General features: G+C 40.6%; 55 protein-coding genes, 1 tRNA gene and 1 riboswitch (1 of these 57 running past the window's edge). Of the genes, 24 read left to right on the plus strand and 32 right to left on the minus strand.

From position 1 onward, the window contains the following. Positions 1–383: 383 nt before the first annotated feature. The gene (locus tag H3V00_RS00005; protein ID WP_198206737.1) at positions 384–635 is read right to left on the minus strand and encodes a hypothetical protein; all 252 of its coding nucleotides are present in this window, start codon (positions 633–635) and stop codon (positions 384–386) included. Positions 636–1,285: 650 nt separating this feature from the next. Then, positions 1,286–1,361: transfer RNA gene (locus H3V00_RS00010), tRNA-Glu, on the minus strand. Positions 1,362–1,718: 357 nt separating this feature from the next. On the opposite strand from H3V00_RS00010, the gene H3V00_RS00015 reads away from it, so the two are divergent. Further along, on the plus strand, positions 1,719–1,895 hold the full coding sequence (locus tag H3V00_RS00015; protein ID WP_172349974.1) for a hypothetical protein: 177 nt from the start codon (positions 1,719–1,721) through the stop codon (positions 1,893–1,895). Positions 1,896–1,942: 47 nt separating this feature from the next. Further along, a complete protein-coding gene (locus H3V00_RS00020) occupies positions 1,943–2,173 on the plus strand; it encodes a hypothetical protein (protein ID WP_025330182.1) in 231 nt (76 codons plus the stop codon). Positions 2,174–2,534: 361 nt separating this feature from the next. Here the strand turns inward: H3V00_RS00020 and H3V00_RS00025 are convergent, their stop codons facing one another. After that, a complete protein-coding gene (locus tag H3V00_RS00025; RefSeq protein WP_198206736.1) occupies positions 2,535–3,353 on the minus strand; it encodes a helix-turn-helix domain-containing protein in 819 nt (272 codons plus the stop codon). 181 nt (positions 3,354–3,534) lie between these two features. Between H3V00_RS00025 and H3V00_RS00030 the strand changes: the two genes are divergently transcribed. Then, complete coding sequence (locus H3V00_RS00030) at positions 3,535–4,899, plus strand: MFS transporter (protein ID WP_198206735.1); 1,365 nt, start codon at positions 3,535–3,537, stop codon at positions 4,897–4,899. A 127-nt stretch (positions 4,900–5,026) separates the two neighbouring features. Here H3V00_RS00030 and H3V00_RS00035 read toward each other — a convergent pair whose 3' ends face one another. From H3V00_RS00035 to H3V00_RS00045, 3 genes are read right to left on the minus strand one after another with little or no spacing between them, the layout of a single operon-like run. After that, positions 5,027–6,397, minus strand: coding sequence for a histidine kinase dimerization/phospho-acceptor domain-containing protein (locus tag H3V00_RS00035; protein ID WP_198206734.1), 1,371 nt, complete (start codon positions 6,395–6,397; stop codon positions 5,027–5,029). Next, positions 6,394–7,056, minus strand: coding sequence for a response regulator (locus tag H3V00_RS00040; protein WP_037475621.1), 663 nt, complete (start codon positions 7,054–7,056; stop codon positions 6,394–6,396). The genes H3V00_RS00035 and H3V00_RS00040 overlap by 4 nt, the downstream gene beginning before the upstream one ends. A gap of 6 nt (positions 7,057–7,062) precedes the next feature. Beyond that, on the minus strand, positions 7,063–7,761 hold the full coding sequence (locus H3V00_RS00045) for a VIT family protein (RefSeq protein WP_084553865.1): 699 nt from the start codon (positions 7,759–7,761) through the stop codon (positions 7,063–7,065). A 145-nt stretch (positions 7,762–7,906) separates the two neighbouring features. Here H3V00_RS00045 and H3V00_RS00050 point away from each other — a divergent pair, with 145 nt between their 5' ends. Beyond that, entirely contained in the window at positions 7,907–9,535 is a 1,629-nt protein-coding gene (locus tag H3V00_RS00050) for a phosphoethanolamine transferase (protein WP_198206733.1), read from the plus strand. Between the two features lie 25 nt (positions 9,536–9,560). Here the strand turns inward: H3V00_RS00050 and H3V00_RS00055 are convergent, their stop codons facing one another. From H3V00_RS00055 to H3V00_RS00065, 3 genes are read right to left on the minus strand one after another with little or no spacing between them, the layout of a single operon-like run. After that, a complete protein-coding gene (locus H3V00_RS00055) occupies positions 9,561–11,795 on the minus strand; it encodes a DEAD/DEAH box helicase (protein WP_198206732.1) in 2,235 nt (744 codons plus the stop codon). Then, positions 11,795–13,102, minus strand: a complete 1,308-nt coding sequence (locus H3V00_RS00060; protein WP_198206731.1) for an ATP-binding protein — start codon at positions 13,100–13,102, stop codon at positions 11,795–11,797. The genes H3V00_RS00055 and H3V00_RS00060 overlap by 1 nt, the downstream gene beginning before the upstream one ends. Before the next feature lies 1 nt (position 13,103). Then, positions 13,104–15,533 (minus strand): TerB N-terminal domain-containing protein, encoded by a 2,430-nt coding sequence (locus H3V00_RS00065; protein WP_198206730.1) that lies wholly within the window; start codon positions 15,531–15,533, stop codon positions 13,104–13,106. 378 nt (positions 15,534–15,911) lie between these two features. Between H3V00_RS00065 and H3V00_RS00070 the strand changes: the two genes are divergently transcribed. Both H3V00_RS00070 and dcd read left to right on the plus strand, forming a co-directional pair. Next, on the plus strand, positions 15,912–16,814 hold the full coding sequence (locus tag H3V00_RS00070; protein ID WP_198206729.1) for a recombination-associated protein RdgC: 903 nt from the start codon (positions 15,912–15,914) through the stop codon (positions 16,812–16,814). An 89-nt stretch (positions 16,815–16,903) separates the two neighbouring features. Continuing rightward, positions 16,904–17,470, plus strand: coding sequence for a dCTP deaminase (gene dcd / locus H3V00_RS00075; RefSeq protein WP_025330196.1), 567 nt, complete (start codon positions 16,904–16,906; stop codon positions 17,468–17,470). A 73-nt stretch (positions 17,471–17,543) separates the two neighbouring features. On the opposite strand, the gene H3V00_RS00080 is transcribed toward dcd, so the two are convergent. The 6 genes from H3V00_RS00080 to H3V00_RS00105 form a co-directional block, all read right to left on the minus strand. After that, positions 17,544–17,888 carry a DMT family protein gene (locus H3V00_RS00080; RefSeq protein WP_084548254.1) on the minus strand — a complete coding sequence of 115 codons (345 nt, stop codon included), beginning with the start codon at positions 17,886–17,888 and terminating at the stop codon, positions 17,544–17,546. A gap of 668 nt (positions 17,889–18,556) precedes the next feature. Beyond that, positions 18,557–19,663 carry a class I SAM-dependent methyltransferase gene (locus H3V00_RS00085; protein WP_232335913.1) on the minus strand — a complete coding sequence of 369 codons (1,107 nt, stop codon included), beginning with the start codon at positions 19,661–19,663 and terminating at the stop codon, positions 18,557–18,559. Positions 19,664–19,826: 163 nt separating this feature from the next. Further along, positions 19,827–20,519 (minus strand): Bax inhibitor-1 family protein, encoded by a 693-nt coding sequence (locus H3V00_RS00090; RefSeq protein WP_078475113.1) that lies wholly within the window; start codon positions 20,517–20,519, stop codon positions 19,827–19,829. Between the two features lie 209 nt (positions 20,520–20,728). Further along, positions 20,729–21,343 (minus strand): 7-carboxy-7-deazaguanine synthase QueE, encoded by a 615-nt coding sequence (locus tag H3V00_RS00095; RefSeq protein WP_198206728.1) that lies wholly within the window; start codon positions 21,341–21,343, stop codon positions 20,729–20,731. Beyond that, on the minus strand, positions 21,340–21,768 hold the full coding sequence (gene queD / locus H3V00_RS00100; protein WP_198206727.1) for a 6-carboxytetrahydropterin synthase QueD: 429 nt from the start codon (positions 21,766–21,768) through the stop codon (positions 21,340–21,342). Before queD ends, H3V00_RS00095 begins: the two co-directional genes overlap by 4 nt. An 83-nt stretch (positions 21,769–21,851) precedes the next feature. After that, positions 21,852–21,897: riboswitch (PreQ1 riboswitch) on the minus strand. Positions 21,898–22,014: 117 nt separating this feature from the next. Continuing rightward, the gene (locus H3V00_RS00105) at positions 22,015–23,685 is read right to left on the minus strand and encodes an AarF/ABC1/UbiB kinase family protein (protein ID WP_198206726.1); all 1,671 of its coding nucleotides are present in this window, start codon (positions 23,683–23,685) and stop codon (positions 22,015–22,017) included. A 73-nt stretch (positions 23,686–23,758) separates the two neighbouring features. Here H3V00_RS00105 and H3V00_RS00110 point away from each other — a divergent pair, with 73 nt between their 5' ends. Together H3V00_RS00110 and H3V00_RS00115 are read left to right on the plus strand one after the other, a co-directional pair. Beyond that, complete coding sequence (locus H3V00_RS00110; RefSeq protein ID WP_025330203.1) at positions 23,759–24,298, plus strand: C40 family peptidase; 540 nt, start codon at positions 23,759–23,761, stop codon at positions 24,296–24,298. After that, positions 24,298–24,513 carry a hypothetical protein gene (locus H3V00_RS00115; protein ID WP_198206725.1) on the plus strand — a complete coding sequence of 72 codons (216 nt, stop codon included), beginning with the start codon at positions 24,298–24,300 and terminating at the stop codon, positions 24,511–24,513. The genes H3V00_RS00110 and H3V00_RS00115 overlap by 1 nt, the downstream gene beginning before the upstream one ends. A gap of 217 nt (positions 24,514–24,730) precedes the next feature. Here H3V00_RS00115 and H3V00_RS00120 read toward each other — a convergent pair whose 3' ends face one another. The 3 genes from H3V00_RS00120 to H3V00_RS00130 all read right to left on the minus strand — a co-directional run bounded on the left by H3V00_RS00120 (position 24,731) and on the right by H3V00_RS00130 (position 26,640). Continuing rightward, positions 24,731–25,255, minus strand: coding sequence for a hypothetical protein (locus tag H3V00_RS00120; protein ID WP_198206724.1), 525 nt, complete (start codon positions 25,253–25,255; stop codon positions 24,731–24,733). A gap of 140 nt (positions 25,256–25,395) precedes the next feature. Then, a complete protein-coding gene (locus H3V00_RS00125; RefSeq protein ID WP_025330206.1) occupies positions 25,396–26,022 on the minus strand; it encodes a BON domain-containing protein in 627 nt (208 codons plus the stop codon). A gap of 30 nt (positions 26,023–26,052) precedes the next feature. Then, positions 26,053–26,640, minus strand: coding sequence for an SIS domain-containing protein (locus H3V00_RS00130; protein WP_025330207.1), 588 nt, complete (start codon positions 26,638–26,640; stop codon positions 26,053–26,055). A 259-nt stretch (positions 26,641–26,899) separates the two neighbouring features. On the opposite strand from H3V00_RS00130, the gene rsmI reads away from it, so the two are divergent. Together rsmI and H3V00_RS00140 are read left to right on the plus strand one after the other, a co-directional pair. Beyond that, positions 26,900–27,778 (plus strand): 16S rRNA (cytidine(1402)-2'-O)-methyltransferase, encoded by an 879-nt coding sequence (rsmI, locus tag H3V00_RS00135; protein WP_084565462.1) that lies wholly within the window; start codon positions 26,900–26,902, stop codon positions 27,776–27,778. Between the two features lie 150 nt (positions 27,779–27,928). After that, positions 27,929–28,864 carry a peptidoglycan DD-metalloendopeptidase family protein gene (locus tag H3V00_RS00140; protein ID WP_084585661.1) on the plus strand — a complete coding sequence of 312 codons (936 nt, stop codon included), beginning with the start codon at positions 27,929–27,931 and terminating at the stop codon, positions 28,862–28,864. Between the two features lie 316 nt (positions 28,865–29,180). Here H3V00_RS00140 and H3V00_RS00145 read toward each other — a convergent pair whose 3' ends face one another. Next, the gene (locus tag H3V00_RS00145) at positions 29,181–29,726 is read right to left on the minus strand and encodes a cysteine hydrolase family protein (protein WP_198206723.1); all 546 of its coding nucleotides are present in this window, start codon (positions 29,724–29,726) and stop codon (positions 29,181–29,183) included. Positions 29,727–29,792: 66 nt separating this feature from the next. Between H3V00_RS00145 and H3V00_RS00150 the strand changes: the two genes are divergently transcribed. Next, on the plus strand, positions 29,793–30,224 hold the full coding sequence (locus H3V00_RS00150) for an Lrp/AsnC family transcriptional regulator (RefSeq protein WP_198206722.1): 432 nt from the start codon (positions 29,793–29,795) through the stop codon (positions 30,222–30,224). Positions 30,225–30,242: 18 nt separating this feature from the next. On the opposite strand, the gene H3V00_RS00155 is transcribed toward H3V00_RS00150, so the two are convergent. Then, positions 30,243–30,818: a hypothetical protein gene (locus H3V00_RS00155; protein ID WP_232335912.1), complete on the minus strand. Its 576-nt coding sequence runs from the start codon at positions 30,816–30,818 to the stop codon at positions 30,243–30,245. Between the two features lie 201 nt (positions 30,819–31,019). Further along, positions 31,020–31,655, minus strand: coding sequence for a flavin prenyltransferase UbiX (locus H3V00_RS00160; RefSeq protein WP_025330214.1), 636 nt, complete (start codon positions 31,653–31,655; stop codon positions 31,020–31,022). 234 nt (positions 31,656–31,889) lie between these two features. On the opposite strand from H3V00_RS00160, the gene H3V00_RS00165 reads away from it, so the two are divergent. Then, positions 31,890–32,387, plus strand: coding sequence for a hypothetical protein (locus H3V00_RS00165; RefSeq protein WP_198206721.1), 498 nt, complete (start codon positions 31,890–31,892; stop codon positions 32,385–32,387). Between the two features lie 90 nt (positions 32,388–32,477). Here H3V00_RS00165 and H3V00_RS00170 read toward each other — a convergent pair whose 3' ends face one another. Beyond that, positions 32,478–33,641 carry an extracellular solute-binding protein gene (locus H3V00_RS00170; RefSeq protein WP_078475102.1) on the minus strand — a complete coding sequence of 388 codons (1,164 nt, stop codon included), beginning with the start codon at positions 33,639–33,641 and terminating at the stop codon, positions 32,478–32,480. Between the two features lie 318 nt (positions 33,642–33,959). Between H3V00_RS00170 and alaS the strand changes: the two genes are divergently transcribed. Continuing rightward, positions 33,960–36,587 carry an alanine--tRNA ligase gene (alaS, locus tag H3V00_RS00175; protein WP_198206720.1) on the plus strand — a complete coding sequence of 876 codons (2,628 nt, stop codon included), beginning with the start codon at positions 33,960–33,962 and terminating at the stop codon, positions 36,585–36,587. Between the two features lie 85 nt (positions 36,588–36,672). Beyond that, positions 36,673–37,290, plus strand: a complete 618-nt coding sequence (locus H3V00_RS00180; protein WP_025330218.1) for a phospholipid-binding protein MlaC — start codon at positions 36,673–36,675, stop codon at positions 37,288–37,290. A gap of 54 nt (positions 37,291–37,344) precedes the next feature. On the opposite strand, the gene H3V00_RS00185 is transcribed toward H3V00_RS00180, so the two are convergent. The 5 genes from H3V00_RS00185 to miaA form a co-directional block, all read right to left on the minus strand. Next, positions 37,345–37,596, minus strand: coding sequence for a GlsB/YeaQ/YmgE family stress response membrane protein (locus H3V00_RS00185; protein ID WP_025330219.1), 252 nt, complete (start codon positions 37,594–37,596; stop codon positions 37,345–37,347). Between the two features lie 293 nt (positions 37,597–37,889). Continuing rightward, positions 37,890–38,096 (minus strand): hypothetical protein, encoded by a 207-nt coding sequence (locus tag H3V00_RS00190; RefSeq protein ID WP_025330220.1) that lies wholly within the window; start codon positions 38,094–38,096, stop codon positions 37,890–37,892. Positions 38,097–38,389: 293 nt separating this feature from the next. Next, the gene (gene glyA, locus H3V00_RS00195) at positions 38,390–39,640 is read right to left on the minus strand and encodes a serine hydroxymethyltransferase (protein ID WP_198206719.1); all 1,251 of its coding nucleotides are present in this window, start codon (positions 39,638–39,640) and stop codon (positions 38,390–38,392) included. 318 nt (positions 39,641–39,958) lie between these two features. After that, positions 39,959–41,476, minus strand: a complete 1,518-nt coding sequence (locus H3V00_RS00200; protein ID WP_037475978.1) for an acetyl-CoA hydrolase/transferase family protein — start codon at positions 41,474–41,476, stop codon at positions 39,959–39,961. Positions 41,477–41,832: 356 nt separating this feature from the next. Next, on the minus strand, positions 41,833–42,777 hold the full coding sequence (gene miaA / locus H3V00_RS00205; RefSeq protein ID WP_198206718.1) for a tRNA (adenosine(37)-N6)-dimethylallyltransferase MiaA: 945 nt from the start codon (positions 42,775–42,777) through the stop codon (positions 41,833–41,835). Between the two features lie 699 nt (positions 42,778–43,476). On the opposite strand from miaA, the gene H3V00_RS00210 reads away from it, so the two are divergent. The 5 genes from H3V00_RS00210 to H3V00_RS00230 all read left to right on the plus strand — a co-directional run bounded on the left by H3V00_RS00210 (position 43,477) and on the right by H3V00_RS00230 (position 48,459). Beyond that, positions 43,477–44,367, plus strand: a complete 891-nt coding sequence (locus H3V00_RS00210; protein WP_078475100.1) for an NAD(+) kinase — start codon at positions 43,477–43,479, stop codon at positions 44,365–44,367. 243 nt (positions 44,368–44,610) lie between these two features. Further along, positions 44,611–46,272 carry a DNA repair protein RecN gene (gene recN / locus H3V00_RS00215; RefSeq protein WP_198206717.1) on the plus strand — a complete coding sequence of 554 codons (1,662 nt, stop codon included), beginning with the start codon at positions 44,611–44,613 and terminating at the stop codon, positions 46,270–46,272. Between the two features lie 322 nt (positions 46,273–46,594). Continuing rightward, positions 46,595–46,834: a sulfurtransferase TusA family protein gene (locus H3V00_RS00220; RefSeq protein ID WP_025330226.1), complete on the plus strand. Its 240-nt coding sequence runs from the start codon at positions 46,595–46,597 to the stop codon at positions 46,832–46,834. Between the two features lie 141 nt (positions 46,835–46,975). Further along, positions 46,976–48,016 carry a dihydroorotase gene (gene pyrC / locus H3V00_RS00225; protein WP_198206716.1) on the plus strand — a complete coding sequence of 347 codons (1,041 nt, stop codon included), beginning with the start codon at positions 46,976–46,978 and terminating at the stop codon, positions 48,014–48,016. A 2-nt stretch (positions 48,017–48,018) separates the two neighbouring features. Next, a complete protein-coding gene (locus tag H3V00_RS00230) occupies positions 48,019–48,459 on the plus strand; it encodes a thioesterase family protein (protein WP_084551834.1) in 441 nt (146 codons plus the stop codon). A 69-nt stretch (positions 48,460–48,528) separates the two neighbouring features. On the opposite strand, the gene H3V00_RS00235 is transcribed toward H3V00_RS00230, so the two are convergent. Then, positions 48,529–48,750 carry a YdcH family protein gene (locus tag H3V00_RS00235; RefSeq protein ID WP_025330229.1) on the minus strand — a complete coding sequence of 74 codons (222 nt, stop codon included), beginning with the start codon at positions 48,748–48,750 and terminating at the stop codon, positions 48,529–48,531. Positions 48,751–48,893: 143 nt separating this feature from the next. On the opposite strand from H3V00_RS00235, the gene H3V00_RS00240 reads away from it, so the two are divergent. The 4 genes from H3V00_RS00240 (at position 48,894) to H3V00_RS00255 (ending at position 52,791) form a co-directional block, all read left to right on the plus strand. Further along, entirely contained in the window at positions 48,894–49,484 is a 591-nt protein-coding gene (locus H3V00_RS00240) for a LemA family protein (protein ID WP_078475098.1), read from the plus strand. 395 nt (positions 49,485–49,879) lie between these two features. Then, complete coding sequence (locus H3V00_RS00245) at positions 49,880–50,743, plus strand: YgcG family protein (protein WP_232335911.1); 864 nt, start codon at positions 49,880–49,882, stop codon at positions 50,741–50,743. Positions 50,744–50,867: 124 nt separating this feature from the next. Next, the gene (locus H3V00_RS00250) at positions 50,868–51,809 is read left to right on the plus strand and encodes a DnaJ domain-containing protein (protein WP_198206715.1); all 942 of its coding nucleotides are present in this window, start codon (positions 50,868–50,870) and stop codon (positions 51,807–51,809) included. Between the two features lie 427 nt (positions 51,810–52,236). Then, positions 52,237–52,791, plus strand: a complete 555-nt coding sequence (locus H3V00_RS00255; protein ID WP_232335910.1) for a TPM domain-containing protein — start codon at positions 52,237–52,239, stop codon at positions 52,789–52,791. A gap of 366 nt (positions 52,792–53,157) precedes the next feature. Here the strand turns inward: H3V00_RS00255 and H3V00_RS00260 are convergent, their stop codons facing one another. From H3V00_RS00260 to modA, 4 genes are all read right to left on the minus strand, one after another. Continuing rightward, a complete protein-coding gene (locus H3V00_RS00260) occupies positions 53,158–53,952 on the minus strand; it encodes a TOBE domain-containing protein (protein ID WP_174829902.1) in 795 nt (264 codons plus the stop codon). After that, on the minus strand, positions 53,945–54,634 hold the full coding sequence (locus H3V00_RS00265) for an ATP-binding cassette domain-containing protein (RefSeq protein WP_198206714.1): 690 nt from the start codon (positions 54,632–54,634) through the stop codon (positions 53,945–53,947). Before H3V00_RS00265 ends, H3V00_RS00260 begins: the two co-directional genes overlap by 8 nt. A gap of 72 nt (positions 54,635–54,706) precedes the next feature. Beyond that, positions 54,707–55,387 carry a molybdate ABC transporter permease subunit gene (gene modB / locus H3V00_RS00270; protein ID WP_198206713.1) on the minus strand — a complete coding sequence of 227 codons (681 nt, stop codon included), beginning with the start codon at positions 55,385–55,387 and terminating at the stop codon, positions 54,707–54,709. Between the two features lie 65 nt (positions 55,388–55,452). Further along, the gene (gene modA, locus H3V00_RS00275; RefSeq protein WP_037393650.1) at positions 55,453–56,220 is read right to left on the minus strand and encodes a molybdate ABC transporter substrate-binding protein; all 768 of its coding nucleotides are present in this window, start codon (positions 56,218–56,220) and stop codon (positions 55,453–55,455) included. 462 nt (positions 56,221–56,682) lie between these two features. On the opposite strand from modA, the gene fdnG reads away from it, so the two are divergent. Then, positions 56,683–57,671: the 5' end (the start) of a formate dehydrogenase-N subunit alpha gene (gene fdnG, locus H3V00_RS00280; RefSeq protein ID WP_198206712.1), read on the plus strand. The gene runs 2,119 nt beyond the window's last position; only the first 989 of its 3,108 coding nucleotides appear in the window; it begins with the start codon at positions 56,683–56,685; its stop codon lies beyond the right edge, outside the window.

Raw genomic sequence — 57,671 nt, forward strand, 5'->3', positions numbered from 1 at the left:
AATATGACACCAATTGAATATAGAAACATGAAACAAATAGCATGATTTTCTACTTGGTTTGTGTGCTAACAATGGGGTATTTACACACAATATCAGTCTGGAAACTGGGAAATTTTTATTTTCTATTGTTAATGCACACAGCGGATGCATTCCGCACTTAGTGCTACGTTGACAGGGGGCGAGCAAGGTGAGCGAAGAAGCTACAAGTACCGTGAGCTTAGTAAGGTTATACACTAAAAAAATCAGCAAGGTATTGTGAAGATTAAACTGATTTATGCCGGCAATTTACATATAACAACATTGCAGCGTTTGCGTGACCAGATGTTGATCTGTGAGACTGATATCGATCAGCGAACTTGATCAGAAATGTGGGAAAAACTTAACTAGCCGATTGCCTCAAGGAATATTAAAATAAACGCTGCACACCTAGGACAAAGCTCAAAATCATAATATTTCCCTCCCGCTGCATAATTTTTACATACAAAGTTTCTGCAAACATAAATGATTTTTCCACAATTTGGACATTTACACATATCTCTTCTAAATTTATTTTTAACTAAAATTGTTGCTCGGATTTTTTTATAACAAAACGGACAACGACCTAATGGTTTAGCCTTTAGTGTTTGTTTATTCATAATTGATACCTTATAAATCCATATTAGGTATTATTGAAATGTGTTAATAATGGAAACCAATATATTTCTAATCAATTAATGTCTTAATACTTCGTGAACCAAACAGTAAGTTATATAGCCAAAAATTAATCAATTTATTAAATAAATACAATTTAATTAAGTATATTATAAATTTTAGTTATTATTAATATTATTTTATTTATATAAAATATAATTAAAAAATATAAATAGAATGGCCAATATCTATGCTTAAAATTTCTGAACGAAAAAAACAAATTGAATTCATTAAGAATAAACTGAACGATGTAAAGCGTAAACGTGATACGTTAATAAATATAATTGAGAACAGTTCAGATGAAGTAAGTTCAATTATGAAGCAAATATCAAATTAAGATGAAAGAGAAAGAGCTCTATTAATTGAACAGGAAAAAATATCTGCTGAACCTGTCTTTGTGGAGCCATCTGGTATTGAAATTGATTCAGCTGTTAAAGCTCTGCGGGATATCATAACAAATCTAAAGAATGTACGAAAAATAAGGATTTTATTACAATCATTTATAGAGAGTATTGAAGTATTTGATGATGAAAAAGTTATAAACTATATACCTGAACGGATTGTGAATGCAAAAGCGGTTCATAGTAAGAACGAATGGCACGCCTACAGGGATTCGAACCCCGGTTGCTACCGTGAAAGGGTAGTGTCCTCGGCCTCTAGACGATAGGCGCATTAATATGTGTTAGAGTGTATATGATACTACAATTTGTATAAACATATATCATTTTCACAAGTATGAAAAGTAATTCTAACAGTTTTAATTATTATAAGAAATATCTCTTTATCAGAATTATTATATTGTCAACTTTGATATTACTTTGCTTTGTTTTTAAAAAGACAAATTAAATAATAAAATTTATTTGAATAAATTTTATAAAAATTAAAATCAATTAATGATATATTCATAACAAATTGATAAATGGTTAAGTTTAGTTAAACCTATGTATAAATAAATATTTTATGATATAATATTTTTGTTGTTTAAACAACATATCAATTATTATATATTTATTTACAAAGGTGAAAATATGGTTTATTTTACTGTTACTGCAGCTAATGGGTGTAAAGCACTTATTAACAGAGATATGGTTAATAAAGTAATTGATTATGGTAATTATCGTGCCATTTATCAAGGAAGTGATACTAATAACTTTCAAGTTAGAGAAAGTTTGTCTTATATTTGGGATTATTTAAATAGTAAATAAAAGTTGTATAGGTTAAATTTTATTCTCTTTGAGAAGGAATTCATAAAATGAAAACTGATTTAACATGTATTCTTTTAACATTACTGTTATCTTTTTCATTTAGCAATGCTTTTGCATATAAACCTTCTCAATTTGATAAAATTCGCCTGAAACAAAATTGTAAAAATGAGCAGGAGTCGCCATTTAAAGACTTCGCTGGTACGCCTAGTTGTGATAAACTGAAAAAAATCGAAATCGATGAAAATCAGCCTACTTACCGGGTAATTCGTGAACAATAAATGAATTTTATCTGAAAAGGTAAGTACAAATGTAGCCTGATTAGGCCAATCAGGCTACAAAGTTGACAGATTTAAACTCTGCAAGCTGCATCAGAATGACGGTTCTGATGCAGCTTAATTTTATTAATAATTGTATTTTTATAAAGGTTGAAAGGGTAAGTAACCAATAAATGAATATTGCATATTTTAAATGTGCAATTTTAATTTTATTGCAATCTATTATTCAGTTATCTGATTGTTTATTATTATTTAATTTGAAATTCTAATTAAATTTAATATCAATGTTATAGTTTATTCTAATCTAGTAATATTACATAATATATCGAAATTATTTTAATTTACTATTAATATGATTATTATTTTAGATAGTAGTGTGAGTAAAGTTTCGATATGAGAAGCGGTTTCTCATGGCTTTTTGGTAGTTTCCCGGCGTTACCCCGAAATTTCGTCGGAAAATAGCAATAAACCCGCTAATATTGTCATAACCTAAATATAAAGATATTTCTGTGACTGGTTTTCCGGCAGCAAGCAATTCTAACGCTTTTAACATGCGCAGTTTCTGACGCCATTCTGTGAAGTTAAACCCGGTTTCATTTGTAAACCGACGTGTTAATGAGCGTCGGGAAATGCCAGCCCAGATGCCCCAGTCGTTTATTTTCCTATCATCACCAGGATTATCACACAAAGCTAAAGCGATTTTTAACAGACGCATATCTTTGGGCATTGGAAGTGCTAGCTCAACTTGAGGCATTGTTCTAATCTCGTCAAGGATTACGGCAATTAATCGCTTCTGTTCTGGTTCCAGTTCTGAATTATGCCATGACATGGTTCGTGTAATTGCTTCACGCAGTAAGTCAGATAATTCTAAAACGCATGGTTTGACAGGTAGTTTAGTACATGCGTTTTTTTGTATATAAATGCTCCATCCTTCGAATGGTCCATGTGATCCAAGAAGACTATGCTGTACATTCGGAGGTATCCAGACACCATGAGTTGCGGGCACTACCCATTGACAATTTTCTGCTTCAATTGAAATTAAACCCTGTAATGTGCCGAGTAATTGTCCTCTCGAATGACCATGACGTTGTGTCACTCTTTGTGAAGAGTGGCTGACTGTCGATATGATCATCGGTTCGCTATCAGAAGAAGCGATCTGTGGAGAAATGAGTGGAGTATTCATTTATATGGCCCCGATGGGATATTTTGTGGCTTAAATTGGTTAGTAAAACTCTATTCTACTGACTATCCTGAAGCCTCTTAATTGTATTGAAGATAACAAGTTAGCAATAAATAGATAAGTTGTAGATGTGCAAAATAATAGTTTTTATACAAATTTATTAATCATCTAGAGAGAGTTTGACATGGCACAATCAGTTGAGCTGACGGCCGCAGAAAGAAAGTTAGTGTTTGCTATGACGCTATCTAGTATATTGCCATTACTGGATAGCAGCATTGTTAATGTTATTTTATCCTCAATTTCGAATGATATTAATGCCTCTTATGCTTATATACAATGGGCTGTTACTGTATATATGCTGGCCTGTGCTGCAGGTATATTACTATCTCCTTATATACATGAAAAATTTGGACTCAAGAAAGCATGGATATGCTCAATTTTTGTTTTTCTTGTAGGTTCTATATTGGTTGGATTTTCATATAATCTGATTTCTTTAATCCTGTTTAGATGTCTACAAGGTTTTGGTGCAGGAATATTAATTCCTATTACTCAATCCACAATAGCGACTTATTTTGGTAAGGAAAGACTAAAGCCAGTTATGGCATTGATTGCTATTCCGTCAGTCTTTGCCCCTGCATTAGGACCAGTTTTTGGAGCAATCATATCAGAACAGTTAAATTGGAGAATAGCTTTTTTTATTAACATACCTTTAGTGCTTGTGGCTTTTTTCTTTGGCAGGACGACAATACCTAATATTAAAACGTCTAAATACAATATGAATATTTATGTATTTATGACATTTTTAATTGCTTTAATTCTATTTTTTATCTCTATTAAAAATATCGCATCTGGGCATTTTTTTGATATTTCTAATATTATTATGCTGGTTTTAGGTATTGGTTTGATGATGGTTTCGCTTATTACTAATAACAAGTCAGACAGTAAACTGATCGATTTAAGTGCATTTAATAGTCCTCAATATTCAATGTCAATAATGATGGGGTTTCTGACGTCGCTTATCTTTTTTGGTTTTATGATTTTTTTTCCTTTAATACAAGCAATAAAGGATAATGTATCTATTACATATATTGGTATGCTGCTTGCCCTGCAGGGTGTAGGTGCCTGGTTGGCTAGAAAATTTATTTATAAATCTCTAAGTGAGATAAATTCATTTCTAATTATTGGTGTAGGATTAATAATATCAGCAATAAGTATATTAATTATTCAAGTTGGTGGAAACGCCCCTGAAATCATCGGTTTTACTGTCCGAGGCTCCGGATTAGGCATCGCCACGATTGCTGTTCTCTCTTCTCCATTCGAGTTTTGTGGTAAAAATCAAATTAAGGACACGAGTGCTGTCACGCGTGTTGTACAGCAGATTGGCGGCGCATTTGGGGGAGTATTATCAGGAATACTTATCTACCTGACGCAAGCTCAATTAATTTCAGTAAACAATGCTTACCATGTAATGTTTTTTGTATCTCTTGTATTTGGTGTTATTGCTGTTATTGCCTATATTTTCTTTGGTCGAGTGAATAAAATCGCTTAACATAAGATTTGGTTCATTTATATGAATTTTGGGCGCCGATTAACAAGTCTGTTGCTGAGAGAATAGTGCAAACATTAGCTAAAAGCCCCACCGTCTTACAAACAAATCCTTAGTTAATATTATTGTATTATGATGCTTTTTGTTGCAGTTTAACCTGGAAATTAATAGTTTCATTTTTATACTTTCTAATCTTTACTATATCTAATTCCATTTGCAGCCAATGCAGCTGAGCAATACCATCAACAATAGACAGTCCCAAGCCACTGCCACTGCTTTCTTGCCCTGCCGGCCGGAAAAAGCGTTCACGCAGACGTTTCAGGTTTTCTGAGGCAATATCATTACAGGGATTAGTTATGCTGATAGAGTTTGTGTTTAGGGTTAAATTAATAATACTGTGTTCAGGACTATAGCGAATGGCATTATCAAGCAGATTACGGATAAGAATAGTCAGCAGGGTATGGTCACCGTAAATAGGTAATACTGCCGCCGCATCAGTATTAAATTGCCGCAGGATACGACACTGGCGTTCACGTGCCAGCAAGCTGACACTCTCTATAGCGTCATTGGTAATATCTGTCCAGTTAACTGCTTCGGTATGGGGTAACTCGGTAAGTGGATCAAGACGGGAAAGAGTAAGAAGCTGATCGACTAAGCGGGTAGTGCGGTCGATGCTGTGTTCAATACTGCGTACACGCTGTTGCTGAGCATCGTTCAGGCTGGTAAGTGCCAGCACTTCTGTTTGTACTTTAAGTGCAGCTAATGGGCTGCGCAGTTCATGTGCTGCATCTGCTGTGAAGCGCAGTTCACGTGCGCGAGATTGTTCTATACGCTGAAATAAATCATTCAATGCATTGATAATAGGCAGAATTTCGGTAGGTACAATATTAGAAAGAGGTGTAATACTGTGCGGTTCTCTATGGTACAGAGTTTGTGCCAATGTCTGAAGTGGCTGTGTACCACGGCGTACGCTCCATGCAATCAGCCATAGTAAAAGCGGCAGAGCAAGTATAGATACTGCCAGTTGAGACCATACTGCACGCAATACAGTTTGCAAACGTTCGTGCATACTGAATGATACGGCTACTTTGAGTTGCTGCTGAGGACTATTCAGATAAAAAATACGCCATGCATGGCTTTGCCACCAGTATCCCTGATTGATAAATCCCTGATAATCCGGTTGATAGGGAATAGACTGGCCTGTTTCATCGGCATTAATCCGTTTATCTTTATACCAGATGGCGTATCCTGATTCTTTGGCATCAATAAGCCCGCGCTGTGATTTTGGGATAGATGGCAAAGCGGGATATTGGCTGGAATTGAGGTTGATCGGTGTATGTAATAATCGCTGTGCCAGCTGACTCATCTGTGTATCACCGGCTTCATTGATTTCATGCATTACTGCCACTGCGCTAATGATGGCTGTCAGAATCCATAGAAGTGGCAGGGTGATACCAAGATAGATAATTAAGCGCCGACTAATAGCAGTGGTTGGCTTCAAGGTGCCTCTCCGAGCTGATAGCCCAGTCCGCGCCGGGTACGAATAATGGTTGTGCTGATTTTTTTACGTAAATGATGCACGTGTACTTCTATGGCATTGCTCTCGACTTCCTGTTCCCAGCTATACAGTTTATCTTCGATTTGAGCGCGGCTGAAAACATGTTGCGGATGAGTGACGAGTAGCTGTAATAACAGCCATTCACGCTGGGTAAGATTAAGTGGTTTGCCATACAGGCAGGCATGACAGGAGTTAAGTTTCAGACTCAGCTGCCCGAAGTTAATTTCGGTCTGACTGATGCCCTGACTGCGACGAATAAGCGCATGCAAACGTGCAATCACTTCATCAAGCGCAAAAGGTTTACATAAATAATCATCAGCACCGGCATTCAGACCAGCAAGTCTGTCGGGCAGGGCATCGCGGGCGGTGAGAATCAAAACCGGTGTGCTGAGATTCTTGCTGCGCCAATGGCTTAAAACGTCCATACCATCTCTTTCCGCCAGACTTAAATCAAGTATTACAGCATCGTATGGCGCTACACTTAATGCCTGTTCTCCAAGGCGGCCGGATGCAAAAATATCGCAAGCCATACCTTGCTGGCTCAGACCGGCAGTAAGGCCGTCAGCAATGTCTCTGTCATCTTCAAGAATCAGTATACGCATATTTTTTCATATAGTGATACCAATAATCCGACCTATCATGCTGGTAAAGGCCAGTGCAAGTGCACCTAATATGACGATTCGGATTACAGCCGGACGTTTGGGAGCTCCGCCCAGATGTGCTGATAGGCAGCCCAGAATACCAAGACCGGCTATGGTGGTAACAGACAGTATGCTCATCAGCCATACGGTAGAGCTTAACAGAGATAGTAATACTGGTAACAAGGCACCGCAAGCAAAAGACAGTGCAGAAGCCAAAGCTGCCTGAAGCGGATTGGCTTTACTGACTTCGGTGATACCGATTTCCTCACGGGCGTGGGCTTCAAGAGCATTATGTTTGGTTAGAGCTTCGGCAACCTGTTGTGCAAGTGTTTTGTTTAAACCACGCTGACGATAAATATTAGCCAGTTCTTCCAGTTCTATTTCTGGATATCGGATAAGTGAGTCCAGTTCTTTGCGTAAATCAGCTGCTTCTGTATCGCGCTGGCTGGAAACGGAAACATATTCTCCCGCAGCCATAGAGGCGGCACCTGAAACAAGCGCTGCAATACCGGATATAAGCAAGGTATGCTGATCCGGATCGGCTGCTGCCATCCCCATTAGCAGGCTGGCAGTGGAAATCAGTCCATCGTTAGCGCCAAGAACGCTTGCGCGTAACCAATTGTTACGGTTAGAAAAATGTTGTTCATCATGCCATGACTGGCTCATTTCGGGCTCCTGATAAGTACAAATTAGTACTTTGCAGACATATTAATTACCGTACCACAATGATGCCGCTTATTGGCATGGTTTACCTTAAGCTTCACTTAAGGCTGTTTTTTTACACTTGCCGCTGTTTAGTTAACAGGGGCTGATGATGCAGTCGAAATGGGTATTAAGCAGCAATCGGGCCATATTATTGCTCAGTATTTATATCTTATTGATATTTAATGTAGGTTTCTGGAGCTATCTGTTTCAGCATGTAACCCTGAAAAATAATGTTATTTTCTGGTTTACCGTACCTGTTGTGATGCTGGCAGCAATGAATTTTTGTATGCAGTTTTTATTCTGGCCATATTTACATCGGTTGATGGTGCCATTGCTTCTGTTACTGGGCTCAGCTGTAAGCTATGCAGTGATGATGCAGCATATTTATTTTGATGCCAATATGCTGCAAAACATTATGCAAACTAATATAGGTGAAGCCGGTGCCTGGCTGACGCCTCAATTCTGGATGTGGCTGGGCATTACCGGCTTATTACCGGCGCAGTGGTATTGCTGGGGTGTTACTATTCACTATACACAACCATGGTATCGTGAATTCGGCAAACGAATTGTAGTCATAATTGTTTCTTTGATTACGGTTTTTACACTTATTCTGCTTGCGTATGGCAGTTATATCTCTTTTTTCCGGAATAATAAAACTGTGAATCATTTAATAGTGCCCACTAATTTTGTCGGAGCAGCAGTAAAAACAGCTTATAACTCATATGATGCTCATCAGCCTTTGCAACGCATAGGGCTGGATGCCAGTCATCAGCGTCATGGGAATAAAAGGTTATTGATACTGGTGATGGGTGAAACCACGCGCACTCAGAATTGGGGATTGAATGGTTATCCGCGTCAGACTACGCCAGAGCTTGCTGCTATGGGTGATCAGGTTGTCAATTTCCCTCAGGTTAGTTCGTGTGGTACAGCAACGGCTGTGTCTTTACCCTGTCTTTTCTCGAATATGCCACGCCAGCATTATCAGGCTAATCTGGCAAAACATCAGGAAGGGCTGCTGGATGTTTTGCAACGTTCAGGAGTTACAGTAAGCTGGCGTGATAATGATGGCGGGTGTAAAGGTGTATGTGACCGTATCCGTCATCTGGATGTGCGGGACTGGGCTCCGAATTTGAAATGTAATAGTGATGGTTGTCTGGATGAAAGCCTGTTAATTAATTTACACGATATGATTACCAATATGCCTGATGATGCTGTTCTGGTATTGCATACAATGGGTAGTCACGGTCCCGCTTATTATCAGCGTTATCCTGAGGCATTCCGGCGCTTTACACCGACGTGTGATACGAATCAGATTCAGCAGTGTACCAGGGAGCAATTGCGTAATACATACGATAATACGGTGCTGTATACAGACCATATATTGGCAGAAATAATTAAGTTATTACAAAATGAATCCGGTCTGGCCAGTGCGATGTGGTATTTTTCTGATCATGGAGAATCTTTGGGTGAAAACGGTATATATCTGCATGCAACACCCTATGCTATTGCACCGGAAGAGCAAACCCGTGTACCTATGCTGTTCTGGGCAAACCATGATTTTGCCGATATCAGTAATCTGGATATGAACTGCTTACGCCGGCATGCGCATCAGCAAGAATTTTCACATGATAATATTTTTCATTCAGTATTGGGACTAATGGATGTGAAAACCAGTGAATACCAAACTCAGCTGGATTTATTCGCATCGTGCCGGAAAAATAACTTTAATTATTGATTTGAAAATAATTATTATATGAATATTATGTTTTAGTAATTTCTGATTTTGTATGAGCAAATTGCTGTAACCATTTTTTTGTTGCTTGTAGATCAAAAGCCTGACGGGCATATTTCATTAATAACAAATGTTCAGGAAGATAAGAGTCAAATTTTTCCTGTTTTTGTTCTGGAACAAGTTGTGCAAGTGCCCAATCTTCACCAAAATCTTCTTCTGCAAGTTGTTTTAATATTTTTTCCACATCTTCAATTGATTCATCATATACTAAGATTATTCCATTATTTATCGCTAGGGTCAGATCTTTCCGGTGTAAAAGGGCAAAGAGGGTATTAATAACTTTGTCTCCTTCCCACGTTAATATATATACTGTGTTATCGTACTGGATTAATCTTTCTGTAGAAAGTTTAAAATACTTAAAAAAACGACAGCTTTCAATAAACAGGTTTTTAGCATTATTATCGGTAAAATCTGCTTTCCCGTTTGCTGCTGATATCCTGAAATCTTCATCACATAATATTTGATACATTTCCTTACGGATAGTTTCATGAATATTTAAACTATTATTTTGAAATGTCGGAGGAACTCCTCCTTTTGTTTTATCAACTAAAATGATTTTATCTGTAATATCAATGCTGATTATTTGCCAGCGCTGGCCAGCAAAAATGATATTTTGCCCTTTTATGAGTATATTCGTGACAGGTATAGATCCTAGCGTTTTATTTTTGGTTATTACCCGATACTCAAGTGGAGTTTGGAAGACACTATAAAAAGTATAATGGTTAACAAGTTTTTCACCATTTACGCCTAAAATCAGAATATCGTTGTGTGTCTGGCCAATTAATTGCTCTGAACCCATATGTCTGAGCAAACTTTTAAACTGAGATGTGGTAACGTTTTGAAAAGGTCCTTCCTTGCATAATAATTGGTAAAGCTGTTCTATCCGGATACCACCCCATTGAGCTAGTACAGACAAAATTTGATGCAAAAGTGTTGAGAAATGAAGCAGGCCGTTATCGACTGGTTCAAACCAGTTACTGCTGATTAACAGACGTACCATCGCTAAAGCTTGAATTAAGTCCAGATGTAATAAATCGATAAAATTAGATGTTTCTGTTTTTTTTGTTTCAGCTATTAACATCCGTAATATTGATGAATTGCCACGTCTGCCACTTCGTCCTACCCGCTGTCGCAAACTAGAAACTGAATGCGGGCTACCTACTTGTATAACCGAATTAACTTTACCAATATCAATTCCTAATTCAAGAGTCATGGTACAAATTGCAGTAGTCGGAAGTGAACTTTTCTGTAAACGTTGTTCTAAGGATTCCCGAAATGATTTTGCTAAAGAGCCATGATGCGGGAAAAACTCATTCGGCAGATTTTTTTGCTCACACATATCACTCAGGCAAACAGCAATTTTTTCACACTTTGGTCGGCTGTTAACAAAAACAAGATTGTTACTACCGCGGCAAAAGCGAAATATGTCCTGACAAATTTGATCTGTAACAGCATTAGTAGTTTTAGAAAAACGATTTTCTATCTCATCCCGTTCAGATTGATCAATATAGCCACGTACTTGTAATTTAAGTGAAGAATGAGCATGGGTTTCGCGAATTATCTGGCAATGGAGTCTTTGATTTGGTCGTAGCGACAGAGGAACACTGTTTAAATCGCCTAATGTAGCACTTAAGGCAATGCGTGGAACTGGTGTTTTTAGCTTGCCTATAAGGTGTTCAGTACGAGTTAGCAGTGATAATAATTGTATGCCTCTTTCTTGACCGATAAAAGCATGAAATTCATCAATAATGATATATTGCAATGACTGAAAAGCTTTTCGGAACCAGCCAGAATCATTGAGAAGCATTGATTCTAACGATTCTGGTGTAATTAGCAGAATACCAGAGGGAGATTTTTTAAATTTAGTTTTCTGGTTTGCAGGAATATCTCCGTGCCATGGGGTAAGTTGCATCGACAGCACTTTCGTCAGACTATAAAGGCGACGATACTGGTCATTAATCAATGCCTTTAATGGACTGATATATAAGATACTTACTCCATTTTGTATTTCCATGCATTTACTACAGGCAGGCAAAAATGCAGCTTCTGTTTTGCCTGCAGCTGTTGAGGCACTAATTAGTACATCGGTTTTTCCAGCAAGTATCGGAGCAATAGCAAGTTGCTGAATTTCTCGCAGGCTATTCCAACCTTGCTGGTAAATCCACTTCTTTACTTTTTGGTTTAGTAAATGATAGCTTTGCATTACAGTCTGAAATCTGTCAGATTATCATCATTTTCAATTTCTATTTCCATATCAGAGTTTTTTTCTTCTTCTATTTTGAGTGATTCAAGCAGTTGCTGCCATGAAATCTCTGGATGTTGTTCTATAACGGTAAGCATATCCAAAAATGCCTTAATAGTGTTACGTGGTGTTTTGAAATAGGCTTCTCCGATGGTTTGGTTACAATGAATCAGAAATGCCGTTAAAGAATCATCTGGGACAAGGTATTTAGTACTGTCTCCTGAGGCATAAATATGCCGAAGATTTTTTAGTAAAATATATAATTCTTCAGGGGAAAGACAGGCTAAATGTAATGCTGGGGATGAGTAATCGATTACGTCAGCTTGTTTAGCAAAATTATTTTCTGCAAGTCTTGTTTGCAATGCTTCATAACTATATAAGCCTTTGTAAGGATCAAGCAGAAATTCAGGTGTTCCTCCTAATAAGAAGCCAATATATTCAGCATTTCCCTGTAAGCAATCATTTAATATGCGTAGTATTTGCTCATAATTAGACTTTCTGGCCTGTGTATTGCTTAGCTTATATAAATTTACCATTTCGTCCAGATTAACCAATAATCCGCTATAACCAGCCTGTCGTACAAATAGACTCATTATTTTTAAAGCATCGTAAAAAAAAGCGTCGGAAATAATGGTTCTCACCCCTAAATCATTGCGGGCATCGGTTTTGGTGCTGTATTCTGCTCTTAACCATTTAATTGCACAAGCTTTTAAATGCTCATTATCCTCTTCGCTTGCTTTCCAATATATTTCAATAACTTTGGCAAAATCATAACCTCCAACCATTTCAGATATGGCTGTGAGTCTTTTATGAATAACTTTCTCTACACTGTAGTCGTTGCTTTCTGCTTCTTTCTGAACTTGGGTAATGAATTTTTCTACAACACTGGTCAGGGCGTTTCCATCAGGTTTATTACGTGTAGACATATTTTTCATTAATTCTGAGTAGAGATTTTTGGCCTGACCACCAGTAGCATGCAGGCGTCTGTCTGGAGATAAATCTGCATGTAATGTTACAAATTTCCGTTCCAGTGCAATTGCTCTTACTACACTCATAAAAAAAGTTTTGCCTGAACCATAGTCACCAATAATCAGCCTGAAAGCAGCTCCTCCATCTTCTATACGCTGGATATCTTGTATCATGGCTTTTAATTCATTAACTCTTCCCACCTGTATATACTGAATACCGATTTTCGGAGTAACACCTGCTTTCAGGGATTGAATAATTGCATCTCTTTCTTTTGCTCTGATTTTTTTTTCTGTCATCATTTTATCCTTGTAATTCAGTTAATATTTCAAAATCTATATAAATATCATTATTTTCTTCTATAAGTGGTGCATCTACACATTCATAGGCCCATTCGTTTATGGTTTCAATTGCACCGTCGGGCAATAAATTAAATTTTTTGCATAATTCAATATATTCATCACGCTTCCAATGTTCTCTTGTAATCAAAATGTTTAAGAACTGTTGATGAGTGCTATCAAGATTCTGGTTATCCGGCAATTCAGGCTGAGGTACTATCGGTTCTTCTTCAATATCAGTAAATATAGAGCTTAGTAACGATTGCACATCACTGGTTTCGCTTTCATGCAGTTTAAGAATAGCCGAGTCAAGGATAATATTGCTTTTTTTATCTGTATCAGTTTCATTATTTTCTGATGCTGCTAATGGTTGTTTTTGCCGAGTTTTGTTGGAGGATGCTGATAGTGCGTGAATGTCATTGACTACGGTAAATTTGTCTAACCCTAAAGCAGAGTATAATTTTTCAATCTGTTTGATTTCAGCGGGTGCTGCATCACCATCGGCCAGAGCGATGGAAATGAGCAGATGACTAATAATTTTTCTTTGGTTGGAATCAAGTTTTGCTATTTTATCTCTTAAACCTTGCATGCCATGAGTATTATTCAAGCACGATATTAGAAATAGTTGTAAATACTGTTTTTCTGTATCTTGTAAATTTTGATTAGATTCTATAAAACGTTTTAGTAATTCTTTTTCTTTCTCATGAATGAAACCATCAATATTTGCTACGATTACGCCCAGTCTTATTAATAGCTCAGTATATCGAAATTCTGCACTAGGCTGAAAATTCACTAAATTCGGAGAATCATGTAGTACAATTTTATCTTCAGGACTGATTTTAATTGTTTGTATGCGGCTATCAGGTATTATAGTTAAACCAAATTTGTTTGCCATCCGCTGCATCAGCTCATTTTCTTTTTTATTAATTGCTTTTGGTAATTCAGTATTGATATTTTTCCAAAATTCCTTTACCGAAGCCAAACCGTTCTGCTCCAGCAAGACATGATTGACCCATGCTCTGAACTGTTTAATTACAGGAGAATTGTTTATATTAAACAGTTCTGCCGGCAACAAAGTTAGGGCAGTAATATCATTACGGGAAGAATTTTCTCTTGCTAAGTAGCGGCTGTATTCACCCAGTAAATTTGTACATAGTTCCGCTATTGCAATCAAGCTTTTTAAAGGTTTTGTTAATATACTTGGGTCTGGTAAATTGGGATTATCCCATTGGCAAAAACCAATGGAGCGATTTGCAGCCTGATAGTCGATTTTTAATCTTGTCTTATTAGGTTTAATCAGGATACCCTCAGGAAAATGTTCATTAAATTTCAGAAAGAAAAGCTGTCGAAACTCCTCTTTACAGCGTCGTGCAGCTGTTCTGAAATAATATTCAGGAGTGTAATCTAACCAGTCTAACGCTAAGCTTGCCTTTACAGGTTTTTCATTTTTTACTGTTACAGCCAGTATCAGTTTAAAAAATAATTCATTTGAAAATTGAAATAATTCATTTTTCAGCTGTTTGGTAATAGCTGGACGTAAATAGATCATTAATGCCAGTAAATTGCCCGAATAATTATTGAAAGAATAATTACTGTCATAAATTTTCCGTAAACGTATTATTTCATAAAATATTTCAAAATATTCTTTTGTATCAATTAAATGAATGGAGTTTTTGTTGGCAATGATGCGACGTTCCAAACCATAAAAATATAGGAAAACATAGCCTATAGGCATATTGGGATGAGAACGATCAGATGCCAGCCAATTTAAATATATCCCGCGACATTGAGGAGAAAGTTCTGAATAGCTTGGCCAATAGCATAATGTAGCATCAGTATAGAATTCAGTCTCATTTTCAATTTCAACTGGTTTAGACACAGGTAAAGCAGGATCAATCAAACTATCTTCACTACTGTATCCGTTTAATCCCATTAATTTACTGCCGTAGAAAATAAATCCTTTGTTCAATTCCCGGTTTTGAATGGTAATTGAACTATCCTGCGGGAGCCAGCGTCCGTCTTCGATATCCTGAATTTCTGATTTTTTTGAATAATTATCGGAGGTAATTGTAAAAGTTACCAGTTCATCATCTTCATTTTTATTAACTGATTGTTTATCATTGTTATATTGAGTCGATAACTCGATAATAACTGAATTGATATTATTTTGAGAATAGGGTTGTTGCGTGTTGCTATCATATTCTGATTTTTCAGATTCTGTTTCTACAGACAAAATATTATCTTGATGAGGTTTGGCTATTTGCGAAGCCGAGCTTTTCTGAATACGATTGCGTGATGTTGGAGCTGGTGGTTTTTGCTTTTTATTGGAAAAGATGATTATTAATGAAAAAAAAATTGCTATACAAGTAAAAATCACCATTTTATAAAATGCCATTCCACTTTAATTCAATGTTAAAAACATATAGAAATAGTTAACAAACAAAAGCTGACTGCCTAATACACATTTTATGTAAATATATTTTTAGATATTACGACCATATATATATTTAAGCCAAGTTATTTGGCTTTTTTTAATTTGAAATGGAATAATTTATTAGTTTGTGTTGTTTTATGTACAATAAATTTGATGTGTATAAAGCTATTGAGATGATTAACTAGGTCAATTCTTATACTATATTAATATTTTTGAAGAAATTAACTTGGTTATTTATTTGAGCAATTATTATTTTTATTAAGTTGTATAGATAACGCACTTAGGTTCAAGCTGCCGTATAATCACTCATTTCCTAGTTGGCTGTGAAAGAAATTACGCATGTGGTTTAAGCAATTAAGTATTTATCCGCTCAATAAAGACAATCTGCCGAATTTAGAAACTTTGGTTGATAAGCTGACCGAAGCTCAGTTTAAGCCGTGTATGGGATTGGATTGGGACAGTATTGGTTTTGCCAGTCCTGTATCGTTTAGCCCTGAGATGGTATTTCCGGCACAGAATACGTGGCGCATTGCGCTAAAAAAAGAAGAAAAAGTATTACCCGCAGCCGTGGTGCGCGATATTCTTGACGAAAAAATTAATGAAATACGAGAAGCTGAGGGGCGGAATGTCGGGCGTAAGGAGAAGATGGAACTGAAAGAAACCATCACCGATGATTTGTTACCGCGTGCTTTTACTAAAAGTGGTAAAACAGAAGCCATTATTGATACTCAGCGCGGCTTATTAATGATTAATCAGGCCAATGCCAATCGTGCTGAAATGCTGCTTACGAAATTACGTGAGGCACTGGGCGGGCTGGAAGCGAAGCTGCCACGCACTCAGCAGTCGCCAGGCAGTCTGATGACGGAATGGCTGTTAAGAGGAGATGCTGCCGGTCATTTTGAGCTGGACTGTGATTGTGAACTCAAAGGACTGGGTGATGCTGCACCAGTAGTTCGTATCAGCCATCAGGATTTAACCGCAGAGGAAGTGGTTAATCTGGTCAAAAATGGTAAGGTTGTTACTCAGTTGGGGTTATGCTGGCAGGACAGAGTACGTTTTGTGCTGACGCAGGATTTTACTCTTAAACGTATTCAGTTTCTGGATGTGATTCAGGAGGAAGCTGCAGGGCAGGGAGACGATATGCAAAGTATAACCTTCGCATCACAAATACTGATGTCAGAAGCCTTAGGCGATCTGCTTGCTGAGCTGGTGCATCATCTGGGCGGCTGGTTACCGGAATAATGGCTTTAAACGGCGTAAATAGTCGCAATTTGCCTGCAACAGTGGCATTGGCTTCGGTATAATGCGCTAAATTTATTAAGGATACTGTCATGAGTATTAAGTCAGACAAATGGATACGCCGTATGAGTGAAGAGCACGGCATGATTGAACCGTTTGAACCTAATCAGATTAAGCAGTTAAACGGTGAAAAAATCATTTCCTATGGTACTTCCAGCTATGGTTACGATATTCGCTGTGCACGCGAATTCAAGATTTTTACTAATATCAACAGTACTATTGTAGACCCGAAAAATTTTGATACGCGTAATTTTGTAACTGTTGAAGACGACTTTTGCATCATTCCGCCTAACTCGTTTGCTTTGGCACGTACTGTGGAGTATTTCCGTATCCCGCGCAATGTTCTGACTGTTTGTCTGGGTAAATCCACTTATGCACGTTGCGGTATTATCGTTAATGTCACGCCATTTGAACCTGAATGGGAAGGCTATGTAACTCTGGAATTTTCCAATACCACGCCATTACCGGCAAAGATTTATGCTAATGAAGGGGTGGCACAGGTATTGTTTTTTGAAAGTGATGAAGAGTGCGCTACTTCTTATAAGGATCGTGCCGGTAAATATATGGGGCAGACGGGCGTAACTCTACCTAAAGCTTGATATAAGTCTGTGTTTGAAAAAGGACGCGATTGCGTCCTTAAAAATTTGGATGTTCAGGCGGCGGTTTTACAGATTAGCGTTTAAAAGCAAAATATACTGCACCAAGAATAAAGCCGAAGCTGATTAAATAGTTAAGTCTGAATTCATCTTTTAAATAAAGAATCGCAAACAGGGTAAATACGACCAGTGTCACTACTTCCTGAATAATCTTCAGTTGAAACGGTTTTATCCCCCAATGTGCCCCCAGATGATTGGCCGGCACTGCAAGACAATATTCAAATAGAGCAATTCCCCAGCTAATCAAAATAATCTGCCAAAGCGGAAATTGATAATTATTGGGTTTAATATGCCAGTACCATGCTGTAGTCATGACCAGATTGGATGCTGTGAGCAAACAAATAACAATTAAGTAATGCATAATGATGTGGTGTATTTAAATTGATGATCTCTTAATAAGATAAATCATACAATGAAGAAATGGTTTTGTTCATATACTTGGAATGAAAAATATATCTTACTGCAATCAATGTTTTATTCAAAGATAAATAGCAGGAAGTAATAGAAATGTAATAAGTAATTAATACAAAATTTTATATGTTTTATTGATATATATTTCAGCTTTGAATTCAGTTGTATATTTACACTCAATATTAAGTATATCTGTAATTATCTGGAATTGTATTGAGATAGTTTAAGTAAAAGGTTTACTGTATCTGCGGGTAAAGAGTACAGATGGTATTTTGAGTAATAAAAATGATGAAGCAGATATTGATTAAAGCAGAAGGTTTTTGCAATATGTGTCTGGATTAGTAATTAAAATATATGCTTTTCAACTGAATTTCTTACGAACTGAAATTAATTTCAATTTGGCGTCAGGCAATGATGATATATCTGAAAAAGATATTTATGACTTGTAATTCTAAATAAATCAATAATTTTTGTGTTAAGGGTGAGCTGGACGGTGAAAGTGGTTTCCGGTGATATTAAGTTTACTAAATTATAGCTTATGTCTGTGAATAGATTTTTTGTCTGTATGTACTGATGAGGAATAAAACAGGTGTTTGCATTACTATGCAAACACCTGTTTTATTGAATGCCCAATTGCCACAAAGAAGTGATTTCACGATTACGGGCATAGGAAAGTGGATGATGTTGTTCCCGGGCTTTTTGATGCGTGGGTTGAGTATCGATTTTATGAATAATTTTTAACCCTGCTGCTTCTATCCATTGATGTAAGGCTTCTGAGGGGCGTAAGCCAAGATGTTCAGCTATATCGGACATAATCAGCCATACCTGCCCGTTTGCTGAGAGGTGGTTTCTGACATTTTCCAGAAATGTTTTCAACATTTGATGGTTGGGGTCATAGAGTGCTGTTTCTATATCGCTGCTTGGCTTAGCGGGTAACCATGGAGGATTACAGACAATGAGATCGGCCTTGTCCTCTGGAAACAGGCTGGTATGCTGAATATGAATTTGTTTATTTAAACCGAGACGCTCTATATTTGCTTGTGCGCATGCAATGGCGCGCGGGTTATTATCTGTTGCAATGATTTCAGGTATTCCACGCTGTGCGAGTATAGCCGCCAGTACGCCACTGCCGGTTCCGATGTCCCATGCTGTCAGACAGGCAGAGGGAAGTGCTGCATGGGTAACCAGTTCAAGATATTCACCGCGTACGGGCGAAAATACACCGTAAGGAACATGGATTTTTTGTCCTTGCAATGCAGGAACGGAAACACCGGTTTTATGCCACTCGTAAGCGCCAATATAGCCTAATAACAGATGCAATGGCAGAAGTAGGGCGTTCTGATTGGGTTTGCCGAATACGTCGTTCAGAGCAGCTGCAATGTCTGGTGCGCGACTATTGTTAAGTATGCTCTGAGGTTGAATCTCTACTAATAGAAGCTGGAACAGGCGGCTGTGCTGAGCCTGTTGCAAACGATGTTTATGAAAATCAGTATGAATACGGGCTTTACTGCGAACACGTTTTTTAATCGCAGCCAGTAGTTGTTTACCTTGATGATAATCACCGCGCCAGAGCAATGCAGTATGCTGACGCATGAGTTGAATCGCCTGTTCAGCGCTGATCTGAGTGATAGCCTGAATGTGTTTCGGAGCGGGATGGCGGCTGTCGCCTCCCCAGTCTGCCTGCATGTTTTGTGCGTTTTCTGTCCAGTGAATGGTTTCGTTCATGTTGGTTTGTTATATAAAAGGCATTATATAAGAGAATAATATGTTAAACGGGGTTGCAGGTAAATAATATGGCTATGGATTGGGTGGGTGTACATGATTTTGCAGAAATAAAAACTGCCTGAACTTAACAGATGTTCAGGCAGTTTTGTAGTTGGTATGTATTTTAGCGGTTATCCATTATAGCCAGCAGAATTTGTATCAGACTGGTAAAGATATTGTACAAAGAGACAAACAGAGTGAGTGCTGCACTGGTTGCACTGTCTTCACCACCGGCAATAACTGTACGGATTTGCCACATAATCATCAGTGAACTGAAAATGACAAAACCGGCTGCAATAGTGAGTGACAAAACCGGTAAATGCATAAACATATTCAGAATCATACCGATAATTAAAACAACTGCTCCAACAACCAGAAACTGACCAATACCTTTCATTTCAGATTTGGAACGATGAGCAATTGTTGCCATGGTAAAAAATACGGCCGCTGTCATTAATGCTGCCATACCTACAATTTGTGATCCGACAGCAGAAGCCACAGCAAGTTGTAAAAGCGGAGAGATGAAAAATCCGATAACAAAAGTAAAAACCATTAACAAGGCTATACCCAGATTGTTATAACGGTTTTTTTCAATTGCAAACATCAGCCCGTAAGCGAGAATAAAAAACGCTACAACTGATAGCCATGAATTGCTAAACAGAGCATAGAAATTTATATAATTACCTGCGTAAGCACCTGCGGCACAGGGCAGGAAAGATAGTCCGAGCAGGCTGTAGGCTTTGCGCAGAACAACGGTTTGCTGGTTGTCTTCTGCCTGACCCAGCTGGGTAAAATCGTAAGTGTTACGAGATTTCATGAATAATATTCTCCGTGATTTTGTCAGTAAATAATTTCTCTGGTTGATTATATTGTAACAATTGTTGGCAAAATATGCACAATAATGATGAATTGTTACAATAAAAATGTTGATTTTTATTTTTAAATATATTTTTGACAATATTAGGCTGATTTGGATTTTTTCAAGGATTTTGAATCGCCGGCAGAATACATAGATGAGCAGAAATATTATTCTATATTGGCCAGTTTGTGTGTCTGAATGCTTAGCAACCATTTATTATTATGGCGGTTTTGATTCAGTCTGCCGAGATATTGTAATGTAGTAAGCATATTGAACTGGTTGTTTTGTTCGCAGGGCGAAAGAAAATAGTGTCTGGCCTGAATCTGTTGTTCTATGTTCTGGCAGAAGGTAAGAAAATCCGGATGGTTTTCAACTACGATGCGTACTTCGTCAGCCTGACGCTGTAGTGGAAACGGATATTGGTGACGATAATAAAATTTCGGGCTCAGGGCTATATAGTCGATAAGCGGGTCTACTGTGCCCAAACCATTGCTTTCGATGGCAAGATAATAATTTTCCTGTTTAAGTGCGCGTAAAAGTAAGGGCAGTTTTTTATTGATAGTAGGTTCGCCGCCGGTAATGATTATGTTTTTACTCTGAAACTGACTGACGGTATTGAGGATGTGCTCCAGACTCATACTTTGGTAACTCATGAAGTCAGTATCGCACCATGGACATTTGAGGTTACAGGCTGCCAGACGGATGAAAACAGCAGGCATACCGGTATTGTAGCCTTCGCCCTGCAGGGATTCGAAGATTTCGACAATATTAAACTGGATCATGAGCTGGTATTCTGATATTCGCAATAGGAAGTAGGGGTTTCCCATAGGGTAATTTTGGATACTGGCAGATGAGCCGTAAGCTTGTTGAAGATAAACCGGCTCATGCTTTCAGCAGTAGTGCGACAGGGAAAGGCAAATACTTTTCGCTCCATTTGGCGAAGGAGGGCTGCGATTTTACATTCGTTTCTATTCGTTTCATCATACAGATAGGCATGATCCAGCTGGCTGATAATATGCTGGTTAATGATTTTTTTGATGTCGGAAAAGTCCATAACCATTTCTTTGCTGGATCCTTGCTGATGTAGCTGGTCGCTTACTTCGACAATCAGGCGATAGGTGTGTCCGTGCAGGTTATGACATTTGCCCTGATGCCCGTCCAGCATATGGCAGGCATCAAACTGGAATTCTTTGGCGATTTTAAACATATTTTCTGTCTAAAAGCCAAAGAAGAAAGATTTGTCATTAAGAGAAGATGATATTGCAGAATACAGTTGATACATGTGTAGCAGGGCTCCTAGTTTTTTTTCGTGGGATGGATTGCGAACCACGTGGTTATTCAGTTTTCAATAACACATTTGCTGTGTGAAGGGATTTCTATTACTTCAAGTATATATTTTAATGGAATCAGCTGTTTTCTTACAAGGGTAACTGTGAGTAACTGCGGGATTGATTCAGTGTCGTCCTGAGCGCCAGATTGACCAGATTACCCAGAGGCTGTTGCTGAATGCCAGTAAATAGCCAATCAGTCCGAAAAACGACAGGCCGAATATTTTCGGACCGGAATTAATACTCATAACAATAGATGAGCCAATGATAAGTGCCGCTGTAACAATTCCCATTGTCAGGCGATTAACAACTTTATCCAGCTGGTTGTTAAATTTATCGATGTGCTGAATGTTCAGGTTAACAGGGAGCTGTCCGTGCCGGATGCGTTTACTTAGACGTAATAGATTTTGGGGTAGTGTATCTATTAACTGAGCTAAAAGATGTAACTGTATTTTATTGTGGCGCCAGATTGACTGGATGTTAAAGCGATTGCGCAGTACGTTTTTGATGGTGTTTCGTGCATGATTTAATAGTTCAAAGTCGCCGTCTATTTTTTTTATAACGCCATCAAGGGTAATCAGGCATTTGAACAGGATAATCAGATCCGCAGGCAGGGTGAGACCATGTTCACGAATAATATGGGTAATATCGTTAATTATCTGACTGATACGCAGTTCTTTACTATTAAGCTGCTCATAATTATTCAGCATTTCCAAGACATCTGTTCCAAGCTGGTCTTCGTTAATAATTTCTCCCTGCGCCCAGTTGGACAGAACATATTGCAGTGCAAACTGGTCGTGTTCCAGCAGTGCATGAATCAGAGTGATGATTTCCTGATGGCGCTGCTGGCTTAACCGGCCGACAAGCCCGAAATCAATTAAGGTGATTCGTCCATCATTTCGTACTAAAATATTACCCGGATGCGGGTCTGCGTGAAATAAACCATGCTGTAATATCATATCAAGAATGGTATCGACCAGTGTGGCTGCAAGTTTTTTTCGCTGCTGCTTGTCCCAGCCGGTGAAATCAAGATTTTTAAGTAAAGTATCGTCAATATATTCTTGTACTAATATTTGCCGGTTAGAATATGCCGCATAAGTTTGTGGTATATGGATTTGCTGCTGATGGTTGTAAAGACGGGAAAAATGTTGCATATTGCGACGTTCGGCAGACAAATCTGTTTCTTTTTCGAGTGAACGGGCAAAATATTGCACCATTTGTACCGGATAGTAACGTCTGGACTCGGGTATTTCCGATTCAAGCAGTTGTGCTATGTGGTTAAGAATACGCAGATCAGCAGCTACGGTTGACTCAATACCCGGGCGTTTAACTTTAATGGCGACCTGTTCTCCGCTGATAAGTGTGGCGCGGTGAACCTGTGCTATGGATGCGCTGCCGACAGGCAGAGCTTCTATATTACTGAAAATGCTTTCCAGTGGCTGGTTAAGCTGAGCCTGAATAATATTTCTGATGTCTGGACTCGGAAGAGGATGTGTGTTGTTTTGCAGATGGGCAAATTCCTCTGTCCATTCTTCTCCGAAGACATCGGTACGGGTAGCCAATATTTGTCCGAGTTTGATGAATGTTGGTCCGAGCTCTTCAAAGGCGAGTCGCACTCGTTTTGGTGTGCTCAGGTAGTGCTGGTGATTCTGGCCTGAAGGGTCGGAGTGTTTGTACCAGCGTCTTGGTAATTTGATACGAACAAGAAATTCACCCAGACCGTGTTTGGCCAGAATGGTGATAATTTCGCGCATACGCGCCCAATCGCTGATATGGGATGAGCTGGGTGAATACATATGATGATGTCCCGAACAATTGCTATTTACAGGATAGCAGAATTGTTTGATGAACTGATGGAATAATGTTGGCATGAAGTGGATAAAAACATTAATGAAGACGGCAACGGTATGCTTGTGTGCCAATTTCATTCTGATTTCGCCGGTAATGGCGGCACCGGATGAAGGTCTGGATAATGCAGCGCTGGAGCGTTTGATTCGTGACAGGACTGCTACACCGGCTGTGCGTACAGGTGATGACGCCAGTGACCTGATTATGAACGCAATGGGACTGCTTGGTGTTGCCTATCATTTTGGCGGAAATTCCCCCACAAGCGGACTGGATTGCAGTGGTTTTATGCAATATATCTTTCGGCGCAGTATGGGTGTTACTTTGCCGCGCAGTTCACGGCAGATGGCTACGGTAGGTGAAGCAGTCAGCCGAACCAGTTTGCAGCCGGGGGATCTGGTATTTTTTAGTCCGGGTGGTGGTGGAATTTCCCATGTGGGTATGTATATCGGTAATGGCCGGATGATCCATGCGCCGCGTACGGGTAAGAATATTGAAATTACCAGTATTGAACAGGGCTACTGGTCTCGTGCTTTTGTGACTGCGCGCAGGGTGAAACACTGATGAAACCTTTACCACCGATGCCGAAGTGGGTAGATGATGAGGGCAATGTGGTCTCTTGTACTGAAAAAATTAAGGTGATGCAGCAAAATATGCAGGAGATCTATGAGCTGGCACAGGAAGCTTTTGAAGACGGACTACTGATGGGATGTCAGGAAAAGCAGTTACGCGCTTATCTGAGCGAACTGATGAACGCAGTGGAGAACCCCTATCAATAATGCATTGATAGTGTGTACTGCTTAAGCACTCATCGAACTTTATCTGCCGGAGTTCTGAATATTTGGTTATGTATGCTAATTTATTGTGTACATAGCTATGGTTTTCTGCTGCCTTTAAAATGATTAAATACAACTATGAAATTTTGTCAGGGTTGACAGTTGGCCATAAATAAAGCCCATCAGCAGGATGGGCGTTATTATTGCTGTGAATATTGGTTTAAAACAGATTATCCAGCGGTTTGCCGTTATTTCCGTTTGCTGCGGGTTTTGGTTTTGTTGTCGGAGCTGTATTAACAGGAGTGTCAGAGTTATTTTCTCTATTAGTGGCAGCGGGTACGTTTATGGGCGTAATAGGCCGAATTTCTTGTGTATTTTCCGGATTGGCTCTGTCTCTGGTATTAGCTCTGCCGGTAGTAGCAGGTAGAGCAGGTTCGGAAGCAGTATCAGGTTCTGTACTCTCCGAAGCAGCTATAGCAGGATTGGGTGAAAATACTGGTGTTGGAACATTACTGCCTGTTACCGGTGCACCGGTCGGGGTCAGTACTTCAAAGCTTGCCTGCGAGGCGAATTCTGTGGTTTCAGAGGTGGAATTCAGAACTTGCCATGCGTGAAAAACGAACCAGACAACAAATATGGCCAGAATCAGAAATAAAGTCAGTAGAATTTTGGTGAATGTACTCAGACCAGTTTTAACCGCTTTTTTTTTGTTTTTTGTTTCCGGTGCGGTGGGTTTAGTGCTCATGACAGGTAATCCTTCAGGGATATCGTTGCGTATAATATCGTTATTATACGCAAAATTTTGTTTACGCTAATCAGATACTGGCAATTTACTGCTTCGATAAGCTTGGTCTATATGGTTGTATCGCAGCAGAATGTCGGTTATCAGGGATTGGCCGGTGTACTCTTCGGAGTATTTTCAAAGGTTTGATACAAAGTAATAACTTTCTGAACACCAGACGTTGTACTGATGGCCGTTGTAGCGGCCTGTTGTTCATCTGGTGTCAGAATACCCATTACATAAGTGACGCCATTATAAGTAACTACTTTGACGTGATTTGCCGATACGCCTTTGGTATTTAGCAGATTGGAACGTATTTTTGAGGTAACCCAGGTATCATCTGTAACATGACTTAATTTACGATTCTGAGTGGCGATATCAATGTAGTTATAGATTTTTTGTGCCGCAGGCTGGGCACGGGCAACGCGCTCTACCAGATTTTTATCATTTTCACTGGCTACTAAGCCAAGCAGTAATATCTGCCGGTTGTAGCTGATAACGGACAGTGTAGGCTGGAATTTACTTTCCTGTGCCTGACTATTCAGGTATGAGATAGCACCATCATGAATCCGAACTTCCATTATTTTGTCATCTGCCTGTGCGCCAGTAGTACGCCGGTCGATAACTGAAAGCGTACCAACAGTGGCACCACCTACCAGAACAGCCGGACAGCCGGTCAGGGTAGTGGTCAGGCAAAGTCCCAATGCCAGAGCAGAAAGATATTTTTTCATGAAATACACCTGTAAATTGGTTGTTGCAGGTTATATACCACCTAGCAATAATTGGTCAATCTGTGCGCACAAAGCATGAATAGTTACCTGATGTGCCTCAAGTACACGTAACGGATGGTCGCCGGGTACATTAAGCCAGAGATCGTCATCGCGCAATAATCCGGCAACTTCACCACCGCTTCCGCCGGTAATCGCCAGCACTCGCATATCACGTTCATGCGCGGTTTTAATCGCACTAACCAGATTGATATTCTGACCATCTGCCGATAGTACACAGAGCATATCATGCTGTTTGCCAAGTGCGTGAATTTGCTTGGCAAACATATCGTTAGGACCGCTGTCGGTTAATATGCTGAGTACAGAAGGATTATTGCACAATGATAAGGCGGCCAGTGCCATGCGTTCCTGTTGTAATCGGGTCACCATATAGGCGGCGAGCGTGTTTGCCAGTGATGCATATGCACCATTACCGGCAATAAGCAGCTTGCCATCACTCATCAAGGCCATCAGTATTCCCTGAGCAACTTCGGCAATTGGTTCAGCCAGTAAGTCTGCACACTCGTTCAGAAGCTGGGCACTATCGGCAAAATGTTGATGGACGGAGATGGATTCTGTCATATAAATTAATTTGTTAATTAAGGCGGGAGCATGAAATATGCTTGGTATTCACAATGTGTTACGCGTAAATACCTCTGTGCAGGTTTCAGGCTGCGTGACTTCTGAAACGGCACTATTATACGGTTTATAACCCGTGCAATTGTTAACCGTAAACTCTGAAACATTATCACTACGTGGTATAGTAACAGTTTCAGGCTTATGTACGGAGTTTTCAGTTTAATGCCTGATGCTAAAGTTTAATCAGATTACGGATTTATAAATGCAAGCCCATTACCAGAAAGCTGTTGCCAGCATTGTACCGCAAACCCTTTATGTAGTGGCTACTCCGATTGGTAATCTGGCAGATCTGAGTTTTCATGCATTGGCAGTATTATCTCGGGCAGATTTAATTTGTGCAGAAGATACACGCGTAACACAGCAATTACTGCGTGCATACGGTGTTTCTGCACGATTGATCAGTGTGCGTGAACAGAACGAACAAAGTATGGCAGAGCGCGTTATTGCTGCTCTGGCTGCCGGTCAGGTAGTGGCGCAGGTTTCTGATGCCGGTACGCCGGCAGTGTGTGATCCTGGTGCACGGCTGGTAACACGGGTACGTGCGGCCGGTTATCAGGTATTACCGGTAGCAGGCCCGAGTGCAGTAATGACAGCTTTGAGTGTTGCGGGAGTTACTCAGTCAGATTTTTATTTTGCGGGATTTTTACCGGCAAAAAGTGGTGAACGTCATCAAAAGCTACAGTTATGGAAAGAAGTATCTTATCCGGTGGTTATGTTTGAAACGCCCCACAGAATTACAGATACACTGGCACAAATGGTTTTACTTTATCCGCAACGTACTCTGATGCTGGCACGTGAAATCAGTAAAACTCATGAAACCTATCTATGCGACACAGTTTCTGAAATTCAGTCGATTGTGCAGGCAGATGCTAATCAGAAACGTGGTGAGATGGTACTGATACTTCATCCGGCATCAGTAGAAAAAAATACCGAGCTGTCTGCTGAAGCTATTAATATTATGCAGATTTTAGTGCAGGAACTGCCAACCAAGCAGGCTGCCGTACTGGCTGCGCAGATTAGTGGTGAAAACCGAAAAGCTTTATATGATTGGGCAATTAATGCTAAAAAGTTATCAGAATAAACACAATCATTAGGACATGTTAAAATAATTTATGCCCGATGCTATTTTACACAATGCTGGTCATTGTTTATGATACTGTCTGAATTGGCTATTGCCGCCGCTGTTGCGCTGGCACCCCCTGAATATTGCAATGATTTAAGGTAAACCGTTATGTTGAAAAAAAGTGTGAATCGTTCCGGCTGGTGCTTGCTGGTACTGGCATTAAGTGCCTGTACTCTTTTCAAACAGCCGGCAGCACCGACAGAAACGGGTAGCAGTGATGTAACTACAGGTACTGCTGCTACCACTGCCGACAATCCATATGGTGCTGCTCCTTATACGCCACCGGCAAATACAGCTCCGGCTTATACACCTGCCGCTGCAGGTACTTCTACTGGTTATGTGGGCAATTACTCTCCGGTTGATATTAATGCAGCAACGCATACGGTACAGCGCGGAGATACGGTATATAACATTTCCAAACGTTATCAGATTACTCAGGATAATCTACGTTCATGGAATAATATAATAGAGAATAATATTAAGGTAGGGCAGGTTCTGCGCGTAAAGCCAGCCGGCTATGTGGCGCCGGCTGGTAGCACAAACACAACTACTACTGTGACTGCTCCTGTACAAACAGCAAATGTCACTACTACTACCAGTACTACCACAACAACTACACCAACCAGTACAAGTACTGTATCAACCAGTAAAACAGTGAGTGTTGGAGGCGTCCGCAATGTAAGCGGAATTGAATGGCAGCGTCCGACCGCCGGTAATATTCTGCAGAGTTATGGCGGCAGCAGTAAAGGTATAGATTATGGTGGTAATGCCGGGCAGCCTATTCTGGCAGCTGCTTCTGGTAAAGTAGTGTATGCCGGTAATGGTTTGCGTGGCTATGGTAATCTGATTATCGTACAGCATAATCAGACATATCTGACTGCCTATGGTAACAACCAGAATATTCTGGTAAAAGAAGGTCAGCAGGTCAAACGTGGCCAGCAGATTGCTACTATGGGTAATACTGATGCTAAACGCACTCAGCTGCATTTTGAATTGCGTGAAAATGGCCAGCCACAGGATCCCAGCCGTTTTCTGCCAATGTGAGTATCAGAGTTAATTAATTCTGTTTACACATAAAATAGCACTTATTCACTGGATAAATAAATTCAGAAAGTAAGTGCTGTTTTTATGCATAAATAAATTAACTTATATATATAGATAGAGACAGACTAAACCCGATTGAAAAAATTAATAATGATTGCAGGATAAAATCGTTAAATTTGTCAATAAGTTAAATTCAGCATCAGAAATACGTCTCGTTATTCTGTAAGCGGATAAGGTTAACAGGCGTATTTCTAAAAATTTATGTAAACTGCTGACTGAATTGTGATTCAAGTAAAATTGTATACTGTTAGAGGTATTAACTGAGGAACTGTTCAGCAGATCGTACAGTAGCAAGATAGTTCAATGCGGCTAAAAAACTGTTTTGCACATTCGTTGCACTAATGATGTTGCTATTGAACTCCAGATTCATTGTTGCGCATGCATCTGCAATAACAATTGGCTGATAACCAAATTCAACTGCCTGACGAGTGGTAGAGTCAACACACATGTGTGTCATCATGCCACAGATAACCAACTGCTCTATATTCTGTTGTTGAAGGTGTTCATGCAGGGTTGTTTGTAAGAAGCTATTGGGATAGCTTTTATGAATTAAAAATTCATTCGTGTCTGCAATCGGCAGTAATTGATGATGTAATTTTACACCATGGCTGTCAGGCTGAAAAAAAGTAGCTCCCGGTTTATTATTAATATGCTGGATGTAATACACGGGCAGCTGCTGATTGCGGAAATACTCACGAACCTTCAATATTTTTTCCAGTGCCAGTTGTGGCTGGTACAGTTCCATTTTACCTTCTGAAAAATAATCATTTTGTACATCAATTATAATGAGTGCTTGTTTCATTAGTTATATCCTGTTGGTTTTAATAATTTAATTATGCGCCTTATCTGTTTTCGACAGAATAGGCTGATGAAAAAGATATACTCTATTTATTTTCAGGATGAAACTATGGATAAAAAAGACAGAGCAATTCTGGATTTATTAAAAAATAATAGTCGTTTGTCGTGGAAAGAGATTGGTGAGAAAGTATTTCTTAGCGGACAGGCAGTGGGGCTAAGGGTACAGAACCTGCTTGAGACCGGCGTGATAGAACGTTTTACACTGACTGAACACTTGATATCGGAACAATTTATTTTTATTTATATGAATAACAGCCGGTTTGCTGAATTCGAGCATTTGGTGAGTACCTTTGCTGAGGTACAGGCTCTGTATAAAATTACGGGTGATGGTTGCTATTATATTCATGCAAATTTTACTGCCAAGCAGCTGGAACCGTTTTTACAACAGATAACAGTTTACGCACGTTATAAAGTAAGCCATAAATTACGCAGACTGATTTAATCTGATATCTGCGTAAACTTATTGAGTAAGACATGCGGCCATAATGGTATGTTCTTTCAGACACAGATTGTGAGCAAAATATAAACTATTTTCTACCAGCCCCAGATCTTCTTCGCACTGAGTTTCAGTTTCAATAATCAGCATTTGTTCCGGCCGTCCGGCATGCAGGCTCATGCGCATTTGTGCGGGAGTAAACGGCAGATTATGCTTTTGGGCGAAGCTGCGTGCACGGCTGTTTGCTGTTTTTAGCATGGGTATCAGGGTAATATCCAGATGAAAAATTCTTACACCCATGACCAGAATACGTGCGGCAAACCAATCTGCCTCATCACTGATAATATCAGGAGTAAGTTGTTCAAAGCCCAGACGCTGTGCAGCAATTAACATTGCTATCATGCGCAGCTGAGGAATCAAAGCTTCACTAAGCATAAATGCAGTCTGGAATTGTGGCTGTAGCTGACATAGGTCAGAGCGGTGCTGATTGCCGTCAACAATCATGTACCACCGTTGAAGCTGAGCCACAGGTGATTCTGATTGCCGTAACTGATTTAGCGGTAATGCGAACATTTTATTCTCCAGTAGTTGTCGATTCATTTGTAATGCCTTTCTGTATGAGGCGTTTGTAGCAACAAAAAACCGCCTCGGTTTGGCCGGGCGGTTCACTTTTTTATTTTGCTTATTATGTATTATATAAACGCAAAAAAGCACCGCACCGAGGTGTGGTACCAATAATAAGCAAAAGATAAAGTGGTTGCGTTTTTCATCATTTAACCTTAAACCTTATTGAAACATGTGTCAAGAATTATTTTTTTCACCCCAGCGTGTAATTAACTGATGAGGTATATGCAATTGGTCTAAAATACGTCCTACTACAAAATCCACCATATCCTGAATAGTTTGCGGGTGCTGATAAAAACCGGATACAGGGGGTAGAATGCATACACCCAAACGTGACAGTTTAAGCAGATTTTCCAAATGAATGGCTGATAGAGGCGTTTCCCGCGGTACGATGATTAGCGGACGATTTTCTTTAATCGATACATCAGCTGCCCGTTCAAGTAAATGGTCGGAAGTACCGGCTGCAATGGCGGCAACACAACCCATGCTGGCCGGACAGATAATCATTGCATCAGCAGGATTGGAACCGGAGGCCGGAGGTGCAAACCATTCATCGCGGCCAAATACAGTAAGCATGGATAAGTCTACGCCGTATTCTGCACACAATGCGGCATTACACTGTTTAGCATTTGCAGGTAAATGCCAGTTGATTTCCTGTTGTGCGACTATCTGGGCAGCCTGTGAATACAGTAACCAGACCCTTATATCAGCCTGTAACAGGCAGCCCAGCAGACGTTTGGCATAAGGCATACCCGATGCTCCGGTAAGAGCCAGCGTAACGGTTTTAACAGAATGAGCAGAGGGAAAAATCATAATAAAACTAGTGTATATTCAAATATGCCTGTTATTATAGCTATTTTGTTTTCAATATAACATTTGGCATATGACAGCTATATTCAGATGAAAACCATTATTAGCCAGTTGAAGTTTTATTTTCTGTAATTGTGATTAATTAATCAAGCTCCGCCGGTAATGGCATGCTGGCAAAAAACTTAAATTTCTGAATAACTAAATACAAATATTAATACTGATCATGGAATGATAAACATGTTGTGGAAAAAAATTTTATGGTGGCCCTGTTTTTGTGTCAGTATTCTGGCCGGCTGTGCTCAGGTTACGCCTCCTGTTGCTGAAGAACGTGAATGTGATTCGAGAGCGATGGCAATGGCTTTATTGCAATCTAATCAGCCTTATGGTACCAATAATGTCCGCTGTGCGGTATCGTCAAAAAACTTACCTGTAATGAAACCTGAACGTTCCGCACCACCTGAAGTCAGCCTGCGTATTGAACGACCGGTGACAGAAGTGAGTAAGTGTCTGCATGAAAAATTTCAGTCACGGTTTAAACTGCCGCAGGAATTTTACAAAATCAGCTCCTATCCTAATGGCACTCAGACACTGGCACTGGTAAATCCTTTCACACAGACAGAAGGTTTACAGATAGACGTAGTTAAAGCAGGTATGTCGCAAAGTATAGTTAATCTATATTCTAATGGTATGACTTTGTCGGAAGCGTGGAAAAAATTTCCTGAGCTGTGCCGCTAAATGGCATCAGTTTTTGATTTGCATAAAGTAGAATGTATCAAGCCCCTCTCAAAGGAGGGGCTTTTGCAAACATGGGGTTTAGCCGGAAATTTATTTTCCTGCTTTAAGATTTTGCCATAATCGCAATTCGTATTTCAGGGTGTCCGATTTTGCCGGTAATACCAGATAACTGTTAGCCAGAACCTCATCTGACGGAAAAATACTGTTATCTTCGCGATATTCTTTTTTTATCAGTTCTTTTGCCGGCATGCTTGAAGGTGCGTAACTAACATAATTGGCGTTTCTGGCTGCTATTTGCGGTTCCAGTATCCAGTTCAGGTAGCGATAGGCATTTTTGAGGTTGGTTGCATCTTTCGGAATAGTTAATGTATCTATCCAGAGAGAAACTCCCTGAGTCGGAACCAGTACTACGATATCTTTTTTACCGGTTGCATCCAGCCGGCGTCGTTTGGCAATGTTCAAATCACCGCCAAAACCGATTGCTACACAAACATCGCCGCGTGCCAGATCGTCGATGTAACCAGAAGACGAATAGCGCAATACATTGCTGCGGTTTGCTTTGATAATATTAGCAGCAATATCTATATCATCTTTGCTCTGGCTGTTCGGATCTTTGCCGGCATAATGCAACGCCAGCGGAATCATCTCTACCGGACTATCCATGTAACTGATGCCACAGTTTTTCAGTTTGTCGGTATACTCAGGATTAAAAACCAAATCCCAGCTATTTTCCGGCATTGGTGTAGCACCGAGTGCGGCATTCACTTTTTCAATATTGATTGCAATGGTATTCATACCCCAGTAGTTGGGTACCGCATACTGATTATCCGGATCTACGTCTTTTAATAAATCCAGTAATTTCGGGTTAATGTATTTCCAGTTAGGCAACTGATTTTTGTCTAGTGGCTGGTATGCTCCGGCTTTAATCTGGCGTCCGACAAATGAGTTGGACGGCCCGACAATATCATAGCCGGACTGCCCGGTCAGAATTTTGCTTTCCAGTGTTTCGTCACTGTCATAAAAATTGTAAGTAACTTTAATGCCATATTTTTTTTCAAATTCACCAATAGTTTTCGGGTCAACATAGTCTGACCAGTTAAATATTTTAAGTGTCTTGGTGTCGCTCAAACTACCAGGTTTGCTGGCCGCTACAGCAGAAGCCGGTTGAGGACCGGCATTGTCGTGTGAACCGCTGCATGCAGTCAGAATACATAAAATCAAACCGGATAAACCCAGACAGGCTGTGTTTTTCATGTCCGTCCTTTTCAAAGATGTGCCAAGGCTGGCTGGCATGGTTATGTGTTAACCACCTTTGTAACTTCAATCTGTTCGTATGGGGGTAACTATACCGCATAAGGCATTAGTGTTGTCGGAATTGTCATTTTGGCATGGATTTTCGTCTGTTCAGGTAGGCTTATGCGTAAAACTGCGGTAAGATAAGCGGATGATTTTAACAAGGGTGATGGTTGAGGTGGACTAACCAGTGTCCTGTTTTTATATCTATGTTCAGGCAGTCTGTGTTTTATACAGACTGCCTGAATACGATTAATCACCCGTCTTATTGAAACTACCATGAAAACAGCAGAATTACGTTCTAAATTTCTTCAATTTTTTGCAAGTAAGGGTCATCAGGTTGTACCTTCATCTTCACTTGTACCTCCGCAGGATGATAAAACCCTGTTGTTTACCAATGCGGGTATGAATCAGTTTAAAGATGTGTTTCTGGGTTTTGACAAGCGCCCGTACAGCCGTGCGACAACTGCACAAAAATGTGTGCGTGCCGGTGGTAAACACAATGATCTGGAAAACGTTGGTTATACCGCGCGCCATCATACATTTTTCGAAATGCTGGGCAATTTCAGCTTTGGCGATTATTTTAAGCGTGATGCCTTGCATTTTGCCTGGGAATTTCTCACCAGTAAGGACTGGCTGAACCTGCCACCGGAAAAACTGCTGGCAACTGTATATGCAGATGATGATGAAGCTTATGATATCTGGTTAAATGAGATTGGTCTGCCACCGGAAAAAATTATCCGTATAGGTGACAATAAAGGCGCACGTTATGCTTCTGATAATTTCTGGCAAATGGGCGATACTGGTCCGTGCGGTCCTTGTTCGGAAATTTTTTATGATCATGGCGAACATATCTGGGGTGGACCTCCGGGCAGTGCCGAAGAAGATGGTGATCGTTTTATAGAAATCTGGAACTGTGTATTCATGCAGTATAACCGGGATGAAAACGGTACTATGAATCCGCTTCCTAAGCCGTCAGTTGATACAGGAATGGGACTGGAGCGGGTGTCGGCGGTATTGCAGCATGTACACAGTAATTATGAAATCGATCTGTTTGTCAATTTGCTGCATGCTGTAGCCCGTGTTGTAGGCATTCCCTATAGTCAGGATGTACCGAGTCTGAAAGTCATTGCCGACCATATCCGCTCTTGTGCGTTTTTAATTGCTGATGGTGTATTACCCAGCAATGAGGGGCGTGGCTATGTATTGCGGCGTATTATCCGCCGGGCTGTACGCCATGGTTATAAACTGGGTTGTAAACAGGCATTTTTCCATTTGCTGGTAACGGATCTGGTGCAGGAAATGGGCTCTGCCTATCCTGAGCTGGTTGAAAAACAGACACAAATCAGTGATGTACTGAAACAGGAAGAAAGCCGTTTTGCGCAAACACTGGAAACTGGAATGATTCTGCTTGAAAGTGCCTTGCAGGATGGCGGCCAGACACTGGCTGGTGAAGTAATTTTCAAACTATATGATACTTATGGCTTTCCATATGATTTAACCGCTGATATTGCGCGTGAGCGTAATATCAGTCTGGATGAAGAAGGGTTTGAGCGTGAAATGGCTGCTCAGCGTGCCCGTGCCCGTGCTGCGCAGAATTTTAAAGCCAATACTCAGCTTACCTATGAAGGTGCTGATACAGAATTTACCGGCTATCAGCAACGCCAGAATGAAAGCAAAGTTCTGGCTTTGTATCAGGATGGTGAAGCTGTTGAGCAGTTAAATGCCGGTGAATCAGGTGTGGTCGTGATTGACTTCACACCGTTTTATGCAGAATCTGGTGGTCAGACTGGTGATACTGGTTATATTTTTGCCGGTGAAAACCGCTTTCAGGTAGAAGATACGCAAAAAATCAAAGCTAAAGTATTTGGTCAGTTTGGCGAAATGCTATCCGGCAGTCTGAAAGTGGGTGATGCTGTTACTGCTCAGGTAGACAGTGTACTGCGCGAAGCCAGTATGCGTAATCACAGTGCCACTCATCTGATGCATCGCGCCTTGCGTGAGGTATTGGGTACACATGTTGAGCAGAAAGGTTCTCTGGTTAATGCTGAGCGTACCCGCTTTGACTTTTCACATCCACAGCCGGTTACCGCTGCACAACTGACCGAAGTTGAACGTCGGGTAAATCAGGCGATTGTGGCCAATGTTCCTGTATGTGCACAGAATATGAGCTTTGATGAAGCCATCGCTGCCGGTGCAATGGCGCTGTTCGGAGAAAAATACGGTGACGAGGTACGTGTACTGAGCATGGGCGAATTTTCTACCGAATTATGCGGCGGTACCCATGTTGCACGGACTGGAGATATTGGTCTTTTCAAAATTATTTCTGAAAGTGGTATTGCTGCCGGAGTACGGCGTATTGAAGCTGTGACCGGATTGAATGCTTTACAATTTGTTCAGCAGCATGAAGAGTTGCTTAAGGCGGCGGTTGCCGAAGTAAAAGCACAGACTGCTGAAGATTTGCTGCCTAAACTTCAGGCAATACATACTCAGACCAAACAGTTGGAAAAGGCATTAACTGAAGCCAGAAGTGAACTGGCCAGACAGGCAGGTACCGCTTTGCTGGCTCAGGCCAGAACTATTGGTACAGCTCGTCTGGTGCTGGGACAAATTGAGGCAGAAAGCAGTGCTCTGAGAGATATTGCTGCTGATTTAATTGCACAGGGTGATAATATTATCGTTCTGCTGGCAGCAGTAAATGATGGTAAAATTGCCATCATAGCAGGAGTATCAAAAGCATTAACTAAAACAATCAAGGCTGGTGAGCTGGTTAATTATGTTGCCGGTCAGGTTGGTGGTAAGGGTGGCGGTCGTCCCGAACTGGCACAAGCCGGCGGGCAGGATATAGCTGCATTAGAACCGGCGCTCGCCAGTGTAACTGACTGGTTAGCTTCCAAATTAGGATAAGACTTTAGTAAATGAAAAACAGCAAGCGGTTTATGGATGATAACAAACATAAGCCGTTTTTTTTGCTTATTCATAGGAGAATACAATGCAGAGGTATGTAAAAGCTTGTTTGGCAGGCTGGATGCTGATGGTTGCAGTATGTTCGTTCGCTGCAACGCAGGAACAGCTAGCGCAACAACAGTTACAGCAAAATGTGGATATGGTGTTATCAGTGGCTCGTGACAAAAGCCTGAATGAACAACAGCGTATTAGTCAGATAGAACGTTATGCAGATCAGTATCTGGATTATGAGCGTATTTCAGCTTTGGCCGTAGGTATGCAATGGCGACAGTTTACTGCACAGCAAAGACAGGATTTCAGTGCGGCCTTTAAAAATATGATTGTGCGCATTTATGCACATTCAGCATTAATGGGTGCCAGTAATGCATCTGTGAAGGTTATACCTAAGGTAGTGAATCAGGGTAATAACCGGCTGGAAACATTTACCGAAATTGTTAGTGCCGGTAATAAGCACTACACCGTGGGTTATCAGATGTATTATGCTAATGGTGTCTTTAAAATTTATAATTTCCGGGTTAACGGTACCAGTCTGGTAACGGTATACCGCAGTCAGTTTGATCAATTGATTCAGAAACAGGGTATTGATGCAACTATTGCTCAGTTACGTGATAAAGGTTTGGGTAAAGTGCAAATCAATAAATAATACATTTATTTGAGCAAAAAAACGGTGATGGATTGAATATCCATCACCGTTTCGTTATATCTGTCTGTTTTTAATTTTGCCGTAAATAAACAGAATAATGCAGGCAAAAATAATCGAAGCTATTAAACCGGCTTTTTCACCTGCATGGTACCAGCCAAATGCCTGACCAACATATCCGGCCAGTAATGAGCCGCCGATACCGAGTAAAGTGGTGATCACTATGCCAAGTTGCTGTTTGCCCGGATAGATTAGTTTGGCAATTAAACCAATGATAAAGCCAACTATAATTGTCCAGAGTAACCCCATGATGTTGTACTCCTGAGAATAAGGAAGCTTTATCTTAATCCTGTGGCTATAATAAAAGTTGAGTTATTAAGTAAAATCAATATTAATTATGATTTTTTAAATAAATATATGTAATCAGTAAGTTATATTTTAAAGATAAACACAAGAACAACTGACGGAAGATTTAAGCAGTGTGAAAAAAAAGTGCAGGATAATTCTTAGTTTACTCTCTGAGAGAATAGTATTTTGCATGAAAATAGATAAGTAAAAAAAAAAGCATAACAATAAGTTATGCTTTTTTTATTGCCAGACTGTTAGTGGTTACCAGCATAGGTATTAACAGTACGGAAAGGAGTATTTTCTGGTGTAGAGTCAGAAACATGAGTGTTCTGACCATTTTGAGCAGTAGATTCGCTGAAATGACGAACATCAGTATCATCGTTGTTACTATTAGCCATAGCGAAACCTGCAGTCATAGCTAAAGAAGCAGCCAGTAAAGCGGAAGAAACTAATTTTTTCATTTTTGTTTCCTTTCAAAATGAATTATCAAAATATTTTAAATTTAAACGCCAAATTGTTATTTTTGCTTTTGCAATATGGTTATATTAATACTTTATTAGTATTTTGATAATACCTGATTAGTTAAAGATGAATTTCTTATTGAGAAACTCAATGGCGATGTTTAATGTCAATAAAAAACAGACTAAAACATCATTTATTCAATGATGAAAAAGTCTGCTTTGAGTATAAGTACTATTTTATAGTCAATCAACAGGAATGATTGGAAATTATATTAATACTATAATATTGTGGTTTATTTACCATATACAGGTAAATGATTGCAAATTTTCTGTATTTTTTCTGAGACTTCTGAAATAACTTTTTCATTGTCTGCATTATCCAGAACATCAGCAATCAGATGACCAAGTTCACGCGTATCTGTTTCAGTAAAGCCGCGAGTAGTAATGGCTGCCGTGCCTAAACGGATACCGGAAGTGACAAATGGTTTTTCCGGATCATTAGGGATGGCATTTTTATTAACGGTAATATGTGCTTTGCCCAGCACCGCTTCTGCCGTTTTACCGGTAAGTTTTTTTGGTTGCAGGTCTACCAGAAATACATGGCTTTCAGTACGGCCTGAAACAATACGCAAACCACGTTCAATCAAGGTTTCTGCCAGTACTTTGGCATTGGCTTTAATCTGACGGGCATATTGTTTGAATTCCGGCTGTAAGGCTTCTTTGAAGGCTACTGCTTTGGCTGCAATCACATGCATTAACGGACCACCTTGCAGGCAGGGGAAAATAGCTGAATTCAGTGCTTTTGCATGTTCATCGCTGCGGCACATAATTACACCGCCGCGCGGTCCGCGCAGAGTTTTATGGGTAGTAGTGGTCACAAAATCAGCAAAAGGCACCGGATTCGGATACTCTCCGCCAGCGACCAGACCGGCGTAATGTGCTATGTCTACAAACAGATAAGCACCTACTTTATCTGCAATCTCACGGAAACGTGCCCAATCTATTTCCAGAGCATAAGCAGAAGCACCGGCCACGATCATTTTCGGCTTATGCTCCAGTGCCAGCTGTTCCACCTGTTTGTAGTCGAGGATTTCATTTTCATCCAAACCATAGGTAATGGCGTTATACAGGCGACCGGAAATGTTGACACTGGCTCCGTGAGTCAGATGGCCCCCATGCGCCAGAGACATGCCCAGAATAGTGTCGCCTGGTTGTAATACGCTGGCGTAAACGGCCTGATTGGCCTGAGAACCGGAATGAGGCTGTACATTGACATAACTGGCGCCAAATAATTCTTTCAGGCGGTCGATAGCCAGCTGTTCTACTTCATCAACATATTCGCAGCCACCATAATAACGTTTACCCGGATAGCCTTCGGCATATTTATTGGTTAGCTGGCTGCCCTGAGCCTCCATTACGGCGCAGCTTACGTAGTTTTCTGATGCAATTAGTTCTACGTGATCTTGCTGGCGCTGATCTTCACGGGCAATGGCACCGGCCAGTTCCGGATCAAATTTTTCGATGGTTAACGCTTTGGAAAACATGGTGGTTGTTCCTTTTGAGGATGAAGAAATAAAGAATTTGCTGAATGCAGCAGAGAATGAGTGGTGGTTATTTTAACTGATAGTATTGTGTATGTGGCTGAATTTGATAATGTGTGATGATGAAGTATATTCATAAATACTCATTCAGACGATGTAATACTGGATTTCCGCCTGGTAATGGTAATAACCTGTTTATAGGATTCAGTAAATCAATTGCGGATGCTGAATCAAAAATAAATTATCTGGTCGAGAAGTGATGCAGTCTGATAAAAAACAGCCCTGTTAGAAACAGGGCTGTCTGACATTATCCGGAATCAATTACATTTTCATAGAACCGGTTTTCAGGAATTGTTCATGCCAGCTTAAAGCTTCAGTAAGAATATGAGGTGTATGAATACCTTTTGCCGTTTGCAAAGCACGGTCGTAGTAATCCTGCAACTGATCGCGATAATCCGGATGAGCACATTTTTCAATCATCACTTTTGCTCTCTGCCGCGGAGCCAGACCGCGCAAATCAGCCAGACCCTGCTCAGTAACAATAATCTGTGTATCGTGTTCGGTATGGTCAACATGCGAAACCATCGGCACGATGCAGGAAATCTTGTCATCTTTAGCAGTAGACGGGGTAACAAAGAAATTCAGGAAGCTATTGCGTGCAAAGTCACCTGAGCCGCCGATACCATTCATCATGCTGGTACCCATTACATGGGTAGAATTGATGTTGCCGTAAATATCGGCTTCAATCATTGAATTCATCCCAATAATACCTAAACGGCGCACCAGTTCCGGGTGATTGGAGATTTCCTGCGGGCGCAGAATAATGCGTTCACGGTAAAAATCAATATTGTCTGCAAAATCCTGGAATGCCTTAGCAGACAGGGAAATAGCGGTAGCAGATGCAGTAGCCATTTTACCGGCACGTATCAGATCCAGCATACCGTCCTGCAATACTTCGGTATATCCATACAGATTTTCAAACGGACCGGTTAACAGACCTGCCAGTACGGCATTTGCCACGTTACCAACGCCAGACTGAATTGGCAGCATTTCTTTAGGCAGACGCCCCATTTTGATTTCGTGAGACAGGAAATCAACAATATAAGCGGCAATCTGTTTGGATTTGTCATCAGGTTCGCTGAAAACATTGTCGCGATCCGGAGCATTGGATTCAACAATAGCGACTATTTTGTTTAAATCAACTTTCAGGTATTTTTCACCGATGCGATCATCAGCGCGAGTCATGTTAATTGGTTTGCGGTGGGGCGGAATAGCATTATCCATAGGAATATCATGCATGCCTTCCATTTGTATCGGCAAACCGGTATTGATTTCCAGAATAACCTTGTCCGCCATATCCAGCCATGTCTGATTATTACCGATTGCGGTAGACGGAATCAGATGTCCGTCTTCAGTAATGCCCAGTACTTCGATAATGGCTACATGCATGTGACCCAGAAAACCAAACCATGCCTGCTGGGCAACATGCGATAAATGCATGTCAATAAAATTGACATCGCCATTGTTGATTTCCTGACGCATATGGCGATCAGTATTAAATGGTAAACGCTGATTTATTGCATGTGCCTCAGCTAGTGCGCCATCACATTCCGGCGCAGTGGAAGCACCAGTCCATACATTAATTTTATATGGCCGACCGGCAGCATGTTCAGCACGGGCAAAGTCAGCAATAGCTTTCGGCAAAACTTTAGGATAGCTGGCGCCGGTAAATCCGCTCATGCCGACATTGGCATTATTATCTATCAGGGTAGCAGCTTGCTCAGCAGACATAAGGCGGGAATGAAGTGAGGTATAACGAATGCGATCCTGTACGGACATCGTGTTTTCTCCTTATTAAATCAAAAATGCCTGACCCTTGCCTGGTCAGAGTGAGGCGTAGAAGATAAGTGTTTGTCTTTGCCGTATATTCAATTCAGTACGAATGCTATGACATAATGACTCTAACAACGGACTGCATTTTACTGTAAATAATTTTGTTTTGCTGTTCTGTCTTTGTACTGAAAAAGTGCAGAACAGCATATACAGATAAATAATTACAAATTAATAATTAAGAATTTGAATTAATACATTAAGTTGCAAAATAAACAGACTATCAGATTAGACAATGTTTACACAATATTTTAATAGTATTGCCTAAGGTTTCGTTGCCGGATATTTTTCTAAATTAAATCAGTTTAAGCAAAAAACCGCTGTATTAATTGCTGCGCATGTTCTTGCAGCCCTGCAGGATTAAACGGATCGCATACATGTTCGGGATTCAGTTTACGCAACCATGTAAGCTGACGTTTTGCCAGTTGCCGGGTGGCAGTAATCCCGCGTTCAACAAATGTACTGTAGTTAGTTGTGCCATTAAGATAATCAAAAGCCTGCCGATAGCCTACACAGCGAATTGAAGGCAAATCAGGATGCAATTCCGGGTATTGCAGCCGAAGTGCTTCCACTTCTTCCACAAAACCCTGTGCCAGCATCGAATGAAAGCGGGTGGCAATCTGTGTATGCAGACGGGCACGGTCGGCTGGTAAAAGTGCCAGTGTACATACATTTAAAGGGCTCTGCCGGTTTTCCTGTTTAGCCAGATGGCTGCTCATGGGAACACCAGTGATGTGATAGATTTCCAGTGCCCGTTCAATACGCTGGCTATCACCGGCAGGCAAGCGGGCAGCAGTAATGGGATCCACCCGCTGTAATTGTGCATACAGAAAGTCTGTACCGTGCTGTTGTTTAAGTTTATCCAGTTCGGCACGGATTTGCGGATTGGCCTCCGGCAGGCTGTTCAGTCCTTGTGTCAGGGCATGGTAATACATCATGGTACCGCCCACGAGCAAAGGCAGGTGACCGCGTCTATGAATTTCCTCGACTAAATCCACACAATCACTGACAAACTGGGCAGCACTGTAGCTTTCAAGCGGTGAAATGATATCAATCAGATGATGGGGCACTGCTTCTAACTCTTCTGCACTGGGTTTAGCCGTACCGATATTCATATCACGATAAATCAGGGCGGAATCCAGACTGATAATTTCAATCGGAAACTGCTCAGCCAGACTCAGAGCCAGACTGGTCTTGCCTGACGCTGTAGGACCAAGCAGAGCAAAAACTTTTGGCAGAGATGCAGACATAGTGGCTACCGTAGTTTAAACAGTTATTGTAGCGATTTACGCTCAATTGAGCGATAGATAGTTAGATAAGAGTATAAATCGGGATAAGCAGCATAATGTTATGTAATCTGTTAAAGCAGTTAAAGAAAATCAAAGCATAAATATGAAGATTATTTTTTGAACATTAGATATTTTAAAATTTTTTTTTGCAGAGATATTTGAAGCAATAAAGTAACAAAAAAATTAGCGAGTAATTTTAATTGCTAATTAGCTGAATTGAGAAGAAAACAGCTATTGTATGAAAGCAATGATATTTACTTGCATAATACGGGTGTATTTCTAATCAGATGTCAGCTAAACGACTTTAAAATTGATCTGTACCGGCAAATTAATATAACTGTTGTGCAAGAAGTATTCTGCTAGTAATTAATATTTTGTTTTAAGTTAAGATTTAATTTTATGATTCGGAATAATCAGATACCTCAGTAGCAGACATTTCAGCCAGCTAAAAGAATAAATGCTGCGGATATCAGCAACTATGAAAGTAATATCTTATATTTATACCTTTTCAAATTTGCTATCAGTGCATTTGCATAATATTTGCATTCGGCATGAAAATGCACATAATATAAGTTTATTGTTACACTAACCTTTATAATAGCCAAATAAAGTTATGGTAGTTATTTAGAGAGAGTAACTTAGTCAGGAATAAATGTTTACATGAATAGCCAGTTTAACCATATCGGAATTGTGACACGGCCGCAAACACCAATGATGAGTGAAGTACTGGACGAACTCATTACTTTTTTATGTGAAGAAGAAATTTCGGTGTATCTGGATAGTGAGGCGCAAGCGGATAACCAGATTAATCCGGTATTGCTGCAACGCTGTAATATTATTAATAAATGTGAAATGGGGCGGCGCTGTGATCTTGTTATGGTACTGGGTGGTGACGGTACTTTATTGTCTGTTGCCCGTAAACTGGCACCTTACCGGGTACCACTGATTGGTATTCATCAGGGACATCTTGGTTTTCTGACACAAGTACCGCGTGCTCAGATGGTAACAGAATTAACCGGCATGCTGACTGGCAAATATCTGCCCGAAGAACGTATTTTGCTGGAAGCGACTGTGGTACGTGCAGGCGAAGAAGTTTATCATTCACTGGCACTAAACGACGTTGTACTCAGCCGTGGTGCACTGGGGCAGATGATTGAATTTGAGGTATTCATCAATAAAGAGTTTGTTTATACCCAGCGTTCAGACGGTTTGATTGTGTCTACACCTACTGGTTCGACGGCATATGCTCTGGCTGCCGGTGGTCCTATTTTACAGCCAACTCTGCGTGCATTCAGTTTGGTGCCTATTTGCCCGCAATCCATGTCCAACCGGCCGATCGCTGTTAGTGATACCAGTGAAATAGAAGTGCTGATTACTAAAGGCAGCGATGCCCGGGCTCATTTTGACGGACAGGCGTTTTTTGATTTACATAGTATGGATAAAATCCGTATTTGCCGCTATCGCAATTCTCTGAGGATTTTACATCCGGTTAATTATCAATATTACAAAACTCTGCGCCAGAAACTGCATTGGGGTGACCAGCTGGTATAGCTGTGTGTTGTATAAACAAGCTTTAAGCCGTTAATCAGATTTTAAGTAATTTTTGTAGCCTGACATCATCTCTGAAAAAATAATGTGTATGTTGCTATTGGTGGAAAAAATACAATAAAAATTAATAAAACCGAAATTTATTATCGATTATTTTAGATTTTTCTAAAAAATGGTTTCTTATTTTCCTAAAAAATACTAAAATCCGGCATAAATCATTAATACTTTCTCTAAGAAAGGTTGTTTATGCTTCTGGCGCTGTCTTTGCGTGACTTTGTCATTGTTGATGAGCTGAATCTGAGTTTTCAAAGCGGCTTTACCGTTCTGACAGGTGAAACCGGGGCGGGTAAATCAATCACGCTGGATGCATTGGGTCTGTTGTTAGGTGATAAAGCTGATTATGGTCAGATAAGACATGGTGCCAGAGAAGCCCAGTTATCAGCACTGTTTGATGTCAGTGATGTAACGCATGCCCGCACCTTACTACAGGAACAGGGATTACTGGATGAAAACGAAACGCAATTAAGTATCCGCCGTACGATTGATATAAAAGGAAAAAGTCGCAGTTTTATTAATAATCAGGCGGTTACTCTGAGTCAGTTGCGGCAGATAGGTGAATTATTAATTGATATACATGGTCAGAATGCACACCACTCTTTAAATAGTGAATCCGCGCAACGTATATTACTGGATGCATTTGCGGGTGCTGATACAGAAGTTGCTCTGGTACGTGAAGCCTATCAGCGCTGGCATGAAGCCAAAAAAGAGCTGGAAAAAGCGCAAACACAGGCTGATAGTCTGAATATTGAGCGTGAGCGCTTGCAATGGCGCTTTGATGAGCTAAATGCCCTGAATCTTCAAGAGCATGAGTGGGAAAATCTCAGTCAGAGTCATGATTCATTAGTACATGCGGCGGAAATACTGCAAACGGCGGAAAATGTAGAAGAAGTTCTCAATGGTGATGAGGGTTTGCAAAGCCGTTTGTATCATTGCCGGCAGCAACTGGCTGCACTGATTAAAGCAGCTCCTGCTTTTGCAGACAGTGTGGCATTACTGGAATCAGTAGAAGCAGAATTGAGTGAAGTCAGTGCGTATTTGCGTGAAGCCACTGCCAGTGTAGAGACTGATGAAAATTTATTAGCACAGCAGGGACAGCGCATGCAGGAGTTAATGAGTGTTGCGCGTAAATATCGGATCGAGCCACCACAATTGCCTGAAGAGCTAGAAAAAGTTGAATCAGCTCTTAATGAACTGGAGGCGGCTGCGGATATTGAAGCGTTACAGGCGCGGGTAGTAGAACGCGAAAATGAATATATGCATGCAGCACAGCAATTATCAGTGAAACGCCATCAGGCAGCGAAAAAGCTGGCGAAACAAACCACGGCTCACATGCAAAATTTATCAATGCAAGGCGCACGCTTTCATATTGAATTGTTAAGTGCCTCACCATCTGTGCATGGTCTGGAGCAGGTACAGTATCAGGTAGCTGCCAATCAGGGCACGCCTTTAAGAGCAATGAGCAAAGTCGCTTCCGGTGGTGAGTTGGCACGTATCAGTCTGGCTCTGCAAATGGTTACCAGTCAGTATAATGCGGTACCTACATTGATTTTCGATGAGGTGGATACCGGTATTGGCGGAGCTGTAGCTGATGTTGTTGGTCACGCACTGCGTAGTCTGGGGAAAAATCGTCAGGTGCTGGCTGTTACTCATCTGCCGCAGGTCGCAGCTTGTGGTCAGCAGCACTGGCAGGTGCGAAAACATAACAGCAAAGGGCAGACTGTAAGTGAAATAAATGTACTGGCTGCGACTGATCGGGTGAATGAGATTGCACGAATGCTTGGCGGCGAAACCATTACCGATACCACACGTAATCATGCCAGGGAAATGCTGGAGCTGGCGCAAAGATAATTCTGCTATTACGAATTTATCTGCAAGCTTTCTGATTTTTCAATGTATATATGTCATTACTGCAAAAGCCGGAAATGATATTTATTTAAGTAAATAATTATAAAATAACGTTTATCTGCTTATGTTTTATGCATGCTGTTCTTGATTACAACAGTTTTAATAACAAAACATATTCTGATAATTTTCCTGTCAGCGTGCATTTTTATAATATAACTGATATAGACTGGAACGGGCTGCTTTAGCCTGAGCAAGGTGCATACGTTCAGTCTGTTTCATGCGCGATGTATAATAATAACTTTCAATATTCTATGATGAGTTGCTGATGAGTGAACCACACAGTGATAGAACACTAGATGTTATCGATTTAAATTGCCCGATGCCGATTTTACGTGCAAAAAAAGCGCTGGCAGTAATGGATAGCGGAGAAGTATTGCTAGTACTGGCAACAGATAAAACTGCTCCTGATGATTTTGCAGCTTTTTGCCGGCAGACAGGACATGAATTATTGCATCAGCAAATCAGAAATGATGATGTAATAATGATGTGGGTAAAACACCGCTAAGTTTTTCAGACGGTAATTTATTACAATTAATTACAATATTTTGTTAACTTTATTCAGGTTCAGGTTGTAGAAGCTGCGACAGAATAGTACATTAACCTATTATTTTTAGCTGTGTAACACACGCTGATAGAACGGATACAGATGCAGACTCTCACTATAACCCGTCCGGATGACTGGCATCTTCATGTGCGTGATGGTGCAGCATTAAAGGCAGTATTACCTTTCAGTGCACGGCAAATGGGGCGAGCCCTGATTATGCCAAATCTGAAACCACCGGTAACCTCAGTTGCAGCAGCACTGGCTTATCGTGAACGTATACTTGCTGCAGTACCTGCGGGCAGTCATTTTCAGCCATTGATGACTTTATATCTGACTGACCAGACTACTCCGGCACTGATACGCGAAGCCAAAGAGGCAGGTATTATTGCGTGTAAGCTTTATCCTGCCGGTGCCACAACTAACTCTGCGGCTGGTGTCAGTGATTTGTGGGCTTTATTGCCAGTATTGGAAACCATGGCTGAAACAGGCATGCCACTACTGGTGCATGGTGAAGTAACCAAAAGTGAAATTGATATTTTTGACCGTGAAGCAGTATTTATTGATGAACTTTTACAGCCGCTATTACAACGTCTGCCTGAACTGAAATTAGTATTTGAGCATATCACCACTGCACAAGCTGCTGAGCTGGTGATTCAGGCTGGTGAAAATGTGGCTGCTACGGTAACACCCCAGCACTTGCTCTACAATCGCAATGCTTTACTGGTAGGGGGAATCCAGCCTCATCATTACTGTTTGCCGGTACTAAAGCGCGAAACCCATCGTCAGGCACTGTTACAGGCTGTAAGCGGTACACAGTCACATAAATTTTTTCTCGGTACCGATAGTGCGCCGCATGCTCAGCACAGTAAAGAATGTGCTTGCGGATGTGCGGGTATATTCAGTGCCTTTGCTGCTATTGAGTTATATGCGGAAGCTTTTGAGCAGGCGGGAGCACTGGATAAATTACAGGCTTTTGCAGCAGAAAACGGTCCGCGGTTTTATGGTCTGGAAATCAATAAGGAAACCATTACACTGGAAAAAATAAATCGCACAGTGCCACCATACTATCCGTATGGTAATCATGAACGACTGATTCCGTTGCGTGCTAATCAGACCATTAGCTGGAGTGTGGTAAATAATTAAATATGCAAGATTCAACTCAAATTACAGACTGGCTATCAGTACAAGCACATCAAACCGAAATTCGGGTGCGCGGCTTTCACATAGATGTATACCGCCATGTTAATAATGCACGCTATCTGGAATTTCTGGAAGAGGCACGCTGGCATTATTTTGATGAAGCCGGCTTAACGCCAATGTTTACTGAAGCCGGTTGTGGAATGGCTGTGATAAATATCAATATCAGTTACCGGCGCAGTGCCGGTTTCGGAGATGATTTGCTGATATCTACTGCTTTGAGCAAAATACAACCGCGCAAAGTAGAAGTTAATCAAACGATTACTCTTAAAAATACAGGACAGACAGTTGTGCAGGCTGTGGTGACGTTTATGGCTTTCGATCAGCAAAGCAATAAAGCAATTTCTTTTCCTGCTGCGATACAAGAACGATTTAATGCTATCAGGTAACAATATGAGTTAAGTCAGTAAAAAACCCTGCGCTTAGCAGGGTTTTTTACTGACTTAACTCAACCACTATCAGGCTTTACCGTCAGCTTCCCGCAGCATGGCGTAAATTTCATCTTTCAGGCGCAATTTTTCCCGTTTCAGTTCGTCCAGATTATCCAGACCACTGGTTACCGGGTTATTAGTCAGACCTGTAATTTTATCGTCCAGTCGGTTGTGTTCTTCGAATATATTAGCAAAATGGGTATTTTCCGCCTTTAATTTGGTAATCAGGTCGCGATATTCAGGAAACATATAACATCCTTTACAGTTGGTTAAAATGATTTTTATTATTTTGCATTAATTATAGCTTAAGGTATATAAGATTGCGCTAGTTATGACGTAAAAAGTAACAAGAGCATGTTAAACTGGCACAATAATACATACGGGAGTTTATAATGTATAAACGGTTAATGGGTTGGATAGGCGCATTTATTCTGGTTTTAAGCCTCAGCGGGTGTGGCTATAATACAATGCAGTCACAGGATGAGGCTGCAAATGCTGCCTGGTCGGAAGTGCTGAATCAGTATCAGCGTCGTGCTGATCTGGTACCCAATCTTGTGAATACAGTTAAAGGCTATGCCAAACATGAACAACAAGTTTTAACCGACGTTACTAATGCCCGTTCACGTGTAGGCAGTCTGAATATGACCAGCAGTGATGCTGATAATCCGGCAAAAATGGAACAGTTTTCACAGGCACAGGGAAATCTGAGCAGTGCTCTGAGCCGCTTGCTGGTAGTAACAGAAAATTATCCTGATCTGAAAGCTGATCAGAGTTTCCGGGATTTACAAGCGCAGCTTGAAGGCACAGAAAACCGTATTGCTCTGGCACGCAACCGCTATATTCAGACAGTACAGGTTTACAACACTACTTTGCGTTCTTTCCCGAACAATATCACAGCCAAAATTTTCGGAATGCATGTTCGCCCGAATTTTGTACCGGAAAATGAAGCGGCGGTAAAACAGGCACCGCAGGTAGAATTTTAATTCGTTTTCTGTTGTTATTTTATGTGATTAATTAAACAGCCAGTTTGTCAGAACTGGCTGTTTGCATATCAGTATAGTAAGCAGCTGCTACTATTGTGCTAATTGTTTTTTTGCAGAATCTGACAAAATGGAAATTAAAAATTTATATGGTTGCGGCTATTTTCCGAACAGACAGGAGTAATTGTTAAACATACCAGCAGTTCGATAAAAACTTGCAATACTAACTGTGGAAATTTGCTGTATCGGACTGAATACTTGTATTCTGTTGTAATAACAGAATCTGTTTGTCTGAAAGTATGGAGTCAGATAATAGTGGTCTTTTATCCTGACAATCAAAAGGTTAGTATGAACTAAAATACAAGCAAATTTGCTTTTATGGCACTAAGGTTGCAAAGATGAACATAATACGCTTATCTGTCCACAGGCTACTCGGTCTTTTTCTGGGCTGTTTTTTTGCAATGCATTTGCTCGCTGCCAATGGTTTGGTTCCTGTACCAGCGCTGACTGATCCGGTAATGGATACAGCCAATATGTTACAGCCTGCTACCCGTGCAGAATTAAACCAGCAGTTACTGGCGTTCAGCCGGCAGCATGGCAGCCAGATTATAGTATTGACAGTTCCGGCTATCTCACCGGAAACACCTTTTGACTATGCTACGCGTGTTATGGATAGCTGGAAACCGGGGCGTAAAGGAATTGATGACGGTGTACTGTTGTTGCTGGTGCGCGATGAACATAAAACGTTTCTGGCACCCGGTCGCGGACTGGAAGGGGCTATTCCTGATGTTTATGCTAAAAGAATTCTGGATGATGTGCTTCGTCCGCAGTTACGGGCAAATAATGCAGACGTAGGTGTACGTGAGGCTGTAAATCAGCTGGAGAAGCTGATTAACGGTGAAAAATTACCGGCACAACAATCTGCACATCAGGAATCTGATGATTCAGGCTCAACAATTTTTGGAATTCTGTTACTGATATTTATAGCCGGTTCATTTTTGAAAAATATATTTGGTAATACGCTGGGCAGTGCAATTGTCGGATTTCTGGTATTAAGTTTTGGCTGGTATTCGGGCTGGAGCCTGTTTGCAGCGATTATTGGTGCAATTCTGGCATTCATAATAGCGCTCATTTTTGCCGGTAATATTTTTATTGGCGGCTCTGGCGGAGGTAGGGGCGGTTTTGGCGGTGGTTCAGGAGGCGGAGGGTTTAGCGGAGGAGGCGGCGGCTATGGTGGTGGCGGAGCCTCCGGTAGCTGGTAATACTGGCAGTCATCATTGAATTCCCCGTTAAATACTGACAATTTGTAAATTTTACGTAAAATAATGTATAGTTATTTATTTGTATGATTATGATTATTTAGCATTTCGTTTCTGGTGGGCATACATGTCTAAAGTCGGTTATGGTATCTTTTTTCTGCTGATGTACTTTTTAGTCATGCGTTATAGCGTGTTCGGAGTGCTGATTGATATTGTACTAATCATACTGATTATGTTTTATCTTCGGGCTGTGCAGATTGTAGATGATGGTACTGAAGCATCTATCGCTGCCGACAATAATCTTTATGTAGTTGTTATGTTTGAAGTGGCCGGTCAGATTTGTGCAGCTAAAGGACATGTTTCTGATGAAGATCGGTCGCGTGTCTATGACATGATAAAAAAAATGCAGCTGGATGCAGAAACTGAAGTTTTGTCGCGTTATGCTTTTAATATGGGGCAGACAAAAAATTATCCGCTCAGAATCAGACTTAAACAACTATACCGGGCTTATAGTGATGACAAGCGCGGTTTAATGCTGTTTTGTAAAAATATGCTTGAATTAGCGCTGATTGACGGACGGCTGCATAATAATGAACGGCGCATTCTGAATATCATAGCGGATGAATTTCATATTCCTTATGCACAAATGCTTATTTTTGCCAGCCAGACTATTCATCAGGAAAATGAATACCGGCATTACTGGCAGACCAACGAGCAATGGAAACAGCAGCGTCAGCGTGCGCGTTCAGAGCAACGCCGACAACAATATCAGCAACAGCAGAAGCAATATCAGCAGCAATATCAGCAGCAATATCAGCAGCAATATCAGCAACAGCAACAACAGCCTGAAGAACCGTTTGGTTCTGATCCTTATCTTGTACTGGGTATATCAGCAAAAGCGAGCCCGCAGGAAATTAAACAGGCATATCGCCGCCTGATGAATAAATATCATCCGGATAAACTCATTAAGCAAAATCTGTCGGAAACTAAGATGCAGCAGGCAACTGAACATGCTCAGCGTATACAGGCAGCCTATGCTTATGTGAAACAGTTACGCGGATTTGTTTAGATAATAAATAAGGGATTATAGAATCTATATTTATTTCAAAATATATAACCCTTAGAATTTTGTGATTTTCCAATCAGAGAATTTGTCAGAGCCAGCTCTGATAATAGGTTGGTTTTTATGTTAGAAATCATTTTTGCTCTCTGGCAATATCTGGATTTTTACTTTACAGGCTAATTTTCCCTGCTAGATCAATTAGTATCGTTATCATCAAAATATATGCTAACTAATGTCGCCAGCAATAATATTCGTTACATCTGACTTTCCGGTTTTCTGTTTTTATATGATATATATTGTTTTTGTTATCAGCCTGGTAACAGCAGCATTTTCTTATTAAGAAAATTTATGGTAGTGTAAGTAGAATACTGATTATTCTGGAATTAATTAAGTAACTCAATATATACTTTTTAATAAATCTGCGGTGCTAACTATGAAATCAGATATACAGGAAAAAGCAGAATATACGAGCTTAAATAAACTCAATATGCAATTATTACCACGTATCTGGCGCCACTGGATAAATCCGCGCCAGCGGGTAAGTAAATATTTTCCTGCTCTTGCATTGCAACAGCTAACTGAACAAATTACATTATCTGAGCAACGTCATACCGGACAGCTACGGTTTGTGATTGAATCCAGCCTTGATACAGCGAATTTGTGTCATCACACTACGGCACGCCAGCGTGCACAATATTGGTTCGGAAATCTGGGTATATGGGATACTGCTGAAAAAAGTGGTATTTTAGTTTATGTACTTTTTGCTGATCGCGCAGTAGAAATTATTGCAGACCGGGGTATTAATACCTGTGTGAGTATGGTGCATTGGCAGCAGATATGTAATCGCATTACTCAGGCATTTCAGCATCAACGATATATGGATGGTTTAACTGCCGGACTGGATGAGCTGACGGAATTACTTGTGCAGCATTTTCCGCGTACACATGCCGGTACTAATGAACTGGCTGATGAAGTTATTCTGCGCTAGTTTTGAAAAGCTAAGTATTTATATAAGTAAATTTTCAAGATACTGTAACGGCTTAATATTCAATTAAGTTATCAGTGTGCAGTATTTTCAGTAAATTAGCCCATAATTACAAAAGATGTGGAATTAATTATTAATATTTCGTGATAAAACGCCATAAATAGTTTTTTTGAATTAAATTTATTTAATAATATTAAAATACAAATATATAAGGTCTATAATATATCTGCGGCTTAAAAGGACAGATTGACAAAGAGGGAATGTGCATGGCCGCAGGTAGTTTGACTATCGCACGTAAGCATAAGCCGGAATAATCTGATATTGCATGACGGGGTTATTCTGGCTTCAGTTTGTCTGATGAATGCACATTCAGCGCAAACGTCCGATAATAATGTTCGGAGCCTTGATTAACAGCATGATTTTATCTTCATTTTTCAATTGCATAGTTTGTGCACTATGACAGGTAATACTGGCGGTCAGGCTGACAGCTGCGCCTAAATCCACAGTAATCACACTGTTTACAGCACCAGTATCTATTTGGCGTATTTGGCCTGTTAGCTGGTTACGAGCGGATATTTGTAAATTCGGATCGGGACGCGCAAGCATAATGGCTGATGCCTGAATGAGAGCCAGTGCATCAACGCCGACAGCCAGTTCCATCTGTTCACAACTGTGTCTGGTAAGAATGGCTACCAGTTCCTGTCCGTTGCTCAGTTGCAGATGAACCTCATTATTTACAGCTCCTTCAATGATTTGGCTGATTCTTCCGGCGAGTTGGTTATCAGCACTTAAATCCAGATTCATTTTTTGCCATAAACTATGATGACTATTGTCAGCGTTAGCTTCCAGTTGCCGGATGAGTTGCTGATGACGTTGCTGCATAGTGTGATAATAATTTAAAAAAGCTTCACCAAAAGCTGTTAATACACTGTTCCCGCCGCCCTGACCACCGGTTTGCCGCAAGACTAAAGGTTCAGGCGCCAGATTATTCATTGCATCTATGGCATCCCATGCTGCTTTATAACTCATAGGTACCGCTTTAGCCGCCTGAGTAATGGAGCCGAAACGCCGGATATTTTCCAGTAATGTAATCCGTTTGCTGTTGCCAATTCGCTGGCCGTTAATAGTGGGAATCAGTTCACTGTTAAGATTAAATTCATTCATTGCGATTGTTACGGGGAGCTGAGTACAGACATCCATTATCCATATGCCAGATTTGAGCGTCAAAAGCAGCTGCATCTTCCGGATCGTGAGTTATCAGTAGCATGGGTAAGTTTAATTTCTGCTGCCAGGCAGATAACTCAGAACGCATTTGAGCCCGTAGCTGAGTATCCAGTGCAGAAAATGGTTCATCCAGCAGAATAGCCCGCGGCTGAGCAATCAAAGCACGAGCCAGAGCCACACGCTGGCGCTGCCCGCCGGACAGATGAGCCGGATATTGTTCTGCTACCGAATTGAGCTGCATAGCAGTCAGCCAGTGTTCAACTTCTGTATACCGGCTGCGTTTTTTCGGATTGAATAAACCATGACAAATACCGCAGGCAATATTCTGCCGGACATTTAAATGAGGAAAGAGGGCATAATCCTGAAATACAAAGGCCAGTTTACGTTGTTGCGGGCTAAGATTAATATGCTGCTGTGCCTGAAACAGAGTAACACCATTCACATTAATATGCCCCTGTTCAGGAGTCAGCAGACCGGCAACAGCCTTTAGCATCAGACTTTTACCACTGCCTGAGGCTCCCATAATAACTGTACGCTGTGACTGACAGCACAGGCGGATATCCAGAGTAAAATGACTTCTGTCATTACGCTGAAGGGTTTTCTGAAAATTAAAATCTAACATAAAAACCATTGGCCGGATTAAAAACAGACAAAGCAATACCGGAAAACAATATTGTTTAATTCAGGTATCGGATTATTTAAGATTGGTCATAGGTACTTTGCCGGATAAAAGTTTGCCGGTAATTAGTAATATCAGAATACAGACCACAGATATAATCAAGACCAGAGTATTGGCCAGATAGTCATCTCCGGCCTGTACTGCTTCATATACGGCAATCGACAGGGTTTGTGTCTGCCCCGGAATGCTGCCTGCCACCATCAGCGTAGCACCGAATTCACCCATACTGCGTGCAAATGCCAGTAATACGCCGGCCAGAATACCTCTCCAGGCCAGCGGCATAGTAATGCGCAGAAATACTCCGGCATTACTGATACCCAGAACACGCGCTGCCTGCTCCAGCTGGGAATCCAGGCTTTCAAATGCAGCACGTGCCGGTTTAAATACCAGAGGAAACGATACGATTGTTGCTGCTACAACAGCACCCTGCCAGGTGAAAATCAGATTAATACCCAGATAATGTTCCAGCCATTGACCAATAAAGCCATTTTTTCCAATCAGTACCAGTAAGTAATATCCCAGTACCGTTGGCGGCATTACCATTGGCAAAGTGAGAATGGTATCAATCAGTTCCTTTCCCCAGACAGTTTTACGGGCAAGTACATAACCTATACCGACCCCCAGAACCAGATTGATAGCAGTTGCCCACAGGGCGATTTTAAGTGACAGGGCAAGAGCAATCCAGGCCGCAGCCATTATCTACTCCTTAAAATAAAAATTCAGACAGATTCGCGGGAGGATAACTGCCGGTGGAAACATACTCAGTGTGCGCTTTGAAAACCGTAACGCTTAAGAATCTTCTGACCTTTTGGCGACTGGATAAAATTAATAAAGCGGCTGGCAGCCACTGGTTCTTTACTGGCTACCGTCTTAGCAATCGGATAGCTGATTGGCTTACTGGTCGGGATGGTTGCAGCTACACTAACTTTATCCGGCATAATGGCCGCATCTGTGCCAAATACGAAACCGGCTTCTGCTGACTGATTAGCTACGTAATCCAGAGCCTGACGGACATTATTCACATTCACAATTTTAGGCTTTACCGTACTCCATACTTTTGCCTGCTCCATTGCTGCCTGAGCATAACGTCCGGCCGGTGTAAAAGCGGGGTTGCCCAGTGCAATATGTTTGATACCTGGTTGCTGCAGATCTTTCAGTCCGCGTACATTCAGATTGCTTTTTTTCGGAATAATCAGTACCAGACTGTTATTTACAAAATTAATTCTGTCCTGTGCCCGCACAAGATTCTTAGTCTGAGCCTGATCCATAGTTTGCTGATCAGCAGAAGCAAATACATCTACAGGCGCACCGTTTTGCATCTGCTGAAGCAGAGAGCCTGAAGCTCCGAAATTAAGCAGTACTTTATCCTGAGGATATTGCTGCTGATATGCTTTGGCAATGTCATTAAATGCATTGGTCAGACTGGCAGCCGCTGAAACTGTGATATTGGCGGCAAGTGAAGCAGTGCTCATTACACTCAGGCTGATTGCAGTAACAATAGTAGTCAGACGAATGTGGTTAAAGCGCATATTTTATCCTTATTTGAAATAAATTATTATCTGGCGCTGGGTCGGGCAATGCCGATTATAAAGGAAAATTATTGCTAAATATACCTATGTATATAGCGATAGATAGTCATAGAGATGTTCGATACAACATATATGTCATAGCAAATAAATAATTTATAAATCAATTTGTATGCAAAATATTCATGACTAATAGAAATAATTTATTGAATAAATTATTTCTATTTATTGCTAATGTAATAACTTGTATTTTAACCTTTATACTAATTAAATTCGGAATTTAAATGAAATTGTAATTATTTATTTAAAGTAGAAAATACTGATAAAATTTTATAATAGTTTAAATAAGGTATTATAATAGGATTAAATGTTAGTATAAATTAATTTTCTAGCATAATTAGTAAGCAGTGCGGGGATGGATTTCCTGCAAATAAATAATAAAAATTTTATTAGGAACATACACACATGAACCTGACAAGACGCCAGTTTTTCAAGGTTACCGCAGCAGGTGCCGGCGCGACAGGACTGGCAGTGATGGGCATGGCTCCTGCCACAGCCTTTGCTGAAGTCCGCCAGTACAAGCTGTTGAGGGCTACAGAAACACGTAATAACTGCACATATTGCTCAGTTGGTTGTGGTACGTTGTTGTATAGTCTGGGTGACGGTGCCAAAAACGCCAAAAAGAAAATTTTTCACATAGAAGGTGATCCCGATCATCCGGTCAGTCGCGGCAGCTTATGTCCTAAAGGCGCCTCACTGATTGACTTTGTTAACAGCCCGAACCGTGTATTGCATCCGCAGGTTCGTGAAGCCGGAAGCACAGAGTGGAAAGACATCAGCTGGGATGAGGCACTGGATCGTATTGCCCGCCTGATTAAAGAAGAACGTGATGCCAATATTATTGAAAAAAATGCTGATGGTGTTACGGTTAACCGGCTGGAAAGTGTGGGTATGCTGTGCGCTTCTGCCAGCTCCAATGAAACCGGTATTCTGACTCAGAAATTCATGCGTTCGCTTGGGTTGGTTGGTGCTGATTCACAGGCACGGGTTTGTCATGGTCCGACAGTATCAGCACTGGCTGCTACGTTTGGTCGTGGAGCCATGACCAATACCTGGACTGATATCCAGAACGCCGATTTTATTCTGGTTATGGGTGGTAATGCCGCTGAAGCACATCCGGTAGGTTTTAAATGGGTTATTGAAGCCAAAAAACAAAAAGGCACCAAACTGATTGTTTGCGACCCGCGTTTTAACCGTACTGCCTCTGTAGCCGATCATTATTTGCCGATTCGTTCCGGTACCGACATAGCTTTCCTCGGAGCGGTAATCAACTGGTTGATTAAAAATGATAAAGTGCAATGGGATTATGTTAAAAACTATACCAATGCTGCCTTTATTCTAGCTGATGGCTATGGTTTTCATGAAGGTCTGTTTTCCGGACATGCCGATTACAC

This window comes from Snodgrassella sp. W6238H11 (assembly GCF_016100525.1).
Lineage (GTDB): Bacteria > Pseudomonadota > Gammaproteobacteria > Burkholderiales > Neisseriaceae > Snodgrassella > Snodgrassella alvi.

What these genes read in the sequence shown, in the direction of transcription:
- H3V00_RS00250 (WP_198206715.1), top strand. Translation starts at nt 50,868, where the DNA reads ATGTCTAAAGTCGGTTATGGTATCTTTTTTCTGCTGATGTACTTTTTA.
- H3V00_RS00230 (WP_084551834.1), top strand. Translation starts at nt 48,019, where the DNA reads ATGCAAGATTCAACTCAAATTACAGACTGGCTATCAGTACAAGCACAT.
- H3V00_RS00190 (WP_025330220.1), bottom strand. Translation starts at nt 38,096, where the DNA reads ATGAAAAAATTAGTTTCTTCCGCTTTACTGGCTGCTTCTTTAGCTATG.
- H3V00_RS00040 (WP_037475621.1), bottom strand. Translation starts at nt 7,056, where the DNA reads ATGCGTATACTGATTCTTGAAGATGACAGAGACATTGCTGACGGCCTT.
- H3V00_RS00170 (WP_078475102.1), bottom strand. Translation starts at nt 33,641, where the DNA reads ATGAAAAACACAGCCTGTCTGGGTTTATCCGGTTTGATTTTATGTATT.
- H3V00_RS00105 (WP_198206726.1), bottom strand. Translation starts at nt 23,685, where the DNA reads ATGTATTCACCCAGCTCATCCCATATCAGCGATTGGGCGCGTATGCGC.
- queD (WP_198206727.1), bottom strand. Translation starts at nt 21,768, where the DNA reads ATGTTTAAAATCGCCAAAGAATTCCAGTTTGATGCCTGCCATATGCTG.
- H3V00_RS00130 (WP_025330207.1), bottom strand. Translation starts at nt 26,640, where the DNA reads ATGACAGAATCCATCTCCGTCCATCAACATTTTGCCGATAGTGCCCAG.
- modB (WP_198206713.1), bottom strand. Translation starts at nt 55,387, where the DNA reads ATGGCTGCGGCCTGGATTGCTCTTGCCCTGTCACTTAAAATCGCCCTG.
- H3V00_RS00015 (WP_172349974.1), top strand. Translation starts at nt 1,719, where the DNA reads ATGGTTTATTTTACTGTTACTGCAGCTAATGGGTGTAAAGCACTTATT.
- H3V00_RS00020 (WP_025330182.1), top strand. Translation starts at nt 1,943, where the DNA reads ATGAAAACTGATTTAACATGTATTCTTTTAACATTACTGTTATCTTTT.
- H3V00_RS00255 (WP_232335910.1), top strand. Translation starts at nt 52,237, where the DNA reads ATGAAATCAGATATACAGGAAAAAGCAGAATATACGAGCTTAAATAAA.
- glyA (WP_198206719.1), bottom strand. Translation starts at nt 39,640, where the DNA reads ATGTTTTCCAAAGCGTTAACCATCGAAAAATTTGATCCGGAACTGGCC.
- recN (WP_198206717.1), top strand. Translation starts at nt 44,611, where the DNA reads ATGCTTCTGGCGCTGTCTTTGCGTGACTTTGTCATTGTTGATGAGCTG.
- H3V00_RS00055 (WP_198206732.1), bottom strand. Translation starts at nt 11,795, where the DNA reads ATGCAAAGCTATCATTTACTAAACCAAAAAGTAAAGAAGTGGATTTAC.
- H3V00_RS00260 (WP_174829902.1), bottom strand. Translation starts at nt 53,952, where the DNA reads ATGAATGAATTTAATCTTAACAGTGAACTGATTCCCACTATTAACGGC.
- rsmI (WP_084565462.1), top strand. Translation starts at nt 26,900, where the DNA reads ATGCAAGCCCATTACCAGAAAGCTGTTGCCAGCATTGTACCGCAAACC.
- H3V00_RS00200 (WP_037475978.1), bottom strand. Translation starts at nt 41,476, where the DNA reads ATGTCCGTACAGGATCGCATTCGTTATACCTCACTTCATTCCCGCCTT.
- H3V00_RS00210 (WP_078475100.1), top strand. Translation starts at nt 43,477, where the DNA reads ATGAATAGCCAGTTTAACCATATCGGAATTGTGACACGGCCGCAAACA.
- H3V00_RS00180 (WP_025330218.1), top strand. Translation starts at nt 36,673, where the DNA reads ATGCAGAGGTATGTAAAAGCTTGTTTGGCAGGCTGGATGCTGATGGTT.
- H3V00_RS00090 (WP_078475113.1), bottom strand. Translation starts at nt 20,519, where the DNA reads ATGAAATCTCGTAACACTTACGATTTTACCCAGCTGGGTCAGGCAGAA.
- modA (WP_037393650.1), bottom strand. Translation starts at nt 56,220, where the DNA reads ATGCGCTTTAACCACATTCGTCTGACTACTATTGTTACTGCAATCAGC.
- H3V00_RS00155 (WP_232335912.1), bottom strand. Translation starts at nt 30,818, where the DNA reads ATGAATCGACAACTACTGGAGAATAAAATGTTCGCATTACCGCTAAAT.
- H3V00_RS00005 (WP_198206737.1), bottom strand. Translation starts at nt 635, where the DNA reads ATGAATAAACAAACACTAAAGGCTAAACCATTAGGTCGTTGTCCGTTT.
- H3V00_RS00145 (WP_198206723.1), bottom strand. Translation starts at nt 29,726, where the DNA reads ATGAAACAAGCACTCATTATAATTGATGTACAAAATGATTATTTTTCA.
- H3V00_RS00030 (WP_198206735.1), top strand. Translation starts at nt 3,535, where the DNA reads ATGGCACAATCAGTTGAGCTGACGGCCGCAGAAAGAAAGTTAGTGTTT.
- H3V00_RS00025 (WP_198206736.1), bottom strand. Translation starts at nt 3,353, where the DNA reads ATGAATACTCCACTCATTTCTCCACAGATCGCTTCTTCTGATAGCGAA.
- H3V00_RS00265 (WP_198206714.1), bottom strand. Translation starts at nt 54,634, where the DNA reads ATGTTAGATTTTAATTTTCAGAAAACCCTTCAGCGTAATGACAGAAGT.
- pyrC (WP_198206716.1), top strand. Translation starts at nt 46,976, where the DNA reads ATGCAGACTCTCACTATAACCCGTCCGGATGACTGGCATCTTCATGTG.
- H3V00_RS00185 (WP_025330219.1), bottom strand. Translation starts at nt 37,596, where the DNA reads ATGGGGTTACTCTGGACAATTATAGTTGGCTTTATCATTGGTTTAATT.
- H3V00_RS00220 (WP_025330226.1), top strand. Translation starts at nt 46,595, where the DNA reads ATGAGTGAACCACACAGTGATAGAACACTAGATGTTATCGATTTAAAT.
- H3V00_RS00140 (WP_084585661.1), top strand. Translation starts at nt 27,929, where the DNA reads ATGTTGAAAAAAAGTGTGAATCGTTCCGGCTGGTGCTTGCTGGTACTG.
- H3V00_RS00095 (WP_198206728.1), bottom strand. Translation starts at nt 21,343, where the DNA reads ATGATCCAGTTTAATATTGTCGAAATCTTCGAATCCCTGCAGGGCGAA.
- H3V00_RS00110 (WP_025330203.1), top strand. Translation starts at nt 23,759, where the DNA reads ATGAAGTGGATAAAAACATTAATGAAGACGGCAACGGTATGCTTGTGT.
- H3V00_RS00065 (WP_198206730.1), bottom strand. Translation starts at nt 15,533, where the DNA reads ATGGCATTTTATAAAATGGTGATTTTTACTTGTATAGCAATTTTTTTT.
- H3V00_RS00115 (WP_198206725.1), top strand. Translation starts at nt 24,298, where the DNA reads ATGAAACCTTTACCACCGATGCCGAAGTGGGTAGATGATGAGGGCAAT.
- dcd (WP_025330196.1), top strand. Translation starts at nt 16,904, where the DNA reads ATGAGTATTAAGTCAGACAAATGGATACGCCGTATGAGTGAAGAGCAC.
- H3V00_RS00125 (WP_025330206.1), bottom strand. Translation starts at nt 26,022, where the DNA reads ATGAAAAAATATCTTTCTGCTCTGGCATTGGGACTTTGCCTGACCACT.
- H3V00_RS00080 (WP_084548254.1), bottom strand. Translation starts at nt 17,888, where the DNA reads ATGCATTACTTAATTGTTATTTGTTTGCTCACAGCATCCAATCTGGTC.
- H3V00_RS00085 (WP_232335913.1), bottom strand. Translation starts at nt 19,663, where the DNA reads ATGAACGAAACCATTCACTGGACAGAAAACGCACAAAACATGCAGGCA.
- H3V00_RS00045 (WP_084553865.1), bottom strand. Translation starts at nt 7,761, where the DNA reads ATGAGCCAGTCATGGCATGATGAACAACATTTTTCTAACCGTAACAAT.
- H3V00_RS00060 (WP_198206731.1), bottom strand. Translation starts at nt 13,102, where the DNA reads ATGATGACAGAAAAAAAAATCAGAGCAAAAGAAAGAGATGCAATTATT.
- H3V00_RS00240 (WP_078475098.1), top strand. Translation starts at nt 48,894, where the DNA reads ATGTATAAACGGTTAATGGGTTGGATAGGCGCATTTATTCTGGTTTTA.
- H3V00_RS00160 (WP_025330214.1), bottom strand. Translation starts at nt 31,655, where the DNA reads ATGATTTTTCCCTCTGCTCATTCTGTTAAAACCGTTACGCTGGCTCTT.
- H3V00_RS00245 (WP_232335911.1), top strand. Translation starts at nt 49,880, where the DNA reads ATGAACATAATACGCTTATCTGTCCACAGGCTACTCGGTCTTTTTCTG.
- H3V00_RS00050 (WP_198206733.1), top strand. Translation starts at nt 7,907, where the DNA reads ATGATGCAGTCGAAATGGGTATTAAGCAGCAATCGGGCCATATTATTG.
- H3V00_RS00150 (WP_198206722.1), top strand. Translation starts at nt 29,793, where the DNA reads ATGAAAAAGATATACTCTATTTATTTTCAGGATGAAACTATGGATAAA.
- H3V00_RS00235 (WP_025330229.1), bottom strand. Translation starts at nt 48,750, where the DNA reads ATGTTTCCTGAATATCGCGACCTGATTACCAAATTAAAGGCGGAAAAT.
- H3V00_RS00070 (WP_198206729.1), top strand. Translation starts at nt 15,912, where the DNA reads ATGTGGTTTAAGCAATTAAGTATTTATCCGCTCAATAAAGACAATCTG.
- H3V00_RS00120 (WP_198206724.1), bottom strand. Translation starts at nt 25,255, where the DNA reads ATGAGCACTAAACCCACCGCACCGGAAACAAAAAACAAAAAAAAAGCG.
- alaS (WP_198206720.1), top strand. Translation starts at nt 33,960, where the DNA reads ATGAAAACAGCAGAATTACGTTCTAAATTTCTTCAATTTTTTGCAAGT.
- miaA (WP_198206718.1), bottom strand. Translation starts at nt 42,777, where the DNA reads ATGTCTGCATCTCTGCCAAAAGTTTTTGCTCTGCTTGGTCCTACAGCG.
- H3V00_RS00165 (WP_198206721.1), top strand. Translation starts at nt 31,890, where the DNA reads ATGTTGTGGAAAAAAATTTTATGGTGGCCCTGTTTTTGTGTCAGTATT.